The organism is Phenylobacterium sp. (genome assembly GCF_004799395.1).
Taxonomy (GTDB): domain Bacteria; phylum Pseudomonadota; class Alphaproteobacteria; order Caulobacterales; family Caulobacteraceae; genus Phenylobacterium.
The window spans coordinates 1-42,374 of sequence record NZ_SSMZ01000334.1; the positions used below are offsets into that span (position 1 = coordinate 1).

At 68.8% G+C, this 42,374-nt stretch carries 37 protein-coding genes; 18 read left to right on the forward strand and 19 right to left on the reverse strand.

What is annotated here, in order from left to right:
* Positions 1-124 precede the first annotated feature (124 nt).
* Positions 125-1,240 carry a beta-ketoacyl-ACP synthase III gene (locus E8A12_RS21480; RefSeq protein ID WP_293372693.1) on the forward strand — a complete coding sequence of 372 codons (1,116 nt, stop codon included), beginning with the start codon at positions 125-127 and terminating at the stop codon, positions 1,238-1,240.
* Positions 1,241-1,292: 52 nt separating this feature from the next.
* On the opposite strand, the gene E8A12_RS21485 is transcribed toward E8A12_RS21480, so the two are convergent.
* On the reverse strand, positions 1,293-2,525 hold the full coding sequence (locus E8A12_RS21485; RefSeq protein ID WP_293372695.1) for a M48 family metalloprotease: 1,233 nt from the start codon (positions 2,523-2,525) through the stop codon (positions 1,293-1,295).
* 122 nt (positions 2,526-2,647) lie between these two features.
* Here E8A12_RS21485 and E8A12_RS21490 point away from each other — a divergent pair, with 122 nt between their 5' ends.
* Positions 2,648-4,378 (forward strand): D-aminoacylase, encoded by a 1,731-nt coding sequence (locus E8A12_RS21490; RefSeq protein ID WP_293372697.1) that lies wholly within the window; start codon positions 2,648-2,650, stop codon positions 4,376-4,378.
* Between the two features lie 4 nt (positions 4,379-4,382).
* Positions 4,383-6,992, forward strand: coding sequence for a M1 family metallopeptidase (locus E8A12_RS21495; RefSeq protein WP_293372699.1), 2,610 nt, complete (start codon positions 4,383-4,385; stop codon positions 6,990-6,992).
* 7 nt (positions 6,993-6,999) lie between these two features.
* Here E8A12_RS21495 and ppdK read toward each other — a convergent pair whose 3' ends face one another.
* The 5 genes from ppdK to E8A12_RS21520 form a co-directional block, all read right to left on the reverse strand.
* Positions 7,000-9,696: a pyruvate, phosphate dikinase gene (ppdK, locus tag E8A12_RS21500; protein ID WP_293372701.1), complete on the reverse strand. Its 2,697-nt coding sequence runs from the start codon at positions 9,694-9,696 to the stop codon at positions 7,000-7,002.
* Between the two features lie 25 nt (positions 9,697-9,721).
* Entirely contained in the window at positions 9,722-11,716 is a 1,995-nt protein-coding gene (gene glyS / locus E8A12_RS21505; RefSeq protein ID WP_293372703.1) for a glycine--tRNA ligase subunit beta, read from the reverse strand.
* 2 nt (positions 11,717-11,718) lie between these two features.
* The gene (locus tag E8A12_RS21510; protein ID WP_293372705.1) at positions 11,719-12,618 is read right to left on the reverse strand and encodes a glycine--tRNA ligase subunit alpha; all 900 of its coding nucleotides are present in this window, start codon (positions 12,616-12,618) and stop codon (positions 11,719-11,721) included.
* Positions 12,619-12,730: 112 nt separating this feature from the next.
* Positions 12,731-13,048 carry a hypothetical protein gene (locus E8A12_RS21515; protein ID WP_293372707.1) on the reverse strand — a complete coding sequence of 106 codons (318 nt, stop codon included), beginning with the start codon at positions 13,046-13,048 and terminating at the stop codon, positions 12,731-12,733.
* Between the two features lie 56 nt (positions 13,049-13,104).
* Positions 13,105-13,734: a fasciclin domain-containing protein gene (locus tag E8A12_RS21520; RefSeq protein ID WP_293372709.1), complete on the reverse strand. Its 630-nt coding sequence runs from the start codon at positions 13,732-13,734 to the stop codon at positions 13,105-13,107.
* Positions 13,735-14,101: 367 nt separating this feature from the next.
* Between E8A12_RS21520 and E8A12_RS21525 the strand changes: the two genes are divergently transcribed.
* Both E8A12_RS21525 and E8A12_RS21530 read left to right on the forward strand, forming a co-directional pair.
* Positions 14,102-14,440 carry a P-II family nitrogen regulator gene (locus tag E8A12_RS21525; protein WP_293372711.1) on the forward strand — a complete coding sequence of 113 codons (339 nt, stop codon included), beginning with the start codon at positions 14,102-14,104 and terminating at the stop codon, positions 14,438-14,440.
* Between the two features lie 29 nt (positions 14,441-14,469).
* Positions 14,470-15,921 carry an ammonium transporter gene (locus E8A12_RS21530; RefSeq protein WP_293372713.1) on the forward strand — a complete coding sequence of 484 codons (1,452 nt, stop codon included), beginning with the start codon at positions 14,470-14,472 and terminating at the stop codon, positions 15,919-15,921.
* Positions 15,922-16,094: 173 nt separating this feature from the next.
* Here E8A12_RS21530 and E8A12_RS21535 read toward each other — a convergent pair whose 3' ends face one another.
* The 3 genes from E8A12_RS21535 to E8A12_RS21545 all read right to left on the reverse strand — a co-directional run bounded on the left by E8A12_RS21535 (position 16,095) and on the right by E8A12_RS21545 (position 20,444).
* Positions 16,095-16,982 (reverse strand): 4-(cytidine 5'-diphospho)-2-C-methyl-D-erythritol kinase, encoded by an 888-nt coding sequence (locus tag E8A12_RS21535; RefSeq protein WP_293372715.1) that lies wholly within the window; start codon positions 16,980-16,982, stop codon positions 16,095-16,097.
* A gap of 3 nt (positions 16,983-16,985) precedes the next feature.
* Positions 16,986-18,704 carry a tetratricopeptide repeat protein gene (locus tag E8A12_RS21540; protein ID WP_293372717.1) on the reverse strand — a complete coding sequence of 573 codons (1,719 nt, stop codon included), beginning with the start codon at positions 18,702-18,704 and terminating at the stop codon, positions 16,986-16,988.
* Between the two features lie 66 nt (positions 18,705-18,770).
* The gene (locus tag E8A12_RS21545; protein ID WP_293372719.1) at positions 18,771-20,444 is read right to left on the reverse strand and encodes an electron transfer flavoprotein-ubiquinone oxidoreductase; all 1,674 of its coding nucleotides are present in this window, start codon (positions 20,442-20,444) and stop codon (positions 18,771-18,773) included.
* A 113-nt stretch (positions 20,445-20,557) separates the two neighbouring features.
* Here E8A12_RS21545 and E8A12_RS21550 point away from each other — a divergent pair, with 113 nt between their 5' ends.
* From E8A12_RS21550 to E8A12_RS21560, 3 genes are read left to right on the forward strand one after another with little or no spacing between them, the layout of a single operon-like run.
* A complete protein-coding gene (locus E8A12_RS21550; RefSeq protein ID WP_293372721.1) occupies positions 20,558-21,757 on the forward strand; it encodes an SGNH/GDSL hydrolase family protein in 1,200 nt (399 codons plus the stop codon).
* A 31-nt stretch (positions 21,758-21,788) separates the two neighbouring features.
* A complete protein-coding gene (locus E8A12_RS21555) occupies positions 21,789-21,923 on the forward strand; it encodes a hypothetical protein (protein WP_293372723.1) in 135 nt (44 codons plus the stop codon).
* Positions 21,911-22,066, forward strand: coding sequence for a hypothetical protein (locus tag E8A12_RS21560; protein ID WP_293372725.1), 156 nt, complete (start codon positions 21,911-21,913; stop codon positions 22,064-22,066). Before E8A12_RS21555 ends, E8A12_RS21560 begins: the two co-directional genes overlap by 13 nt.
* Here E8A12_RS21560 and E8A12_RS21565 read toward each other — a convergent pair.
* On the reverse strand, positions 22,063-22,527 hold the full coding sequence (locus tag E8A12_RS21565; RefSeq protein ID WP_293372727.1) for a VOC family protein: 465 nt from the start codon (positions 22,525-22,527) through the stop codon (positions 22,063-22,065). The two genes, E8A12_RS21560 and E8A12_RS21565, sit on opposite strands and share 4 nt — an antisense overlap.
* A gap of 110 nt (positions 22,528-22,637) precedes the next feature.
* On the opposite strand from E8A12_RS21565, the gene E8A12_RS21570 reads away from it, so the two are divergent.
* Complete coding sequence (locus E8A12_RS21570) at positions 22,638-23,057, forward strand: hypothetical protein (protein ID WP_293372729.1); 420 nt, start codon at positions 22,638-22,640, stop codon at positions 23,055-23,057.
* A gap of 13 nt (positions 23,058-23,070) precedes the next feature.
* Positions 23,071-23,235 carry a hypothetical protein gene (locus E8A12_RS21575; protein WP_293372731.1) on the forward strand — a complete coding sequence of 55 codons (165 nt, stop codon included), beginning with the start codon at positions 23,071-23,073 and terminating at the stop codon, positions 23,233-23,235.
* On the opposite strand, the gene E8A12_RS21580 is transcribed toward E8A12_RS21575, so the two are convergent.
* Entirely contained in the window at positions 23,232-23,849 is a 618-nt protein-coding gene (locus E8A12_RS21580) for a DUF938 domain-containing protein (RefSeq protein ID WP_293372733.1), read from the reverse strand. The genes E8A12_RS21575 and E8A12_RS21580 overlap by 4 nt on opposite strands.
* Positions 23,850-23,974: 125 nt before the next feature.
* On the opposite strand from E8A12_RS21580, the gene E8A12_RS21585 reads away from it, so the two are divergent.
* The 5 genes from E8A12_RS21585 to E8A12_RS21605 all read left to right on the forward strand — a co-directional run bounded on the left by E8A12_RS21585 (position 23,975) and on the right by E8A12_RS21605 (position 29,726).
* On the forward strand, positions 23,975-25,111 hold the full coding sequence (locus E8A12_RS21585) for a zinc-binding dehydrogenase (protein WP_293372735.1): 1,137 nt from the start codon (positions 23,975-23,977) through the stop codon (positions 25,109-25,111).
* A gap of 60 nt (positions 25,112-25,171) precedes the next feature.
* On the forward strand, positions 25,172-26,359 hold the full coding sequence (locus E8A12_RS21590; RefSeq protein ID WP_293372737.1) for a class I SAM-dependent methyltransferase: 1,188 nt from the start codon (positions 25,172-25,174) through the stop codon (positions 26,357-26,359).
* Between the two features lie 41 nt (positions 26,360-26,400).
* Positions 26,401-27,225 (forward strand): uracil-DNA glycosylase, encoded by an 825-nt coding sequence (locus E8A12_RS21595; protein WP_293372739.1) that lies wholly within the window; start codon positions 26,401-26,403, stop codon positions 27,223-27,225.
* 11 nt (positions 27,226-27,236) lie between these two features.
* Positions 27,237-27,959, forward strand: coding sequence for an SDR family oxidoreductase (locus E8A12_RS21600; RefSeq protein WP_293372741.1), 723 nt, complete (start codon positions 27,237-27,239; stop codon positions 27,957-27,959).
* Positions 27,960-28,100: 141 nt separating this feature from the next.
* Positions 28,101-29,726 (forward strand): lytic transglycosylase domain-containing protein, encoded by a 1,626-nt coding sequence (locus E8A12_RS21605; RefSeq protein WP_293372743.1) that lies wholly within the window; start codon positions 28,101-28,103, stop codon positions 29,724-29,726.
* Here E8A12_RS21605 and E8A12_RS21610 read toward each other — a convergent pair.
* Complete coding sequence (locus tag E8A12_RS21610; protein ID WP_293372745.1) at positions 29,661-30,101, reverse strand: hypothetical protein; 441 nt, start codon at positions 30,099-30,101, stop codon at positions 29,661-29,663. The genes E8A12_RS21605 and E8A12_RS21610 overlap by 66 nt on opposite strands.
* Before the next feature lie 97 nt (positions 30,102-30,198).
* Between E8A12_RS21610 and E8A12_RS21615 the strand changes: the two genes are divergently transcribed.
* Entirely contained in the window at positions 30,199-31,215 is a 1,017-nt protein-coding gene (locus tag E8A12_RS21615) for an SMP-30/gluconolactonase/LRE family protein (RefSeq protein WP_293372747.1), read from the forward strand.
* A gap of 41 nt (positions 31,216-31,256) precedes the next feature.
* A complete protein-coding gene (locus tag E8A12_RS21620) occupies positions 31,257-32,342 on the forward strand; it encodes a PA0069 family radical SAM protein (protein ID WP_293372749.1) in 1,086 nt (361 codons plus the stop codon).
* A gap of 66 nt (positions 32,343-32,408) precedes the next feature.
* Here E8A12_RS21620 and E8A12_RS21625 read toward each other — a convergent pair whose 3' ends face one another.
* Positions 32,409-33,596 carry an RNA methyltransferase gene (locus tag E8A12_RS21625; RefSeq protein ID WP_293372751.1) on the reverse strand — a complete coding sequence of 396 codons (1,188 nt, stop codon included), beginning with the start codon at positions 33,594-33,596 and terminating at the stop codon, positions 32,409-32,411.
* A gap of 251 nt (positions 33,597-33,847) precedes the next feature.
* On the opposite strand from E8A12_RS21625, the gene E8A12_RS21630 reads away from it, so the two are divergent.
* Positions 33,848-34,468: a glycine zipper 2TM domain-containing protein gene (locus E8A12_RS21630; RefSeq protein ID WP_293372753.1), complete on the forward strand. Its 621-nt coding sequence runs from the start codon at positions 33,848-33,850 to the stop codon at positions 34,466-34,468.
* A 72-nt stretch (positions 34,469-34,540) separates the two neighbouring features.
* On the opposite strand, the gene E8A12_RS21635 is transcribed toward E8A12_RS21630, so the two are convergent.
* The 6 genes from E8A12_RS21635 to E8A12_RS21660 all read right to left on the reverse strand — a co-directional run.
* Positions 34,541-35,269, reverse strand: a complete 729-nt coding sequence (locus E8A12_RS21635) for a TlyA family RNA methyltransferase (RefSeq protein ID WP_293372755.1) — start codon at positions 35,267-35,269, stop codon at positions 34,541-34,543.
* Between the two features lie 8 nt (positions 35,270-35,277).
* Positions 35,278-37,038 carry a class I adenylate-forming enzyme family protein gene (locus tag E8A12_RS21640; protein ID WP_293372757.1) on the reverse strand — a complete coding sequence of 587 codons (1,761 nt, stop codon included), beginning with the start codon at positions 37,036-37,038 and terminating at the stop codon, positions 35,278-35,280.
* A 106-nt stretch (positions 37,039-37,144) separates the two neighbouring features.
* A complete protein-coding gene (locus E8A12_RS21645) occupies positions 37,145-37,552 on the reverse strand; it encodes a lipocalin-like domain-containing protein (protein ID WP_293372759.1) in 408 nt (135 codons plus the stop codon).
* Complete coding sequence (locus tag E8A12_RS21650; RefSeq protein ID WP_293372761.1) at positions 37,549-39,078, reverse strand: peptidase S10; 1,530 nt, start codon at positions 39,076-39,078, stop codon at positions 37,549-37,551. The genes E8A12_RS21645 and E8A12_RS21650 overlap by 4 nt, the downstream gene beginning before the upstream one ends.
* An 81-nt stretch (positions 39,079-39,159) precedes the next feature.
* Complete coding sequence (locus tag E8A12_RS21655; protein ID WP_293372763.1) at positions 39,160-41,841, reverse strand: valine--tRNA ligase; 2,682 nt, start codon at positions 41,839-41,841, stop codon at positions 39,160-39,162.
* 161 nt (positions 41,842-42,002) lie between these two features.
* Positions 42,003-42,374 (reverse strand): DUF2497 domain-containing protein (locus E8A12_RS21660; protein ID WP_293372765.1); only part of this gene is annotated, 372 nt, incomplete at its 5' end.

The window sequence follows — 42,374 nt, forward strand, 5'->3', positions numbered from 1 at the left end:
CAGAAATGGCCGACGACCGTGGTCTCCCCTGGCTGACGTGATTCAAGTCAGCCAGGACGGGGTCTAGGCGCACGGCGCGCTGGGCGTGCTATCACTCCGCCCTTCGCCGCTGGAGACGTGAAACTTGCCGCAAGCCGTGATCGCCGCCACCGGCCTCTACACGCCGCCGTACAGCCTCTCGAACGCCGAGCTGGTTGAGACCTTCAACGCCTATGTGGCGCGCTTCAACGCCGCCAACGCCCAGGCGATCGAGGCCGGCGAGGTCGCCGCCCTGACGCCCTCCTCGGTCGAATTCATCGAGAAGGCCTCGGGCATCAAGGCCCGCTACGTGGTCGACAAGACCGGCCTGGTCGACCCCGAGGTGATGCGGCCGAACATCCCCGAGCGCACGAATGAGGAACTGTCGGTGCTGGCCGAAATGGCTGTCGCCGCGGCGAAGCAGGCGATCGAACGCTGGGGCAAGCCCGCCAGCGAGATCGGCGCGGTTATCTGCGCGGCCTCCAATATGCAGCGCGCCTACCCGGCCATGGCCATCGAGGTGCAGCAGGCGCTGGGCATCGAGGGCTTCGCCTTCGACATGAACGTCGCCTGTTCCTCGGCCACGTTCGGCATCAAGACCGCGGCCGATTTCGTGGCCTCGGGCTCGGCCAGGGCGGTCTTGATGGTCAATCCGGAGATCTGTTCAGGCCACCTGAACTTCCGCGACCGCGACAGCCACTTTATCTTCGGCGACGTGGCGACCGCCGTGATCGTCGAGGATGCGGCCCAGGCGACGGGCGGCTGGGAGATCCTCGGCGCCCGGCTGAAGACCCAGTTCTCCAACAACATCCGCAACAACTTCGGTTTCCTGAACCGCGCCGCGCCCGATGGGATCGGCGCCACCGACAAACTGTTCGTGCAGGAGGGCCGCAAGGTGTTCCGAGAGGTGGTGCCGATGGTTTCCGAGATGATCGTTGAGCACGCCCACGACATCGGCCTCGACCCGTCGGGGCTGAAACGTCTCTGGCTGCACCAGGCGAACATCAACATGAACGAGATGATCGGCAAACGCGTCCTCGGCCGCGATCCGGCGCCGGGCGAGAACGTGATCATCCTGGACGAGTTCGCCAACACATCGTCCGCCGGCTCGATCATCGCCTTCCACCGGGCCAGCGACGACTTCGCCCCCGGCGAGACCGGCCTGATCTGCTCCTTCGGCGCCGGCTATTCCGCCGGCACGGTGTTCGTCAGGAAGCGCTGACCCCTGAGCCGCGTGTCCCGGCGGAAGCCGGGATCCATCGGGCCAATCGAATTCAGTGGGGAGCTTCCGACTGGGCCTGGGACCCGGTGTCCGCCGGGGCGGCCGCAGTTGGCGGGTGCGAGGCCTTCCAGTCCATCATCGCCCGCACGCGTGCGCGCACAGACGGGTGGTCGTAGAAGATGAACTCCTCGATCTCCGAGGGGCTGTCGGCGCGGTATTCCAGCGTCTTCACCAGGGCTTTGGCCAGGCCATCGGGCTCGTTGAAGTGGACCACCGAGAAGTGGTCGGCGTCGGCCTCCACCCAGCGGCTGAAGGTGTTGGTGACCGGCGTGGCCAGCAGACCCAGCACCGCCGCGAGGATCGAGATCACCGGCAGACCCGCGGGATCGGCCAGGCCGGTCACGCCCTTGGCGCCCAGCACCCGCGTCGCCCACGGGAACAGGCGGCCGATCAGGAGGAGCCCGACCAGCACGGTCAGGCCCTGGAAGACGGCTCCCGCCAGGACATGCTTGCGAACATAGTGGCCCATTTCGTGGCCCACGACCCCGCGCACCTCGGCCTGGTCGGCGTCCTTCTTGAACATCACGTCGCTCATGGCGACCCGGCCGAAGCCGAAGATGCCGCCAGCGTTGGCGGTATAGCGGTTGGACTGCTTCGAGCCGTCGTAGATCAGGATCTTGTCCGAGGGCATGCCCACCTGCTTGGCCATCGCGACCACCTCGTCGCGCACGGGCCCCGGCGGCGCGGGCTTGTAGGTGTTGAACAGCGGCTCGATCAGGAAGAGCTGCAGAATGAAGAAGACAATGCCGAAGACGGCCATCCCCAGGCCGGCCCATAGCCAGAAGGTGTTCGGGAAGCGGCGGAAGAGCCAATAGAGCAGCGAGAACACGATGGCCGCGGCGATGAGGCCGATCGTCATCTGCAGGAGGTGCTCGCCCAACCAGCCGCCGAAGGCGCGGTTGGTGAAGCCGTAGGCCTTTTCCCGCCACCAGCGGGAATAGGCGTCCCAAGGGACGCCGATCACAGCCTCCGCGATCCCATCGACCACCAACACGACCAGGACCGCGAGCCAGGGGCGCGGCTTCTTCGCTTCGACGCCATCGCGCAGCCGCACGAGAATCCCGCTCTTCAGGACGATCCAGGACGCCAGGATGCTGACCAGCGTCGTCCACAGCAGCACCCAGTGACCGCCTTGGGTGTAAGCCGTGGCCTTGGCGTGGACCTCCGGCGGCAGCGTCGCCAGATAGGCCGCCGTCGCGGCGGCCGGATCGAATCCCTGGGCCATTTCGGCCTCCCCCCGCTTCTCTTGTGCGACGAGGAGGCCAGAGATTGCGACGCTTGTCAGGCCCCGATGCACACGGACGAAGAAACCGCGCTAATCTGCGGTGAAAATTCGGGGAGTCGCCCATGAAGTCTTACGTCGCCGCGTCGCTGGCCGTGCTCGCCGCCACAGCCTGCCTCGGCGCGGCCAAGGCGCCCGGCTATGACATCGTCATCCGCGGCGGCGAGATCCTGGATGGCTCCGGCGGCGCCCCCATCCATGGCGACCTGGCGATCAAGGGCGACCGCATAGCCTATGTCGGCCCGCACGCGCCCGGCCACGGCAGGCGTGAGGTCGACGCCCATGGCAAGGCCGTCGCGCCCGGCTTCATCAATATGCTCTCCCACTCCGAGGACAGCCTGATCGCCGACGGCCGCGGCATGTCGGAGCTTCGCCAGGGCGTGACCCTGGAGGTCATGGGCGAAGGCTCCTCCATCGGCCCGCTGACGCCGAAGATGGCCAAGCTGACCGAACAGCGGGAACACGACGTCAAATATCCGGTGACCTGGACCACGCTCGACGGCGGCCTGCAGGCGCTCGCCCAGCACGGCATCGCGCTGAACGTCGCGTCCTTCGTCGGAGCCGGCACGATCCGAGTCAACGTCCTCGGCGAGGACGACGCGCAGCCGACGCCCGCCCAGCTGGATCAGATGCGCAAGCTGGTCGACCAGGCCATGGAAGACGGCGCCATGGGCGTGGGCTCGGCTCTGATCTACGCGCCTTCAACCTTCGCCAAGACGCCCGAACTGACCGCGCTCGTCACCGAGGCCGGCCGCTGCGGCGGCATCTACATCAGCCACATGCGCTCCGAAGGCGATCACCTGTTCGAGGCCACGGATGAGCTGATCGACATCTCCCGCCAATCCGGGACCCCGGCCGAGATCTTCCACATGAAGACCGCCGGCAAGGGCAATTGGGGCAAGGAGGACGCGTTCATCGGCAGGATCGAAGCCGCGCGCGCGCGCGGCCAGCGGGTCACCGCCGACATGTACACCTATGCTGCCTCCTCGACGGGCTTCGACGCGGCCATGCCGACCTGGGTGCAGGCCGGCGGCCTCGAGGCCTGGATCGCGCGGCTGAAGGACCCGGCCACGCGCGCCAAGGTCATCGCCGAGATGCGCGAGGAGCATCCCAAGGACTGGGAAAACGCTTTCCGCCAGGCCGGCGGCGCGGAGGGCACCCTGCTGGTGGGCTTCAAGAACCCGAAGCTGAAGCCGCTCACCGGCAAGACCCTGGCCGAGGTCGCCAAGGAACGCGGCACGAGCCCGGAAGACACCATCATCGACCTGATCATCGAGGACGGCACCCGCGTCCAGGTTGTCTATTCCTCGATGAACGAGGCCAATGTCGCCCGGCAGATGGCCCTACCCTGGGTCAGCTTCGGCTCCGACGCGTCGGCCCAGGCGCCGGAGGGGGTCTTCCTGTTGTCGTCGACGCATCCGCGCGCCTACGGCAACTTCGTCCGCGTGCTGGGCAAATACGCCCGCGACGAGAAGCTGCTCACCTTGCCCGAGGCGGTCCGGCGGCTGGCAGCCCTGCCCGCTCACAATCTCGGCCTGCACAATCGCGGAATGCTGAAGGTAGGCTATCTCGCCGACGTGGTGGTGTTCGATCCGGCCACGGTCGCCGATCACGCCACCTTCGTGAAGCCGCAGCAGTACGCGACGGGCGTCACTGACGTCTGGGTCAACGGAATCCAGGTGCTGAAGGACAGCGAGGCCACCGGCGCGCCGGCAGGACGCGTGGTGCGCGGGCGAGGCTGGAAGGGCTGGAAGGACGGCGGCTGCCGCGCCTCGGCCAGGGCCTGGACCTGGTAGCACCATGGGTCGTCTGATCGCCCTGGCCGCCGCTCTAGCCGCCGCGCCGTTCACGGCCCTCGCCGCCGCAACCCCGACTCAGTTGCCCGCGGGCGTCGAGCCGGTGAGCTACGACCTGACGATCGCTCCCGATCCGGAGAAGCTGACCTTCACCGGCCATGAGACCATCGCCGTCGAAGTCAGGCGCGGGACCGATCGGGTGGTGCTGAACGCCCTCAATCTCACCTTCGACAGGGCCCAGATCGACGGCGCGCCCGCCACGGCCGCGGTGGACGCCAGGACCCAGACCGCCGCCTTCGCCACGGGCCACAATCTCGCGCCCGGCCATCACATCCTGACCCTCGACTATTCAGGCAAGATCGCCGACAGCGCGACGGGCTTCTTCCACGTGGACTATGCCGGCGGGCGCATGCTCACCACCCAGTTCGAGCCGGCCGACGCGCGCCGCTTCCTGCCGGTGTTCGACGAGCCGTCGAAGAAGGCGGTCTTCACCCTGCGGGCGGTCGTCCAACAGGGCCAGATGGCGGTCTCCAACATGCCGGAGGCCTCCAGCGAACCGCTGGGCGGCGGCCAGAAGAAGGTTTCCTTCGAGCCCACGCCCCGGATGAGCAGCTATCTGCTGTTCTTCGGCGTCGGCGACATGGAGCGGCTGAGCCGCGAGGTGGACGGGGTCAAGGTCAGCGTCGTCGTGCGCAAGGGCCAGACCGCCCAAGCAACCTACGCGCTCGACACCGCCGTCCAGCTGCTGCCGTTCTACAATGACTACTTTGGCCAGAAATACCCCCTGCCCAAGCTCGACCTGGTGGCGGCGCCTGGCGACGTTTCCGGCTCGATGGAGAACTGGGGCGCCATCCTCTTCAGCCAGACCAACGTCATCTTCGACCCGAAGCTCTCCAGCGCCGGCGACCGCGAAGTGGTCTACCGGGTCATCGCCCACGAGATGGCGCACCTGTGGTCCGGCGACCTGGTCACCATGGCCTGGTGGGACGATCTCTGGCTCAACGAGGGCTTCGCCTCCTGGATGGCGACCAAGGCCACCGACCACTTCCATCCGGAGTGGCGGTCGTTGCTGACGGCGCTCGGCGACAAGGACGAGGCCATGCTGCTGGATTCGCGGACTGGCGCTCATCCGATCGTGCAGCGCGTGGCGACCGTGGCCCAGGCCGAACAGGCCTTCGACGCCATCACCTACAAGAAGGGCGAGGCGGTGATACGCATGCTGGAGGCCTATTCAGGGCCCGACGCCTGGCGGGCCGGCGTGCGCGCCTACCTGGCCGAGCACGCCTACGGCAACGCCACCAGCGACGACCTTTGGCGGGCCATCGACGCGGCGGCCGGCAAGCCGGTGTCCCTGGTGGCCCGCGACTTCACCGCCCAGCCGGGCGTGCCGTTGGTCCACGTATCGTCGAGTTCGGCGGGCATCATCCTCACGGAGACCCGACTGACCGACGATGTCGTGGTCCAGGGTGTGAATATCGCCGCCAGCCGCATGGACCTGGCGGCCATGGACGCACGCGTGCTGTCCTGGCGCGCGCCGATCAAGTTGCAACCGGCCGCCGGCGGCCCGATCCGCGAGCGGTTCATCTCCCGCACCTCACCACAGGGTGGATACGTCGGCGACATCGTGAACGCCGGCCAGCTCGGCTACTACCGGGTGGTCTACGACGGCCCGTCGTTCGCGCCGCTCGCCGACGCTTTCGCCCGTATCGGCGCGGCGGACCAGCTGGGCCTGCTGCAGGATGGCCTCGCGCTGGGCATGGCTGGCCAGGCGCCGATCGCCAACTACCTGCGGCTGACCGCAGAACTCCCCAGCACCGCCGATGCGGTGGTCTGGCGCGGCCAGGCGCGCACGCTCGCAGGCCTCGACGGCTATTACGCGCCCGGGCCGCGCCGCGCCGCCTACCGCGCCTGGGCCTCGGCTGTGCTCGCCCCGGCGCTCAAGCGCGTGGGGTTTGACGCCCACGACGGCGAGTCCGCCGCCGACGCCCTGTTGCGCGAGACCCTGCTGCTGGCCTTGAGCCAGCTCGACGACCCCAAGGTCGCCGCGGAGGCCCGCCGCCGTTTCGACGCCACGCAGAACAACCTGACCAAGCTATCTGCCGGCGAGCGGCGCTGGGTGCTGGTGGGCGCCGCCCGCGCCGCCGATCCGCAGACGTTCCAGGCGATCCGCGCCCTGGCCCGGGCCGCCCGCGACCCGCTGGAGCGCAACGACCTCTACGTCGATCTCGCCGCGGTGGAGGACGAGGCCCTGGCCGAACAGGTCTTGGCGCTGTCGGTCACCGACGAGGCGCCGACCAACCTGGCGCCCACCCTGGTGCGCGAGGTCGCCGCCGCCCATCCGCAGCTGGCCTGGCGCTTCACACTGGCCAACCTGCCAGCGATCACCAGGACCCTGGACACGCTCGGCCGCTCCACCTTCGTGCCACGCGTCGCGGAGGGCTCGAACGATCCCAGGTTGGCCGAAGAATTGCGGCTCTTCGCCGCCAAGAACATCCCGCCGGACGCCCAGGGCGAGGTGCAGGTGGCGCTGTCGCGCATCCGCAACAACGCCGACATCCAGAACAGGCGCCTGCCCCAGGTCGACGCCTGGATCGGCCAGCACGCCGGGCGTTAGGACCTACCTAGCGGTCCTTTTCGCGCTCGCCGATGGCCGCCTGCGCCGCAGCCAGCCGGGCGATCGGCACGCGGTAGGCCGAGCAGGAGACGTAGTCCAGGCCGACGCTCTCGCAGAAGGCGATCGAGGCCGGGTCGCCGCCGTGTTCGCCGCAGATGCCGAGCTTGACGTCCGGCCGCACCGCGCGGCCGCGCTCGGCGGCGACGCGGATCAGGTCGCCGACGCCCTCCTGGTCGAGGCTGACGAAGGGGTCCTTCTCGAATATGCCCTTGTCGATATAGGCGTTCAGGAATCGGCCGCTGTCGTCACGGCTGATGCCGAAGGTGGTCTGGGTCAGGTCGTTGGTGCCGAAGGAGAAGAACTCCGCGTTCTCGGCCAGATCGCCCGCGCGCATGCAGGCCCGCGGCAGTTCCACCATGGTGCCGACCAGGTATTCGATCTCGCGGCCCTTTTCGGCGATCACCTGCCTGGCGACGCGATCCGTCAGTATGCGGAGGAATTTCATCTCCTCGCCCTTGGCGACCAGGGGATGCATGATCTCCGGGATCGGCGCGGGCCGGCCGGCGGTAGCCACTTCGCAGGCCGCCTCGATGATGGCGCGGACCTGCATCTCGTAGATCTCGGGGAAGCTCACGCCTAGGCGGCACCCGCGCAGGCCTAGCATCGGATTGACCTCGTGCAGGTCTTCCACCCGGCGCTTCAGTTTCTCGGGATCGAGCCCCGAGGCCGCAGCCACCGAGGCTATGTCTTCCTCCGTATGCGGAAGGAATTCGTGCAGCGGTGGGTCGAGCAGGCGGATGGTGACCGGCAGGCCCTCCATGATCCCGAACAGTTCAACGAAGTCGTCGCGCTGCATGGGCAGGATCTTGGCCAGCGCCGTGCGACGACCCGCCTCGTCATCCGCCAGGATCATCTCGCGCACTGCCTGGATGCGGGTGGGGTCGAAGAACATGTGCTCGGTGCGGCAAAGGCCGATGCCCTCGGCGCCGAACTGACGCGCCGTCGTCGCATCGACCGCCGTCTCGGCATTGGCGCGAACCTTCAGGCGCCTGACACCATCGGCCCATTCCATCAAGGTCGCGAAGTCGCCGGAAAGCTCCGGCTCGATCATCTTGACGTCGCCAGTCAGCACCTCGCCGGTCGAGCCGTCGATGGTGATGATATCGCCGGCCTTGAACGTGCGGCCCCTCGCGCGCATCTCGCCGGTCTTGGCGTCGATGTGGATCTCGCCGGCGCCGGAGACGCAGGGCCGGCCCATGCCGCGGGCGACCACGGCGGCGTGGCTGGTCATGCCGCCGCGGGCCGTGACGATGCCGCGCGCGGCGTCCATGCCGCGGATGTCCTCGGGCGAGGTCTCCTCGCGCACCAGGATCACCGCGCCGACCGAGCCGCCCTGCAGTTCGGCGTCCGCGGCGGTGAAGACGATCTTGCCGGTGGCCGCGCCGGGCGAGGCCGGCAGGCCGGTGGCGATGACCTCGCGGTTTGACGCCGGGTCGATGGTCGGGTGCAGCAGCTGGTCGAGGGACGACGGCTCGACGCGCATCACCGCCTCTTCCCGCGTGATCAGCCCCTCGGACGCCAGGTCGACGGCGACCTTCAGCGCGGCCTTGGCGGTGCGCTTGCCGTTGCGCGTCTGCAGCATGTAGAGCCGGCCCTTTTCGACCGTGAACTCGATGTCCTGCATGTCGCGGTAGTGGGTCTCGAGCTTTTCGACGACCGCTTTGAACTGGACGAAGACGTCGGGCAGCGCCTCCTCCATCGAGGGGTTCTTCTCGCCCATCTCCTCGCGGGCGATCTTGGTCAGCGCCTGGGGCGTGCGGATGCCGGCCACCACGTCCTCGCCCTGGGCGTTGATCAGGAACTCGCCGTAGAGCCGGTTCTCGCCGGTGGACGGGTTGCGGGTGAAGGCGACGCCGGTGGCCGAGGTCTCGCCCATGTTGCCGAACACCATCGACTGGACGTTGACCGCCGTGCCCCAGCTTTCCGGGATGTCGTGCATGCGGCGGTAGAACTTCGCCCGGTCGTTCATCCAGCTGGCGAAGACCGCGCTGACCGCGCCCCATAGCTGGGCCTGCGGATCCTGCGGGAAGGCCTGGCCGAGCTCGCCCTCGACCGCCTTCTTATAGTCGCGGACCACGGCTTCCCAATCGTCGGCGGAAAGCGCGGTGTCGACGGTGACGTCGAGCCGCTCCTTATGTTCGTCGAGGATCTCCTCGAACATGTGGTGGTCCAGATCAAGGACCACGTTGGAGTACATCTGGATGAAGCGGCGGTAGCTGTCGAAGGCGAAGCGGCGGTCGCCGGCCAGCTTGGCCAGGCCCTCGACCGTCTGGTCGTTGAGGCCCAGGTTCAGCACCGTGTCCATCATGCCGGGCATCGAGGCCCGCGCGCCGGAGCGCACCGAGACCAGCAGCGGATTGGCCGGGTCGCCGAAGGTCTTGCCGGTCTGTTGTTCGACGATCTTCAGGGCCGTGGCCACCTCGCCCTCGAGTTCGGCCGGATAGCGCTTTTCGTTGCCGTAGTAGTGGACGCAGGCCTCGGTGGTGATGGTGAACCCCGGCGGCACCGGCAGGCCGAGCGACGACATCTCAGCCAGGTTGGCGCCCTTGCCACCCAAGAGGTTCTTCATCGAGGCGTCGCCATCCGCGCGCCCGCCGCCAAAGGCGTAGACCCAGCGCGTCTTGGTCATCGTCTCGGCCGGCATCGTTGTCCCTCGTCGTCTGGTCTGGCTAGCCGGTGATCTGGCCGAAGTCCGCCACGCGGCCCATCGCGTCGCGCACCTTGATCAGAAGCCGGAGCCGGTTTTCCCGTTCCGCAGCTACATCGGAGTTCACTAAGACCTTGTCAAAGAAGGCGTCCACCGGCTCGCGCAGGAGGGCAAGCTCGCGCATGGCCGCGGCGTAGTCTTCCTTGTCGAGCGCCTTGCCGACCTCGACCTCCATATGGCCGACGGCGTTGGTCAGCGCGCCCTCCTCGCCCGGCGCCGAGGCGTTGGGCTCGCCGGTCGGCAGTGGTCCCTTCTTCTCCTCGGCCTTGAGGATGTTCACCGCGCGCTTGTAGCCGGCCAGCAGGTTCTTGCCGTCCTCGGTCCCGAGGAAGCCGGACAGCGCGTTCACCTTGGAGACGATGCGGACGATGTCGTCGTCGCCCAGCGCGAACACCGCATCCACGAGGTCGTGGCGCTCACCCTGCTCGCGTAGAAGCACCTTCAGCCGGTCGGCGAAGAAGGCGATCAGGTCAACGCCGGCGAGCGGGCTGAGCGGCAGGCGCGTGCGCGTCGCCAGCAGGATGCGGATCACGCCCAGGGCCGCGCGGCGCAAGGCATAGGGGTCGCGGCTGCCGGTGGGCTTCTCGTCGATGGCGAAGAAACTGACCAGCGTGTCGAGCTTGTCGGCCAGCGCCACCGTGGCGGCCACCGCTTGCACCGGCACGTCGTCGTTGGGGCCCTGGGGGCGATAGTGGCTGCGGATCGCGTCGGCGACTTCCGGATCGAGGCCTTCCTTCCCCGCGTAGTAGCCGCCCATGATCCCCTGGAGTTCAGGGAACTCACCGACCATTCCTGAGCCCAGGTCCGACTTGCAGAGCCGCGCCGCGTGCTCGGCCAGCGCCTTGTCGGCCCCCGTATGGGCCGCCAGTTCGCCGGCCAAGGCGGTGATCCGCTCCACCCGCTCGTACATTGTCCCGAGCTTGGCGTGGAAGGTGACGCCCTTCAGCTTCTCCAGCCGGTCTTCCAGGCGGACTTTCAGGTCCTCGTCCCAGAAGAACCGGGCGTCGGAGAGCCGCGCCGACAGCACCTTGGCGTTTCCCGCCGCGATGGCTTTGCCGCCGTCTGCCGCTTCGACATTGGCCACGGTGACGAAGTGGGGCGCGAGGAACCCCGACCGCGGATCGCGCACGGCGAAATACTTCTGGTGCGTGCGCATGGAGGTGCGGATCACCTCCGGCGGCAGGTCCAGGAAATCCGGGTCCATGTCCCCCAGGATCGGCGTCGGCCATTCGGCGAGCCCTGCGACCTCGTCCAGCAGGCCTTCGTCCTCCACGAGATCGAGGTTGCGCGCGAAGCAGAGGGTGCGCGCCGCATCCATGATCCGCTCCTTCCGCTCCTCGGGATCGAGGACCACGAAGTGGCTGCGGAGTTCGTCGTCATATTCGTCGAAGTTGCGCGCCCAGAACGGCTTGGCGCTGCCCATGAAGCGGTGGCCCTCGCTGGTGTCGCCGGACTGGACCTCGTCGATCCAGAACGGGACCACCTGGCCGTCGAAGACGCAGAGGATGCGCTTCAGCGGCCGCACCCAGCGCAGGGTCCCGCGGCCCCAGGTCATCGACTTGGGCCACGGAAAGGTCCGCACGATGCCGTCGACCATCTCGGCGACGATCTCGGCGGTAGGGCGTCCGGGTTTGTGCAGGTGGGCGAAATAGACGCCGTCGCGCTCGGTGAGCTGGTCGCGCGTCAGGCCCGTGGAGCGCAGGAAGCCCTCGATCGCTTGGTCGGGCGAACCCACGCGGGGGCCTTTGCGCTCCTCGTGCCGGTCGCTCTGCGCGGCCGGCAAGCCCTCGGCGATCAGGGTCAGCCGCCGCGGGCCGGCGAAGGTCTTCAGCGCCTCCGGCAGCAGCCCCTCGGCCGCCAGACGCTCACGCGCCATCCGCTCCAGGTCGCGCGCCGCATTGGCCTGCATTCGCGCAGGGATTTCTTCGGAGAACAGTTCGAGCAACAGCTGCGGCATGGTCAGCCGTTCCCGCCTTCGTTGGCGACCCAGGCTTCGGCGCACATCCTGGTCAGGTCGCGGATGCGGCCGATGTAGCTCTGGCGCTCGGCGACGGCGATGGCGCCGCGCGAATCCATCTTGTTGAACAGGTGGCTGGCCTTCAGCACGTGGTCGTAGGCCGGCAGCACGATCGCCTGGCCCTGCGGCCCCGTGAGCGCCAGCAGGCGCGGGACCTCTGCCTCCATATCCTCGAACTCGCGCTTCAGCATGTCGACGTCGTAGCCGTGGAAATTGGCCTCCGACTGCTGGCGTTCGTTCTCCAGGAAGACGTCGCCATAGGTCATCGGCGCTGGACCGTCAGGGTCGTTGAACGCCAGCTGCGTGAAATGGTCGACGCCCTGCAGGTACATGGCCAGGCGCTCCAGGCCGTAGGTCAGCTCGCCGGCCACCGGCCAGACGTCCAGGCCGCCCACCTGCTGGAAGTAGGTGTACTGGGTCACCTCCATCCCGTCGCACCAGACCTCCCAGCCGAGGCCCCAGGCGCCGACTGTGGGGTTTTCCCAGTCGTCCTCGACGAAGCGGATGTCGTGCAGGCGCGTGTCGAGGCCGATGGCGTTCAGGCTGCCCAGGTAGAGATCCTGCAGGTTGTCGGGGTTCGGCTTCAGGATCACCTGGTACTGGTAATAGTGCTGCAGCCGGTTGGGGTTCTCCCCATAGCGGCCGTCGGCCGGACGGCGCGAGGGCTGCACATAGGCCGCCCGCCAGGGTTTGGGTCCCAGCGCCCGAAGCACCGTCGCCGGGTGCAGAGTTCCCGCGCCCACTTCAATGTCGTGCGGCTGCAGGATCACGCAGCCTTGCGCCCCCCAATATTCGTGCAGCTTCAGGATCAGGTCCTGAAACGAAAGCGGCTTGTCGGGCATGGGGCTGGGCTGGTTGAGGCTTGTTCGCAGGCGCAAAAAAAGTCGGCGGACCATAGGGCCCGCCGACCTCGGCTTCAACCCGCCCTAAGAGGCGGAAATCGAATGCGTTTGCTTAGTTGCCCTTGGGCGCCGTGCGCTTGCCGGCCTGCGACATGGGCTGGCCGTATTTGGCGCGGTTTTCCTTGGTGTCGGGCACCGGGCCGTTGGTGGTGAGCGTGTTGGTCACCGAAGCGCCGGTGGCCGGGTCGCTCGTGGTCACCGAGGTGGAGATCGCCGCGCCGGTGGGGGCCGCCGTGGCGTCGGTCGTGGCCGTCGCAGCCGGCGCGGGGGGCGCGGCCGTCGTCGTGGTGGTCGTGGTCTGCTGCGCGTACGCCGCGCCGCCGATGAGGGCGGTCGCGGCGACGGCGGTGATCAGGGTGGCGATCTTCATGGCTGGGTCTCCGGTTGCCTTCGTCAGCAACTAGAAAGCCCCACGCCGGTGAAGGTTCATTTCTTCTTCTTGGTCGGCGGAGCGGCCGGAGCCGGTTCCGGCGCGGCCGCAGCGGCCTCCGGCGGAGGCTCTGGCAGGGTCTCGGGCACCGAGCCCGCGACCATCAGGGCGTCCACCACGTGGATGACGCCGTTCGAAGCCATCACATCCGACTGGATGATGGTGGCGTTGTCGGCCTTCAGCGTGCCGTCGGCGGCGGTGCCGTCCACGACGATCTTGTCCCCCGCGCCGCTGGGCAGACCGCCGTGCGCGCCCTTGATCTTCGAGGAGTCGATCTTGGCGTTGATGATGTAGTGCAGCAGGAACTTCTGCAGGCCCGGCTTGTCGGACATCATGCTGTCGAGCTTCGACTGCGGGAACGCCGCGTCGGTGGGCGCGAACACCGTCAGGCCCGGGCTCGACTTCAGCAGGCTGGACAGGTTCGTGGCGTCCAGCGCCTTGGTGAACACCGTGAAATTGGGCGAAGCGCGCAGCGTGTTGCTGAGGTCGCCGTTCGGGACGAGCTTCGCCACCGCGGCGGTCGAGGCGGCGGGCGGCGCGGCGGCGGGCGGCGGAGTCTGAGCGACGGCGGCGCCGGCAAGCAAGGAGACGGCCGCAGCCGCAGTCAGCAAACGATGGATCGGCATCAGGTCCTCGGTCTGAATTCAAACAGGTCTTGGGAACGCGCACGTACCATGAGGGTTCGCCGTGTCCTACGCGTGTCGGAGGCTAGGTTTCCAGGTCACGCGTTCGTGAAAGCGGCGTTCACACGCCAAAACTAGCGGGCTGGACGGTCCAATCGCTCAAATTCCAGGCAACCCGCCCCAGGGTCGCCCACAGATCGGGCGCCGGCCGCCTTCTTGCTCAGCTTCCCTACCCCATCGGGCCGCGCCTGGGCCCCGCGCCGATAGCGTCTGACGACCGCTGCGAGACGGGGATGGGGACAATTCGCAGCGGCGCCAAAGTCAACATAGACGGCCGGTCCAGCCTCAAGGACCGCGCGGGAGCGAGCGGATGAAACTGATCATGGCGATCGTCAAACCCTTCAAGCTGGATGACGTGCGCGAAGCGCTCGTCGGCGCCGGTGTCGAAGGCCTGACGGTTTCGGAAGTCAAAGGCTACGGCCGGCAGAAGGGGCAGACCGAAATTTACCGGGGCGCTGAGTACCAGGTGAACTTCCTGCCCAAGGTGAAGCTGGAGGCGGTGGTCGATGACGCCGCCGTCGGCAAGGCGGTCGAGGCGGTCAAGGCCGCCGCGGCCACAGGCAAAATCGGCGACGGCAAAATCTTCGTCCTCAATGTCGAGGACGCCGTGCGCATCCGGACCGGCGAAACCGGCGCCGCGGCGCTCTAGCGGTCAAAATTCAAGGGGACATGACAGCCATGAAGCTTATCGGATTGAAAAGGCTGGCAGGGCTCGCGCTCGCCGCCGCCGTGATCGGGGGTCCGTTCGCCGGATCCGCGCTCGCGCAAACCCCCGCCGCGCCGGCCGCTCCGGCGCCCGCCGCCGCGGCTCCGGCGACACCTGCCGCACCTGACGCCACCGCTGCGGCGGCCGCTCCGGCCGCGGCTGCGCCCGCCGCGGCTCCGGCCCCGGTGAAGATCGACACCGGCGACACCGCCTGGATGCTCACCTCGTCCTGCCTGGTGCTGATGATGACCATCCCGGGCCTGGCGCTCTTCTACGCCGGCATGGTGCGCAAGAAGAACATCCTGGCGACCCTCGCCCAGAGCTTCGGCGCGACCGCGCTGATCACCGTGCTCTGGATGATCATCGGCTACTCGATCGCCTTCACCGACGGTGGCAAGAACAACGCCCTGATCGGCGGCGTGAAGTACCTGCTGCTCGGACCGATGGGGCTTAACGCGACCAGCACGCTGGCCCCGACGATCCCCGAGTCCGTCTACATGTTCTTCCAGATGACCTTCGCGATCATCACCCCGGCCCTGATCGCCGGCGCCCTGGCTGACCGCATGAAGTTCTCCGCCTTCCTGGCCTTCATGGGCGCCTGGCTGTTGTTGGTCTACTGCCCGATCGCCCACTGGGTGTGGGGCGGCGGCTGGCTGGGGACCATGGGCGCGCTGGACTACGCCGGCGGCACCGTCGTGCACCTGAACGCCGGCACCGCGGGCCTCGTCGCGGCCTTGATGCTCGGCAAGCGTAAGGGCCTCGGCGTCGAGAACATGGCGCCGCACAACCTGGCCTACAGCGTGATCGGCGCCTCGCTGCTGTGGGTTGGCTGGTTCGGCTTCAACGCCGGCTCGGCAGTGACCTCCAACGTCAACGCCGGCATGGCCGCCGCAGCGACCCAGATCGCCACGGCCGCCGCGGCGCTCGCCTGGATGTTCGCCGAGTGGATCATCTCCAAGAAGCCGTCGGTCCTGGGCATGGTCTCAGGCGCCGTGGCGGGCCTGGTGGCGATCACGCCGGCGTCCGGCTTCGTGAACCCGGTGGGCGCACTGATCATCGGCCTCGCGGCCGGGGTGGTCTGCTACATCTCTGCGGTCCACGTGAAGAAGATGATCGGCTACGACGACGCCCTCGACTGCTGGGGCGTGCACGGCGTCGGCGGGGCTCTGGGCGCCCTGTTGACCGGCGTCTTCGCCAGCAAGCTGATCAATCCCGGATCGGCGCCGAAGGGCGGCCTGCTGGAGGGCAACCCCCACCAGATGGTGCTGCAGTTCTACGACGTGGGCGCGACCTTCCTCTACTGCGGGGTCGTGACCTTCGTGATCCTGCTGGTGATCAAGTACACGATCGGCCTGCGGGTTTCCGAAGAGGTCGAGGTCGAGGGTCTCGACATCAACCTCCACGGCGAGATCGTGCACGGCTAAGCACAACCCGACGAGAGCGGGAATACGGAACGGGGGTCCTTCGGGGCCCCCGTTTTCGTTTGGCGATTCCTCCCCTTCGGGTGTCCCGAAAGGCCGGAGGGGCTTCCGCTCAAACCCAGGGGGACGCCTCGGTCAGCCTTGCTGACAGGTCCTCCGATGGGGAGCGACTTGGCTTAGGCCGGATCGGGCCACGGCCCACCCAGGCGGCATCGCTGGACCCACCAGTCCGGCGCCATGGCCTCCAGCCGCTCGGCGAGGCCCTCGGCCTCGATGTCGCCGGCGCATAGGGCGAAGCAGGTCCCGCCGGAGCCGGACACGCGCGCCAGCAGGGTTTCCGGCTCGTCCGCCAGGGTTTCCAGCACCGCGCCCACCGCCGGCGCCACGGCGATGGCCGCAGCTTCCAGGTCGTTGCGCAGGCCCGTCAGCCAGGCGGCCAGCTCCGTGGCGTCCTCGAAGGCGCCCGGCGCGGCCGGCGGCGTCACGTCGCTGAAGCGGCCTTGGGCGTCGTAGCGCCGATAGACCTCGGCGGTGGACACCGGCACGCGGGGATTGACCAGCACCGCGTCCAGCACCGGCAGGCCCGGCGCGGCGCTCAGCCGCTCTCCCCGCCCCTGAGCGGTCGCCGGCGCGCCCCACAGGCACGCCGCGCCGTCCGAGCCGAGCAAGGCCGCCAACGCCTCGAGCCGGTCATCGCCGACCGCCAGGCCGAAGGTTTCACGCAGCAGCCGCAGGGCCGCGCCCGCGTCGCTGGAGCCGCCGCCCAGGCCCGAGGCCACCGGCAGGCGCTTGTCCAGGCTGATCCCGATCGGTGGCAATGGCCCCATGGCCTCGGCGATCAGGGCGCGGGCCGCCCGCATGACCAGGTTGTCCTCGCCGGCGTCCAGGCTCTGCGCAAACGGCCCGCCGACGCTCAGGCTCAGGGCCTCGGCCTGGAAGGTCGAGACCCGGTCGCCGACGTCTGCGAAGGCCATCAGGCTGCAGATCGGGTGAAAGCCGCCCTGCGGCGCTCCGACGTGCAGGTACAGGTTCACCTTGGCGGGCGCGAACGCCGCTCCAGTCATGGCCTATTTGTCGGCGAGTTTGGGCGTCGGGCCGTCCGGGCCCAGCCCCGAGGCCAGCTTGGTCTCCGCGCTGGCCTTGATCTTGTCATCCGGCTTCAGCGTCAGCACGCGGCGCCACTGGAACTGCGCCTCGTCACGCCGCCCCACTTTCCAGTAGGCGTCGCCCAGGTGGTCGTTGATTTCCGGATCGCCGGCCTCGAGCTCGACCGCTTCTTCCAGCTTCTCCACCGCCTGCTTGTAGTCGCCCATGCGGAAATAGGCCCAGCCCAGGCTGTCGACCATGGCCCCGGAGCGCGGATCGGAGGCCACGGCCTTCTGCACCATGGCCAGCGCCTCTTTCAGGTGCTCACCCCGGTCGATCCAGGAATAGCCCAGATAGTTCAACAGCTCCGGCTCGTCCGGGTGCGCCGCCAAGGCCGCCTGCAGGTCGGCCTGCGCCTCCGGCCAGCGGTTCAGCCGCTCTTCGGTGACGCCGCGCGAATAGAGCAGCCGCCAGTCCGGCGTCTTGGATTGCGCGATCAGCCCGTCCAGCACCTTCGCCGCCTCGCCGTACTGCTCGTCGGAGCGCAGCAGATCGGCCAGGGTGACGCGCGCGTCGGTGTCGCCGCCGGCCGCTGCGGCGCGGGCCAGCTTCAGCGCTGTCTCCTTGTCGTCGGCGCCCTGGTAGGTCCAGGCGAGCTTGGCCTGGGCCGTGGAATATTCCATCGAGCCCGGCTTCGGATGGGCGTAAGCCGCGCGGGCGGATTCGGTGTCGCCGCCGCCGGTCATCAGGTCGCCGACCATCACCCAGGCCTCGTCGCGGGCGGGGTCGAGCCGCAGCACCAGCCGCAGATAAATCAGCGCCAACTGGGTCTGCTTGGCGGCGATCATGGTGGCGGCGGGAGCCAGCAGGGCCTGGGCGGCGCCTTCACGGATCGTCGGCATCGGGGGCACGGACTTGCCCGCCGAGGCGCGCGCCTGGGCGGCCTTCACCGCGATCGAATCCGGCTCGCGGGCCAGCGCGTCGCCGTAAAGCGCCAGCGCGTCGACCCGGCGGCCGCGGCGTTCCAGGAAGCCGCCATAGGCCAGCACGGCCATCTCAGTCGGCTGCTCCACCGAGACCACCGCCTTGAAGTCGGTCTCCGCCTCGTCATAGCGCTTGGCCCGCTCGAACAGCGCGCCTTGGGCGAGCTGCCCGAAATAGTCCACCAGCCGGTCGCCGCGGACCGATGGCCGGGCGATCGAAGCTTCAGTGTCGCCGGCCTGGGCCGCCGCCCAGGGGGCCAGGAGGGCCGCAGCCGGCTTGTGCGGGAAGCCGATGGCCGGATCGTTGAACAGGGCCAGGGCTTCCTTGCCCTTGCCGTCGGCGAGCGCCTCGACGGCCACCACCAGCTTGCCGAGCCGCTTGGAGGCTTCTCCAGCCTGGTCGCCGGTGGGCGCCAGGGCGGACGCCTTCTGGATTTCGCCGGCCAGCAGGGCGGCGGTGAAAGCCCGCTCGGCGATCATGGTGTCCCCGCTCCCCGCCCGCGCCTGGTCGAAGAACTTCGCCGCCTCGGCCGAACGGCCGTTGTTGAGGGCCTGCTCGCCGGCCAGGAACTTGCCGTAGGAGGACGTGTTGGCCAACTGCTCGGCCGCGGCGGGCGACCCCGCGGCGCCGGCCGACGGGGAACCTGCCGGCGCTGTGGCGCAGGCGGCCATCAGGACCAGGGGAGCAGCGGCGGTGAGCAGTCGGGGCAGGCGCATGGGCGGACCTTCGGCTCTAAGGATGGCCACGGCAAGGCGCCGTGCTCTCGCAAAGCCTACGCACAGTTACATGTTCGGATAGTTAGGACCGTCGCCGCCCTGGGGCGTCGTCCAGTTGATGTTCTGCGACGGGTCCTTGATGTCGCAGGTCTTGCAGTGGACGCAGTTCTGGAAATTGATCTGGAACTTCGGGTTATTGCCCGCCTCGTCGTACAGCACCTCATAGACGCCGGCGGGACAGTAGAGCCGCGCCGGCTCCCCGAATTTCGGCAGATTGATCGAAATCGGCACCGCCGGGTCGCTGAGTTTCAGGTGCGCCGGCTGGTTCTCGTCGTGGTTGGTGTTCGACAGGAAGACGCTGGAGAGCTTGTCGAACGAGAAGACACCGTCCGGCTTCGGATAGACGATCGGCTTAAAGTCCTTGGCCAGACCCGTGGAGTCGGCGTCGCTCTTGCCGTGCTTGAGCGTGCCGAACGGCGACCAGCCGCCGAAGATGGTGGCGATCATCGCGTCCATGCCGCCCAGGACCAGGCCCGGGATGGTGCCGAACTTCGACCACAGCGGCTTGAAGTTACGGACGTTCCACAGCTCCTTGGCGATGGAGGACGTGGCGTAGGCCTCTTCATAGGCCGTCAGGTCGTCGCCCGAGCGGCCGCCCTGGATCGCGGCGAACGCGGCTTCCGCGGCCAGGATGCCGCTCTTCACGGCGTTATGGCTGCCCTTGATGCGGGGCACATTGACCATCCCGGCCGAGCAGCCGAGCAGCACGCCCCCCGGGAAGTAGAGCCGCGGCAGGGATTGCGAACCGCCTTCTGTAATGGCCCGCGCGCCATAGGCGATGCGCTTGCCGCCTTCGAGATAGCGCTTGATGGACGGGTGGGTCTTGAAGCGCTGGAACTCGTCGAAGGGCGAGAGCCAGGGGTTCTTGTAGTTCAGGTGCAGCACGAAGCCGATGGACACATAGTTGTCCCCGAAGTGGTACATGAACGAGCCGCCGCCGGTGGCGTTGTCCAGCGGCCACCCGAAGGTGTGCTGGGTCAGGCCAGACTCGAAGGCCGCATCCGGAACCTGCCACAACTCCTTGATCCCGATGCCGAATTTCTGCGGATCCCGGTTCTCGGCCAGGCTGTACTTGGCCTGCAGCTGCTTGGCGAGCGAGCCGCGGACGCCCTCGCCGATGAAGGTGTATTTGGCGTGCAGCTCGATGCCCGGCTGATAATCGGGGCCGGGCTTGCCGTCCTTGCCGATGCCGAAGACGCCGGCTACGACGCCCTTCACGGAGTCGTCGGCGTTGTAGACCACCTCCGAAGCGGCCATGCCGGGATAGATCTCCACGCCCAGGCTCTCGGCGTGCTGCGCCAGCGAGCGGCAGACGTTGGCCAGCGAGGCGATGTAGTTGCCGTGGTTCAGCATCCACTTGGGGAACGGCAGCCAGGAGATGTCGAGTTCGCCCTGCGGACCCAGCATGACGAACTTGTCGCGGGTGACCTGGGTCTCCAGCGGGATGCCCAGCTCTTTCCAGTTGGGCAGCAGCTCATTGATGCCGCTTGGATCGACCACCGCGCCGGACAGGATGTGCGCCCCGACTTCGGAGCCCTTTTCCAGCACCGCGACTGTGATCTCGGCGCCGGCCGCGGCGGCCAGCTGCTTCAGGCGGATCGCGGCCGACAGGCCCGACGGCCCTGCGCCCACGATGACGACGTCATATTCCATCGCCTCGCGTTCGATCGCTTCGCTCATGCCCCGGCGCTCCGTTGATCCCTGGCCCGACTTATCGGAATGTCACACGGCGGCGGTCAAGCAAGAACCCTGCGCCGAAATCGGCGCGACAGGTCGCGTTGGGGAAGAAAATCATGCGTCTGGCCATCCTCGCGTGCGCATTTGCCCTCGCCGCCCCCGCCGTGCAGGCGGCCCCCGCCCACTGGATCGGAAGCTGGGGGGCCTCGCCGGCCTTGCCCATGGCTGCGCCCCCGAACAATCCGGCGCGCGGCACGCCCACGTTCAGCAACCAGACGATCACCCAGGTGGTTCGGCTTTCGGCGGGCGGCCCCAAGCTGCGCATCCGGCTCTCCAATGAATACGGCGCCAAGCCGCTGCAGATCGGCGCCGCGCGGGTCGCCCTGGTGGGCGCGGACGGCGCCGTCGTCGCCGGCAGCGAGCGGACGGTGACCTTCTCCGGCGCGGCTGCGGCGCTGATCCCGCAGGGCGCGCCGATGCTGAGCGACGCGGTCGCACTGCCGACCAAGCCGCTCGCCCGCTTGCGCGTCAGTCTCTTCCTGCCAGCCGACACTAACGGCTGCACCTGCCACATGACCGGGATGGATCTGATCTCGATAGCCCCCGGAGACGCCACGAAGGCGCCGCCGGCCCCTGCCAAGGGCGCCGGCGACTACCGCGCCTTCCTGACCGAGGTGGATGTGGAGACCGCCGCGCCCTCCGGGCCCGTCATCGCGACCTTCGGCGACTCCATCACCGACGGCTACCGTTCGACGGACGACACGAACCACCGCTGGCCCGACCGGCTCGCCGAGCGCCTGGCGGCCGGCAAACAGCCCTTCGCCGTGGTCAACACCGCGATCAGCGGCAATCGGGTGCTCGCCGAGGCCCTGCCGATCTTCGGTCAGAACGCGCTCAGCCGTTTCGATCGCGACGTGCTTTCGGCGCCCGGCGTCACCCACGTGACGGTGCTGGAGGGCGTCAACGACCTCGGCATGACCAAGCCCACGCCCGCCGCTGCCGACATCATCGCCGGCTATCGCCAGCTGATCGCCCGCGCCCATGAGCACGGGCTGAAGATCATCGGCGGCACGATCCTGCCCTATGGCGGCGCGGCCTATTTCAGCGCGGCCGGCGAGGCCGAGCGCCAGAAGATCAACGCCTGGATCCGCACCGGCCACGAATTCGACGGCGTCATCGACTTCGACGCCGCCATCCGCGACCCCGTCAAGCCCGAGCGCATGCGCGCCGAGCTGCAGTCCGGCGACTGGCTGCACCCCAACGACGCCGGCTATCGGGTGATGGGCGACGCCGTCGACCTCAAGCTGTTCCGCTAGGCGGCCTGATGCCCGGCTGGGACGCTTCTTCATGACCCAGGTGGGCGCCTCGGCGGGACTGGCGGGCCTGGTGTTCGTCGGCGTCTCGCTGAACCTGACCAAGATCCTCAGCTGCGGCTACCTGCCGAACCGGGCGCAGGAGGCGCTGCTGGCATGGGCCAGGTGATGGCGATCTCCATCTGGATCGCGGGCGCGGTGCTGCTCTGGCGCGGCGCGGTCGGGGTCTACTGGCTCGTCCCCGGCCTGCTGCTCAGCTACGTCGTGGCGCTGGCCAACGCCTGGGCCCTGACAATCGAGATCAACCGCTAGCCTTCGCCGGCGTAGGCGGCTTCCAGCTTCGCGACGTCGAGCTTGACCATCTCCATCATGGCCGCGGTAGCCCGTTCGCGGCCGGCGGGGTCCGGGCCGTAGATGGTTTCGAAGAGCTGTTTCGGCACGACCTGCCATGTGAGACCGAAGCGGTCCTTCAGCCAGCCGCATTGCATGGGCGCGCCGCCGTCCAGCAGCTTTTCCCAATAGTGGTCGAGCTCCGCCTGGTCCTGGCAATCGATGAAGAAGGAAAAGGCCTCGCTGAGCGTGAAGTAGTCGCCGCCGTTCAGGGCCGTGACTCGCTGGCCGTCCAGCTCGAAGTCGATGGCCAGCACCCCCGGCGTGCCGTCGGTCTTGGCCTGATCGCCTAGGATCTTCGAATTGGGGAAGACCGAGACGTAGAACTTCGCGGCCTCGACCGCCTGGTCGCGGAACCACAGGAAGGGGTGGATCTTCGGCATGGCGTGCTCCTTGTCGTCTCCACCCGAAGGACGATCGACCGCGCCCCGATCCGACAGGGTCGGGCGCTTTTTTCCAACCTAAATCCCGCGAAGCGCGATAGGCCAGCCTGATGGAGCGCCTACGCCGCCTGATCGACCTGCCCGGGGTCAACGACCTCGAGTACCGCGCGATCCTGAAGCGCGACTTCGCCGAGCCCGAGGCCCGCGCCGAACACCCCGAGATCGACGAATGCTCGGTGGCCAACTTCGGCCTTACGGCCGATCAGGCCGAGGACCACCCGCGCCCCGCCGGCTGGGACAGGCCCGAGCGCCTGCCGATCCCGGCCCAGGTCACCGCCTTCGAGGCGGAGGGCTGGGACGTCACCGACGACAAGCGCCGGCCCTTGCGTGTGCTGGGCCATTTCAATCAGCAACTCTGGCTCGCCATCCGCGGCGTGGCCGGCGCGCTCCCGTTCGCGCCGGAGGACAATCGTCCCGATCCGTGGGGCGCGTCCCTGGCGGCCGAGGCCAAACGATTCCGCAAACGCTAGGACGTCCCAAAGCATGAAACCCCCGCCGAAGCGGTTCGCCGACCTGAAGCCCGCCCCGGCGCCCGCCGGGGTCTATGCCCCGCCAACGCCCAGGGTCTCGCGCCAGAAGAAGGCCAAGGTGCTGACGCCCGCCGAGAAGGCCGCGTTCCTCGCCTCGCGCCCGGACCTTAAGTCCTAGGGCTTTTCGAACGCCACGATCAGGTTGTTGGCCGGCATGGCGAGGCGTTCCGAGAACGCCAGGCCGTTGGCGGTCGCCAGCCCCTTGATGTCGGCCAGGTCGCGCAGGCCCCAGGCCGGATCGCGCGCCTTCAGGCTTTCGTCGAAAGCCTGGTTGCTGGGCGCGGTCTCCACGTCGGCCTCGATGTAGGGCCCATACAGGAACAGCCGGCCGCCGGGCGCCAGCACGCGACCCGCGCCGGCCATCAGCCCTTCGCTCGCCGCCCAGGGCGAGATGTGGACCATGTTGATGCAGACCACGGCCTCGAACGGTCCAGCTGGCCAGGAAGCCAGGTCCGCGGCGTCCAGGCGGATCGGCGCGGCCAGGTTCGGCGGGCCGGCCGCGGCGCGCCACGCCTCGATGCTGGCGAGGGCCTCGGGATCGCGGTCGCTCGGCCGCCAGCTCACGCCCGCCAGGGCCGAGGCCAGGAACATCGCGTGCTCGCCTGCCCCGCTCGCCACTTCCAGCACCCGCGCGCCGGCCGGCAGGCGAGGCCGCAGGACCTCCAGGATCGGCTGGCGATTGCGCGCCGTGGCGGGAGAGGTCCGCGCGCCGTCGGGGACATTGTCGTTCATGGCCCCGAGCCTAGACCGGAACGCCGCCCAGCGCTGCTCATGGCGCGGCCACGGCTTCTGTATTGCCCCGGCCCGCGCAAAGCGGTTCTGTGCGGCCGCTTCTACGACGGGACGAGGACACCACCATGGCCAACGGAAATCCGGGCTCCGGCCTGCAGCTGCGCTCCCTGATCAAGGCGAGCGGCGAGCTCGAAGTCTCCCTGGCGAGCGTCGACATTCCCGATCCGGCGCCAGACGAGGTGCTGGTCCGCATCGAGGCCTCGCCGATCAATCCTTCGGACCTTGGCCTGCTGCTGGGCGCCGCCGACCTGGCGAGCGCCAAGGCCAGCGCCGGACCCACCCTGACCGCCACCGTGCCCCAGGGGCTGATGCGCGCCATGGCCGGCCGCCTCGATCAATCCCTGCCCGTCGGCAACGAGGGCGCTGGAACCGTCGTCGCCGCGGGCTCCGACCCTGCCGCCCAGGCCCTGCTCGGCAAAACCGTCGCCGGGATCGGCGGCGCCATGTACGCCCAATACCGCACCTTCAAGGCCGCCGAGGTCCTGCCTCTGCCGGCGGGCGCGAGCGCTGCTGACGGCGCCTCGTGCTTCGTCAATCCGCTGACGGCGCTGGGCATGGTCGAGACCATGAAACGCGAAGGCCACACCGCGCTGGTCCACACCGCCGCGGCCTCGAACCTGGGCCAGATGCTCAACAAGATCTGCCTCGCCGACGGCGTGCCGCTGGTGAACATCGTACGCAGCCGCGCCCAGGCCCACATCCTGACCGACATCGGCGCGACGCACGTCGTGGATTCCAGCTCGCCCGGTTTCCTGGCCGAGTTGACTGACGCGCTCGCTGACACCGGTGCGACACTGGCCTTCGACGCTATCGGCGGCGGCAAGCTGGCCGGCCAGATCCTCGGCGGCATGGAAGCGGCCATCAACCGCAAGGCCACGGTCTACAGCCGCTACGGCTCGGCGCAGCATAAGCAGGTCTACATCTACGGCGGTCTGGACACCGGCCCGACCGAGCTCGTGCGCAGCTTCGGCATGGCCTGGGGCGTCGGCGGCTGGCTCCTGACCTATTTCCTGATGCGCACGCCGCCGGCCGAGGTCCAGAAGCTCCGCCAGCGGGTCGCCGACGAGTTGAAAACCACCTTCGCCAGCCACTACACCGCCGAGATCGGCCTGGCCGAGGCGCTCGATCCCAAGGTTGCCGCCGCCTACAACCGGAAGACCACCGGAGAGAAGTACCTGATCAACCCGACCAAGGGCCTCTAGCTGACCGCATCGCCGCCCTCTCCGCCGTCCATGGGGCCGCCGTCCATGGGGCCGCCGTCCATGGGGCCGCCGTCCGCGGGACCGAACGAGGCCAAGATCCGGCGCGGCCTTGGCTGGCTACAGGATCACCTGCTCAACCATGCTGAGATCACCTTCCGCGAAGTGCTGGCCCGGGAACCGGACAACGCCACGGTGCGGCGGCTGCACGGCATAGCTCTCTACAAGCTCGGCCGTCGCGAGGCGGGCGTCGCCGCCATCGCATCGGGAGCCGAGCAGGAAGCGTCCAACCCGCGCGCCTGGGCGGACCTGGCCGTCGCCCTGCGCGACGCGGGCCGCGCTGCGGAGGCCGAAACCGCTTACGCCCGCGCGGTCGCTTCGCAGCCGCCCGGCGCGTCCGCCCCGCCGCTCTCGGCCCAGGTGTTCTGCACGGAGCTGGCGGTCCACGACTTCAAGCTGATCGACTACGACTACCGCGCCGAGATCCGCTATGGCGCGGGCCGGCCGGCCCATCCGGAACTGGCCGCCCTGATCGGCGCCGGTCGCGACCGCTACGCCGCCTTCTTGGCCGAGCTCGGGGCGCTGCAGGGCGACTTCGCCGACGTGCCGATGGGCGGGACCTACGAGTCCGCCACGCCCTTCTGGCTGAACGCCTGGTTCGCGCCCCTCGACGCCATCGCCCTGACCGGCATGCTGAAGACCCACGGTCCCACGCGCCTGGTGGAGGTCGGCTCCGGCGTCTCGACGAAGTACGCGCGCCGCGCCATCGGCAAGTACGGCCTGCGAACCCGCCTCACCTCCATCGACCCGGAACCGCGCAATCAGGTTGACCGGCTCTGCGACGAGGTCATTCGCCTGCCGCTGGAGCGGGTGGATACGGCGGTCTTTCAGGGCCTGGAGGCCGGCGACATCTTCTTCCTGGATTCCTCGCACCGCAGCTTCCAGGGGTCGGACGTCACGGTCTTCTTCCTGGAGATCCTGCCCCGGCTGAAGCCTGGCGTCATCGTCCACATCCACGACATCTATCTGCCGGACGACTACATCGCCGGGCACGTGCCACGGCTCTGGAACGAGCAGTACCTGCTCGCTACCGCGCTGCTGTTCGGCGCGGATCGCTTCGAGATCCTGTTTCCCAGTTGGTTCGTCGGGCGCGACCCGGAGCTCAGGGCCGAGGGCGAGGCCCTGTTGCGCAGGGACGCCATGGCCGAACTGGACCTCTACGGCGCGAGCTTCTGGCTGCGGGTCCGTTAGCAGCCTTGGACAAATCCGCGCCGGGCGGCCAAGATTTGGGCGTGAGCGCCGCCGCCAATCCGATCGCCGAGTCCCTGCTGGCCTTCTGGGCCGACGCGGGCGTGGACGCCATGCTTCTGGACGAACCCCTCGACCGGATCGCTGCCGGGCGGATTGCCCCGCCGGCGCCCGCGGCGCGCAAGGTCGCGGCCGCCGCGGCGCCGGCCCCGTCGCCGGGCCGCCCTGCTCAGCCCGACGTCTCGGCCGTCGTCGCCCAGGCCCGGACGCTGGCGGCGCAGGCCGAGACCCTGGAGGCGCTCAGCGCCGCCATCGCCGGCTTCGACGGCTGTCCGCTGAGGTTTGACGGCGCCGCCTCGCAGGCTGTGGTCTGGCGCGGGGATGCCGCCGCCCCGCTGATGGTGATCGGCGAAGGGCCGGGCCAGGACGAAGATCGCCAGGGTCAGCCTTTCGTCGGTCGAGCGGGCCAGCTTCTGGACAAGATGTTGGCCGCCGCTGGCCTGAGCGGCCGGGTGATGATCACCAACACGGTCTTCTGGCGCCCGCCCGGCAACCGCACGCCGACACCTGCCGAACAGGCTGTCTGCGCCCCCTTCGTCGAGCGCGCCATCGCCCTCGTGCAGCCCAGGATGCTGCTGCTGGTCGGCGGCGCCTCGGCCAAGGCCATGCTCAACAAGGATGAGGGAATACTCTCCATGCGCGGACGCTGGCACGAGTGGCGCTCGGCCGACGGTGCGATGGAGCTTCCGGCGCTGCCGACCCTGCATCCGGCCTTCCTGCTTCGCCAGCCGGCGGCCAAGAAACGCGCCTGGGCGGACTTGCTGACGCTCACCGAACGACTTGACCGACCTGAACGCCCGGCACCTTGAGGACGCCCGCCATGCCTGTACCGACTCTTCGCGACCAGCGCGTCGTCATCATCGGCGGCAGTTCGGGAATCGGCTTCGCGGTGGCGGAGGCCGCGTTGGCGGAGGGCGCGCGGGTGGTGATCGGCTCCAGCAGCGCCGCCAAGGTCGAGGCCGCTGTGGCCACGCTTGGTCAGGCCGCGTCGGGCGCCGCGATCAATGTCCGCGACGAGGCCAGCGTCCAGGCATTCTTCGCTGAAGTCGGCGCCTTCGATCATCTCGCCTACACCGCCGGCGACTGGGACCGGACCCCGACCGGCGCGATCGCAGAGCTCGATTTCGCCGCCGCGGCGGCGAGCTTGGAGGTCCGCTTCTGGGGCGCGCTCAGAGCCATCAAACACGCGCTTGCGCGTCTGTCGCCGAAGGGCTCGATCACCCTGACCGACGGGACCATGACCCACAGGCCGATGAAGGGCCGGCCGCTGTCGTCGGCATTCGGCGCGGCGATTGAGCATTTGGCTAAGGGTCTGGCGGTCGATCTGGCGCCAGTCCGCGTCAACGCTGTCTGTCCGGGCCTGATCCTGACCGAAGTCTGGAGCGGCACGCCGCCGGAGCGCCTGGCCAAGATGACCGAGCGGTTCCCGGCGCCAAGGGGCGGCGAGCCGGCGGAGGTCGCGCAGGCCTATGTCTATCTAATGAAGGCCGGCTACACGACCGGCCAGGTTCTGGTGGTGGACGGCGGCCTCATGCTGACCTGAGGCGCCTGCGGCCAATCCACCCGCCGAAGTCGGTTTGGGGTTGATCGGTTCAGACGTCGCGCATAACCCTTACGTCCGGGGACTTCGAGAAGAGGACTGCGCACCGCCCACGAGACGATGGGCAAGCGCGGAAGAGACGGCATGACGCTGAAAAAGCGCCTGTGGGCCGGGGCTATCGCCTTTGCCTGCTCCGCCTCCATCGCCGCCGCCGCCGCGGCCGAAGCGCCTGCGGCGCTGTCGAGCGACGACGCCCGCGCCTATGCGGCGGCTTTCGACGCCACCGAGCGCGGCGATTTCATCGACGCCCAGATGCAGAGCGCGGCGGTCAAGGACCACTCCCTCGACGGCTATCTCAGCTTCCACCAACTGATGCACCCGACGGCGCACGTGGCGGCCTTTGACGAACTCTCCGCCTGGCTGGGCAAGTTCCGCGACCTGCCCGTGGCCGACCGCATCTTCGCGCTGGCCGCCAAGCGCAAGACTGACCCCAGCGCCGACGCGGGCCCGAGGCCGATGGCCATGGGCGACGGGCCGCTGATTTCCAATCCACAGCTCTCCGAGAAGGCTCGCCGTGGCCGCGAGGCGTTCTACGCCGGCGACCTGAAACGGGCCCTGAGCCTGGCCACCGCTTCCGGCGACCGCTGGATCGCCGGTCTCGCGGCCTACCGTCTGAAAGACTACGACCACGCCCGCGCCAGCTTCGCCGACCTGGCCCGCGACGGCGAGTGCGACGCGTGGCTGCAATCGGCGGCCGCGTTCTGGGCCGCCCGCTCCGCCCTGGCCCAGAATGACAGTGTGGGCTCGGCCCAGCACCTGCGGATCGCCGCGCGCAACGGCGAAACCTTCTACGGCATGCTGGCTGCCCGGCAGCTGAAGCTGGCCGACCAGGCAAGCCTCGCGGCGACCGACGACCCATTGGCCCGGCTGCTGCTGGCCGCCTACACTGTGCCCGCCGCCGATCAACCGTCGGCAGACCTCGTCAGCTTCGTGGCCACCGACCCGCGCGCCCACCGCGCCGCGGCGTTGGCCCAGATCGGCCGCGGTTCCGACGCCATCCAGGAGCTGCGCGCGGGCATGGCGCTCGCCCGCACCAGCGCGGATCAGGCGCGCTGGAAGGCCCTGACGCTGGCCATGGGGACCTCGCTCGCCGACCGGGCCAGCCCGCCGCGCAGCGCCGATCTCGACTACCCGACTCCAGAGCTCACCCCACTCTACGGGTTCACCCTCGACAAAGCGCTGGTCTACGCCGTGGTCCGCCAGGAAAGCCGCTTCAACCCGCAGGCGGTGTCGCCCGTCGGCGCGACCGGGCTGATGCAGGTTATGCCGGCGTCGGCCGCCATCGCCGCCGGCGACGACAAGCTGAAACGCGATGCGACCCCGCTGTTCGATCCGGGCTTCAACCTTCGGGTCGGCCAGGACTACTTCACCTGGCTCCTGGAAAAGGGCGTCGGGCACGACCTGATCCGCGCGGTCGCAGCCTACAACGCCGGCCCCGGGCCGGTGCTCAAGACCGCTCAGGTCCTCGGTCCTGACGCCGATGGCCTGCTGATCATGGAATGCCTGCCCGCGCAGGAAACCCGCACCTATGTCCAGAGGGTGCTGGCCGGCTACTGGACCTATCGCAGAATGTGGGGACAGCCCACGCAAAGCCTCGACGCCCTTGCCGCCGGCGGCCGGGCCGCCGATGAGCGCCTCGACTACCTAGGCCAGCCGAGCCGCGCCACGACCCAGCTGGCCTCGCAGGCGCTTCAGATCGGGATGCGTTAGGGCCACAGCCGGCGCGCGCCCGATCAGCACGCCGAAGGGTTTTTCGCCGAAGAAACCGCCCTCGCCGATCAGCAGGGCGTCACCGCCGCCGCTTCGCAGATGCTTGGCCAGCAGCTCCAGCCAGCCGGGCTTCAGCCGTATCTTCGCCGGTATGACCAACAACCGGTCCGAACGCGCCGCCGCGAGCGCCGTGGCCAGGTCGTCGGCCAGTTCGGCGCCGGTCTCCTCGCGCAGCACGGCCAGCAGCTCCGGCGGACCGCCGCCGGCGATCAGCACTTCGCGCACCAGTCCCTCGACCGCCAGCGACGTCAGCGCCGACAACAGCGCCGGCAACCGGTCTCCCGCGTCGGCGGTCTCGACGATCACGCTCAGCATGGCGGCAGAAGCCCTGCGTTGGCGGCGAAGGTCAACCGTCGACATAGGCCGCCGGATGTCCGACGCTGCGGCAAAACAAAAGACTGGGGGAAAAACGATGGACCGCCGCACCCTGCTCGCCGCAGCGCCATTCCTGGCGTTGTCCGGCCTTGCCCTCGCCCAGGAGCCTGCCGCGCCCACGCCGCGGCCGACTCCGCCGCCACCCAGCTTCCCGCCGCCGACCCTGGCCATGACCACGGTGGCGACTGGCCTGCATTTCCCCGAGGCGCCGGTGGTGATGAACGACGGCTCGGTGTTGTTCGTTCAGATCGAGGCCAAGCAGGTCAGCCGGCTGAAGCCGGACGGCACGGTGGACCTGGTCGCCCAGCTCGACGGCGGGCCCAACGGCCTGGCGATCGGGCCGGACAAGGCGCTCTACATCGCCAATGACGGTGGGCGCTTCAGCTTCAACCGGCGCGGCGCGTTCAACTACCCGGGCGCCATCCCGGCGGATTTCGCGGGCGGCTACATCCAGCGCCTCGACCTGAAGACCGGCAAGGCGGTCACCCTCTACGATAGCTGCGACGGCAAGCGGCTGGTGGCGCCGGACGATCTGGTCTTCGACCATCACGGCGGCATGTGGATCAGCGACTACGGCAAGGTGAAGGGCGACGCGGGCATCTACTATGCGCGCGCCGACGGCAGGGGCATCAAGCAGGCCAAGGGGGGCATGAGCGCGCCGAACGGCATCGGCCTGTCGCCGGACGGCAAGCAGCTTCACGTCAGCGAGGGCCGCCAACTCTGGACCTTCGACATCAAAGGTCCGGGCGAACTCGGACCCTCGACCTCCTACCCCAACGCCGCCCACGCCAATCTGCGCGAACGCTCGGTTGCCGACAGCCTGAAGGTGCTGGCCGATGGCAAGGTCTGCGTCTGCACCCTGATCGCCGGCGGGATCAGTATCTTTGACGCTGCCGGCGGGACGGAGTTCATCCAGTTCGACGACCCGATGACCACAAATCTGGCGTTCGGTGGGGCGGATATGCGCGATGCCTGGATCACCTCCTCCGGCCTCAGCCGCATCGTCAAGGTGCGCTGGCCATATCCCGGGCTGAGGCCGGCCTATTCCACTTAGAAGTTCTTGTTTTGTTCTCATGCGGGCGTTAGCGTCAATGGGTGACCACCTTCACCCAGCAGATCACCGTCGTCCGTGGGCGAGGCGCCCGCACCAATGGCAGCGGCCGCTATGAGGCCGAGGCGCGCGATGCCTTCGACGACGGCTGGACCCCGGACGACATCGAGCCGGCGCGACTGACCACCACCGTCTCGCCCGAGAAAGCGAAGGTGATCATCACGCGCAACGACAGTCCCGATGTGGGGTTCTCCGCCTCGATCAATCCCTACCGGGGCTGCGAGCATGGCTGCATCTACTGCTACGCGCGCCCTGCCCACGCCTACATGGGCCTCTCGCCTGGCCTCGACTTCGAGTCCAAGCTGTTCTTCAAGCCGGACGCCGCGCGCCTGCTTGAGCGGGAGCTGTCGAAAGAAACCTACGTCCCCGACGTAATCCATATCGGCGGCAACACCGACCCCTACCAGCCACAGGAACGGCGCCTCCGGATCACCCGCCAGGTCATCGAGGTGCTCGCCCGCTTCAACCACCCGTTCTCGGTGATCTCCAAATCCGGCCTGATCCTGCGCGACCTCGACCTGCTGGCGCCCATGGCGGAGAAGAACCTGGTGCGGGTGGCGATCTCGATCACCACGCTGGACCGCAAGCTCGCGCGGTCCATGGAGCCCCGCGCCGCGACCCCGGAAAAACGCCTCGACGCCGTCCGCCGCCTGAGCGACGCCGGCGTGCCGACCGTGGTGATGTTCGCGCCCGCCATCCCCGGCCTCAACGACCATGAGATCGAGGCGGTGCTGGAGCGCGCAGCGGGCGCCGGCGCGCGCGGCGCGGGCTATGTGGCGCTCCGCCTGCCGATGGAGATCGCCGACCTCTTCCAGGAGTGGCTGGCCACCGACCACCCCGACCGCGCCAGCCGGGTCATGTCCCTGGTCCGCCAGATGCGGGGCGGCAAGACCTACGACAGCCAGTGGGGTAAGCGGATGAAGGGCGAAGGCCCCCTCGCCGCCCTGATGTCCCGCCGCTTCGCCGTCGCCAAGCAACGCCTGGGCATCGCCGGCAAGCTCCCGCCGCTCGACCTCAGCCTGTTCCGCGTCCCGCCTAAGCCCGGGGATCAGATCGATCTGTTTGGATAGCAAGAGGAGAGGAAAAGCGAGTGGATCCAAGACCTCCCCCATTCATGGAGAAGCGCTTGGGGAAGCTCACCTCGTGAACACCCCCACCAGCTCGATGTGGGGCGACCAGAGGAACTGATCAACTGGCAGGACGCGGTCGAGGGTGAAGCCGGCGTCGATCAGGGTGCGGGCGTCTCGGGCGAAGGTGGCCGGGTTGCAGGAAACCCCGATGACGCGCGCGACCTTGGAGCGCGCCAGTTCGGCGGTCTGTTCGGCGGCGCCGGCGCGCGGCGGGTCGAAGACGGCCAGGTCCGTCTTCTTCAGCTCCTCGGCCAGGACCGGGCGGCGTACCAGGTCGCGGGCCTCGGCGGTGACGCCGTGCAGGCCGGGCGCGCTCGCCATGGCGGCGCTGAGCGCGCGGATGGCCTCGGGCGCGAAGTCGGCGGCGTAGACCGGGGCGATCCCGGCCAGGCGAAAGGTGAAGGTGCCGACGCCGCAATAGAGGTCGGCGATCCGCGCCGCGCCCGCCGCCTCAGCCGCCACGAACGCCGCCATGACGGCTTCAGCCTGAGGCGTGGCTTGCAAGAAGGCGCCGGGCGGCAGGGCGACCGTGGCGGGCCCCAGGCGCACCTGCGGCAGGCGCGCCTGGTAGGCGACCTCGCCGTCGATCGTCACCCGGGCAAAGGCCGCCTCCGCCGCGCGGTCGGCCAGCAGCACGCGGGCGTCGGCGGAAAGGCCGCCCGACTTGCGCTCCACGCCGGAGATGTCGATGTCGAGGCCGCTGTCGGTCAAGGTCACGTGCAGCGTCGGCGCAGACTTCGGATGCTCGAACAGTGGCGCAGCAAGGCGCTTGAGCGCCGGGATCGCCGCGGCGATGGCGGGGTCGGAAATCGGGCAGACGTCGATGTCCACCAGGTCCCAGGACTTGCGCGCCTTGTAGCCCAGCTTGGCGGCCTCGCGGTTGCCCCGGCGGGCGTGAAGGGCGACCCGGCGGCGCGCGCCCAGTTGGGCGGCGAAGGGCGGCAGAATCTCTGTCTCGATCTGCTGGCGCGCCAGGGTTCCCACCAGGCGCTCAACCTTCCAGGCCAAGTACGGGTCGGCCGCCCAGTGCTGTAGGGCGCAACCGCCGCAGGTCCCGAAGTGCGGGCATGGCGCCGCCACCCGCTCGGCGCTGGCCTCCAGCACCTCCACCAAGTCTCGCCGCTCGCCGCCGCCCGCCGCCAGCACCCGCTCGCCCGGCAAGGTGAACGGCACGAAGGCGGGGCCGCGCGCCATGCCATCACCCTCGCCGCCCAATGACTCGATGGTGAGCTCGACGGGCGGCCCTGTGGGGCGCGCCGGGCGGTCCGGTGCGCGGCGGTGGCGCGGGGGCGGTCTCATGGTCGGACAGGCGTCCTCGCGCGAAGGCGGTCAGGAAGATGAACGAAGATGAACGGCCCGCTCAAAATTTGTTCAGCTTGGTTGGGCGAAAGGAGTCCTCGAAGCCGCCGAACAGGCCGCTGCAAAGATTCGAGAGAGGGATACCCATGACCAAGTCTTCGACCTTCGCCAAGGGCTGCGTGGCCGCATCGGTCGGCCTCCTGGCCCTGGGCGCGGCGGCCGCGGCCTCCGCGCAGCCGGCGCCGGCCTACAACAACTACGACCCCTGCCAGCGCGACGCGAACGGTCGCGGCGTCGCCGGCGCCCTGCTCGGCGGAGCCGGCGGCGCGGTGATCGGCTCTCAGATGGCGGCCGGCGGCCACCGCACCGACGGCTCGTTGCTGGGCGGCGTGGTCGGTGCGATCGCCGGCGCCGCCATCGGCCACTCGACCGCCGCCTGCACCAACGGTCCGCCGCCGCCGCCGCCGGGCCAGGCCGGCGAAGATGGCCCGCCGCCGCCCGGCTATCAGCCCGGCCCGCCGCCGCCGCCGGGCTATGGCGGCGCCTACTACGCGCCGCCCCCGCCGCCGCCGGGTTATTACCCCCAACGTGAAGCGCTGTTCGTCTACGGCCGCCACGGCGTGCGTTATCGGGTGGTCGAGGAGCGGGTCGGTCCGGACGGCTGCACCGTCGCCGAGAGCCCGGTCTACTTCCCCGACGGTCGCGTCGACCGCCGCTTCGTCCGCGTCTGCCCGGACTATCGGGGCAGGTACTTCATCGTCGGCTAAGGCCTTCTGTCGCCCGTCCTTGGCCGATGCCAGGGCCGCCCGCATTGCCGCGGGCGGCCCTTTTCCTTGGGATCAGCCTTTGCGCGCCCAGAGCAGATATTCGCGGGCGCCATCGCCGCCCTCGACCGGGCTGTCGGCGGTCTCGCGGACCGTCCATCCGACGCCCTCCAGGAACCCCCGCACATCGGCCAGGGCTTCGGCGCGCGCCGCCTCGTCCTTCACGAGGCCGCCCTTGCCCACCCGTTCCGGCCCAACCTCGAACTGCGGCTTCACGAGGGCAACCAGGTCCGCGCCCCGCGCGGCGAGCCCCAGCGCGACCGGCAAGACCTTGGCGAGGCCGATGAAGCTGACGTCGCAGACGACCATTTGCGGCGACTCGGAGATCTCGGCCACGGTCAGCACCCGCGCATCGACGCCCTCCAGCCGCACGACACGCGGATCGTCCGCCAGGCTGTCGTGAAGTTGGCCGCGTCCAACGTCCACCGCGTAGACCCGCCGCGCGCCCGCCGCCAGGCAGACCTCGGTGAAGCCGCCGGTGGAGGCGCCGACGTCGAGGACGATCCGGCCCTCGACCGCGATCGGCCAGAGCCCCAGGGCGTATTCCAGCTTGAGCGCGCCGCGCCCGACCCAAGGATGCGCCGCCGTAGCCGCGATCAACGCGCCCTCGTCCAGCAACTCCGCAGGCTTCAGGACCGGCCGGCCGTCAGCGGTGACCCCGCCGGCCTCGATGGCGGCCCGGGCCTTGGCGCGGCTCTCGAACAGGCCGCGCGCAACCAGCAGGAGATCGGCGCGGGTCTTCACCGGCCGCCCTAGGCTGACGCCTTCTCGTCCTCGAACAACTTTTTCAGTTCGTTCTTGAGGATCTTGCCGTTGGCGTTGCGGGGCAGCACCTCAGGCCAGAACTTCACCGCCACCGGCACCTTGAAGGCCGCCAGCCGCTCGGCGACGTGGGCGCGTAACTCGTCTTCGGTGGCTTGCGCCCCGGGCTTGAGGGTCACCACCGCGCCAGGCTCCTCGCCCAAGGTGCGGTGCGGGATGCCGACCACGGCGGCGTCCATCACCGCCGGGTGGTCGTAAAGCGCGTTCTCCACTTCGATGCAGTAGATGTTCTCGCCGCCGCGGATCAGCATGTCCTTGGCCCGGTCGATGATGTAGCAGAACCCCTCGCCGTCCAGCTTGGCCAGGTCGCCGGTGCGCACCCAGCCGTCGACGAAGGTCTGGGCCGTCGCCTCCGGCTTGTTCCAATAGCCCTTCACCACCTGCGGCCCGTTGGACCACAGTTCGCCCACCGTGTTGGCCGGCAGGACGGTGACGCCGTCGGCGGGATCGCGGATCTGCAGTTCGGAGACCGGTACAGCCACCCCGCAGCTCTCAGGCCGGTTCCAATAGTCCTCGGCGCTGTTGCCGGTCACCGTGGCGCAGGTCTCGGTCATGCCCCAGCCCTGGCCAGGTGAGGATTTCGGGAAGGCTTCGCGGAGCGCGGCCACCAGTTCCTTAGCCGACGGCGCGCCGCCATAGGCGACGGATTCCAGCGACGACAGATCGTAGTTCTTGCGCGCAGGGTGCTCGATCAGCTGCCAGGCGATGGTCGGCACGCCGCCGGCCAGGCTCACCCGCTCGCGCTCGATGAGTTCGAAGGCGCGGATCGGCTCCCACTTGCGCATCATCACCAGCTTGGCCCCGCCGAACAGGCTCGGGTTCAGCACGGCGAAGCAGCCGGTCACATGGAAGAACGGCACAGAGATCAGCGAGGACCGCTGCGGCGCGTCCGGATCGGGGGCCGGCGGCTGTTCGCCGCGCCGCAGGAACGCCCGCGCGCCCCCGCAGATCGCCGCCATGATGTTGGAGTTGACCCCGCGCTGGGTGCCGAGCGCGCCCTTCGGCTTCCCCGTCGTCCCCGAGGTGTAGAAGATCGTGGCGTCGTCGTCGGGGGCGATCTCCACTGTCGGCATCGCAGTGTCCGGCAGATCCTTCCAGGCGCCAGGACTCCCGATCACATCTTCCAGCTTGGTCACCAGCGGGTGGGCGATCTCGTCGCGTTCGCGGGTGACGTAGACGCGCACCAGGTCGGGGCAATTGGGCAGGTGCTGGGTCATGCGCTCATAGCGCTCACGGTCCGTCAGCACGACCTTGGTTCCCGAGTCGGTCAGGCCGTATTCCAGCTCCGGTCCGGTCCACCAGGCGTTCAGCGGCGTCACTACCGCGCCGACCGAGGCGGCTGCGTAAAAGGCCACCACCCATTCGGGGATGTTGCGCATGATCACCGCGACCCGATCGCCCTTGACCACGCCCTGGGCGGTCAGCTCAGCCGCCAACGCCGCCACCGCGCGGTGGAAGGCGTCGAAGCTGACCCGCTCATCCTCATAGACCAGGAAGATCCTCTCGCCGTGGGCGCGGGCGCCCTCGACCACCGAGCGCAGGCTTGGCGGCAGGTTCTTCCAGACCTTGGTCCGGATCCCGCGGATGGTCTCTTCGCCGACCTCGGTGGGCATGCCCGGACCTGACAGGATCGCGTGGGCCTGCTGGATCGACATGGCGGGCCAGCCCGGCGGCAAAGGGGCTTCGGACATCGGATGATTCCCTAAGTCTCGCGGGGCTTCTCAAGCGGGCCTCGCGTCCTGGGTGAACAACCATAACCCAGCCCGGGAGGCAAATTCCGACCCGCGTTCGTCAGCCCTAGGACGGTTCCCGCCGCCAGACCAGGCGGCCGCGACCGGCGCGGCCAGGGAACAGGGGATGGTCCTGATTGGCCGTCACCAGGGACAGCAGGTCGCCTTCGATCTCGAAGAAGCGGGTCTGGGCCGTGCCAATCCAGGCCGGCGACCAGGCCAGATCAACCTCGGTGACGAAGTGGTCGGCCTCGACGCGATAGGCGCCGGAATAGGCCATCATGCCACGGAACAGCCCCGCCTCGTCCTCCGCCGCCGAGCGATCGCCGCAGGTGATCATCGCCGACATCCGGCCGTCGCCGGTCAGGATCAACCGCCCGAGCGGCGCGGCGCCATACATCGGGATAGGCTCCGCGGCGTCCGAGAACTCGTACTGGGCCGAAACCAGCCGCCAGCTTCCGACCAGGCTGCTCAATGGACCCCGAAAACCTGCATCACGTCGGCGCGGAATGACGCCTGGCTGGCTGGCCTTGAATAGAACATGTGGCCGCCCGGATAGATCGCCAGCTTCACCCGGCTGGCATCACCCGAGATCGGCATCTGGTCGATCACCAGCCGCGAGACGAAATAGGGGCACGACAGATCGTCGTAGCCGTGGGCGATCAGCACCTTCATCCTGGGGTCGGCGGCGACGGCGTTGCGCAGATCGGACGTCGCGTCGACCAGTTCGACGCCCTTCTCCCAGTTATCGCCGACCTCATAGCTGAGCGCGTTGAACCGGCCCTCGGCCTTCCAGCCGACGATGCGGGTGTCGAAGTCGACCATGGCGCTGGTGGTGGGCGCGATGATCGCGTCCAGGATCGGGTCTCCTCGCCGCCCCTGCGGCGACCAGGGGAAGGGATCCTCCTGGGTCACGTTGGAATCGTAGACGCTCGCGATGCGGCCCTTGTCGCGATAGAGCTCGCGCAGGAAGGCGCCGACGTCGATGCGGCCGCCGGAGCGCTGCACGAACTCCCGATCGAGGCCGGTGTAGGTCGTGACCTTGTCCACCACCCGCGCCACAGCGGCGGGGTCGCGGCGGCCCTTCATCAGATCCTCGGTGAATTCGCCGCGGGTATAGTCCTCGACCTCCTTCATCAGGGCCGGCGAGAGCGGCTTGCCCTGCCGCTCGTAGTTGGCCGCGGTCATCGACGGTAGGGTCGTGACCCAGTTCATCGGCGAGAAGTCCGGGTCGTTGTTCATCCCCGGCTCAAGGTAGGGCGAAACCATCACGATGCCGCTGACGCCCACGCCGAGCTGGGTCTGCAGGTAATAGGTGATCTTCGGCGCCCGGAAGCCGCCGTAGCTCTCGCCCGCCACGTACTTCGGCGAGGCCATCCGACCGTTCTTCAAAAGCCAGTCGTAGACGATGCGCGACAGGTACTCGATGTCCGGCTTGATCGAATAGAACCGCTTCTTGGTCTCGTCCTTGTCCACCAGGGATCGCGAGAAACCCGTGCCCACCGGATCGATGAACACCATGTCGGTGAAGTCCATCCAGGTGCCGGGATTGTCCGCCAGCACCGCCGGGTCCGAGGGCCCGTCGCCCTGGGCGCCGAACTGCACGCGCTTGGGCCCGATGGCGCCCAGGTTCAGGTAGACCGAGGCCGCGCCCGGGCCGCCGTTGAAGGCGAAGGTCACCGGGCGATTGGGGTCGCGCGGGCCGTCGAGCACATAGGCGGTGAACACCACCTCGGCGACCTTCTTGCCCTTCTCGTCGCGCACCGGCAGGGCGCCGACCGTTGCGGTGTAGTTCAGCGTCTTGCCAGCGACGTGGGTCACCTGCTTGACGCTGGCCTCGGCGGGGAACGGCGGCAGGTCGATGTCGGACTTCTTGTCCTTGTCGCCGTCCTTCTTGGCCGCATCGGCCTTGGGCGGATCGTCCGCGGCCCAGGCGCTGACCGCCGAAAGGCCGAACGACAACGTCACTGCGGCTGCGGCCGCGATCATCAGTCTACGCATGCAGGATTCCCCGTCGATCGCGGCAGGATGGCCGAGTTGCGGGCCGCCGCAAGTTAAACCGGCGATAGGTCGGCGAGCGCCCTAGACCACCGCGGTGAGGCGGCTGAGGGCGGCCTCGAGCTTGGCCTTGGCAGCCTCGGCGTCGGCCAGACGTTCGCGGTTCTCCTCGACCACTTCCTCCGGCGCTCGGGCGACGAAGTCGGCGTTGGCCAGCTTCTTGGCGGTGCGGTCGATGTCGGACGCCAGGTTGCCGACCTCCTTGCCCAGCCGAGCGCGTTCGGCGGCGACGTCGATGAACTCGGCGACCGGCAGGGCGAGCGTCGCGCCCTCCACGACGTAGGGGATCGCCCCGGCCGGCGGCGAATCGACGATCTGCACCGCGGACACGCGCAGCATCTGCTGGATCAGCGGGGCGGCGTCCTGCAGCACGCCGCGCTGCGCGGGCGTCGCATCGACCACCAGCAACGGCGGGCGGGCGGAGTTGGGCACATTCAGCTCGGCGCGCACCGAGCGGCCCTCGGCAATGGTCTCGACGATCAGGCCAATGGTTGCGTCGGCCGCCGGGTCGATCAGGCTGTCGGGCAGATCGGGCCAGGGCGCGGTCATCAGGAAGCCCTTGTGACCCCGCGCGGCGCCCAGCCCTTGCGTCTGCGCCCACAGTTCCTCGGTCAGGAACGGCATGACCGGGTGCAGCAGCTTCAGGATCACGTCGAGAACCCAGGCGGCTGTCGCACGGGTTTCGTCACGCGCAGCCTCGTCGGCGGAGGGCTCGTCGGGCTTGCCCAGCACCGGCTTGGCCAATTCCACGTACCAGTCGCAATACTGCCGCCAGACGAAGCGGTAGAGGCCGTCGGCGGCGGCGTCGAAGCCGCAGGTGTCCAGAGCCGCGGTCACCGCCTTCGCTGTTCGCGTCGTCTCACCGACGATCCAGCGGTTGAGCGGCAGCTTCACCTTCGCCGGATCGAAGCCCTCGGCGCGCGCCGCGCCGTTCATCTGGGTGAAGCGCGTGGCGTTCCACAGCTTGGTGCCGAAGTTGCGGTAGCCCTCGATCCGCTCGCGGGAGAGCTTGATGTCCCTCGCCTGCCCCGACATGGCGGTGAGCGTGAAGCGCAGCGCGTCGGCGCCGTAATCGTCCACCAGCTCAAGGGGGTCCATGACGTTTCCCTTGGACTTGCTCATCTTCTTGCCCTCCGCGTCGCGGACCAGGGCGTTGATGAAGATGCGCTTGAAGGGGACCTCGTCCATGAAATGCAGGCCCTGCATCATCATCCGGGCGACCCAGAAGAAGATGATGTCGAACCCGGTGATCAGGGTGTGCGTCGGGTAGAACCGGGCGAGGTCGTCGGTCTTCTCGGGCCAGCCGAGCGTCGAGAACGGCCACAGCGCCGAGGAGAACCAGGTGTCGAGGACATCCTCGTCCTGGCGCAGCGGTTCCTCCCGGCCGTAGTGCTCCAGCGCCTGCGTCTTTGCCTCGGCCTCGGTCTCGGCGACGAAGATCTTTCCGCCCGGCCCGAACCAGGCCGGGATGCGGTGGCCCCACCAGAGCTGGCGCGAGATGCACCACGGCTGGATGTTCCGCATCCACTCGAAGTAGGTCTTCTCCCAGGCCTTGGGCACGAAGACGGTGTCGCCCTGCTCGATCGCCCGGATGGCCGGCTTGGCGAGCACCTCGGCGTTCACGTACCACTGGTCCGTCAGATAGGGCTCGACGACCACGCCCGAGCGGTCGCCGTGCGGCACCATGTGGCGGGTCTTCTCGATGCCGCGCAGCAGGCCCAGCGCTTCGAACGCCTCGACCACCTTCTTGCGCGCGGCGAAGCGGTCCAGGCCGCGGTACTCGGCGGGCGCGTTGTCGCTGATCTTCGCGAAGTCGTCGAAAATGTTGATCATCGGCAGGCTGTTGCGCTTGCCGACCATGAAGTCGTTGAAGTCGTGCGCGGGGGTGATCTTCACCGCGCCGGAACCCTTCTCGGGGTCCGCATACTCATCGGCGATGATCGGCACCGGGCGACCCACGATCGGCAGGCGCACGGCGCGCCCGATCAGATGCTGGTAGCGCTCGTCCTTGGGGTGCACGGCGACGGCGGCGTCGCCCAACATGGTCTCCGGGCGAGTGGTGGCGACCACGATCTCGCCGGTTCCGTCTTCCAGCGGATAGGCGAAGTGCCAATAGTGGCCGTCGACCTCGCGCTGCTCGACCTCCAGGTCGGAGATGGCCGTCTGGAAGTGCGGGTCCCAGTTCACCAGCCGCTTGTCGCGGTAGATGAGCTTTTCCTTGTAAAGGGTCACAAAAACCTTGCGGACTGCCGCCGACAGACCCTCGTCCAGGGTGAACCGTTCGCGGCTCCAGTCGCAGCTGGCGCCCAGACGCTTCAGCTGGTTGGTGATGGTCCCGCCGGACTTGGCCTTCCATTCCCAGACCTTGGCGACGAACGCGTCGCGGCCCAGGTCGCGGCGGCTCTGATTGCCGACCTCGGAGAGCTGGCGTTCGACCACCATCTGGGTGGCGATGCCGGCGTGGTCGGTGCCGGGCAGCCAAAGCGCCGCCTTGCCCCGCATGCGCTCGAAGCGGATCAGCACGTCCTGCAGGGTGTTGTTCAGCGCGTGCCCGATATGCAGCGAACCGGTGACGTTGGGCGGCGGAATGACAATGGAGAAGGGTTCGGCGGCCGGGTCGCGGATCGGCGCAAAGTCGCCCGAGGCCTCCCAGGCGGCATAGAGGCGCGGTTCGGCGGATTTGGGATCGAAGGTCTTTTCAAGCATGGCTGGGCGGTGCTTACACGTTCCTCCCCCACAGGGGGAGGTGGCCCGGCGGGCCGGAGGGGGTTTCCGCTCAAATGGTTCGGAAACCGCCGGGGGAGACCTCGGAGGAAGCCCCCTCAGTCAGCGTCGCTGACAGCTCCCCCGGTGGGGAGCAACTCGGCCTAGCGTACTCGCCCGCGGGCGATGCGTTCGACTTCGGTCTCGACGGCCTGCTGGACGATGGCGGGCAGGTTTTCGTCGAGCCACTGTTGCAGAAGCGGACGCAGCAGTTCGCGAACAACGTCCTCCAGCGTGCGATCGCCGCGCGGCATGGCGATAGCGGCCGACAGCGCGCCGAACGACGAGGCCGCAGCGGTGGCCGCGCGCTCGCTCACCAGGCTCTCGATCGGCGGCGGAGCGGCCGCGGGCTCGGCTGCCGGCGCGGTGAATACGTCGAGGTCGCCGAGGGTCTCCACCTTGTCGGTCAACTCCAAGGCCTCCTCCTCCTCGACTGGAGGCTCCGGTTCGGGCTCCGCGGCGGCGACAGGTTCCGG

Bases quoted from the DNA above. Each gene is read 5' to 3' on its own strand.
- E8A12_RS21485 (WP_293372695.1), bottom strand. From the start codon at position 2,525: ATGGCCCAGGGATTCGATCCGGCCGCCGCGACGGCGGCCTATCTGGCG.
- E8A12_RS21490 (WP_293372697.1), top strand. From the start codon at position 2,648: ATGAAGTCTTACGTCGCCGCGTCGCTGGCCGTGCTCGCCGCCACAGCC.
- E8A12_RS21495 (WP_293372699.1), top strand. From the start codon at position 4,383: ATGGGTCGTCTGATCGCCCTGGCCGCCGCTCTAGCCGCCGCGCCGTTC.
- ppdK (WP_293372701.1), bottom strand. From the start codon at position 9,696: ATGCCGGCCGAGACGATGACCAAGACGCGCTGGGTCTACGCCTTTGGC.
- glyS (WP_293372703.1), bottom strand. From the start codon at position 11,716: ATGCCGCAGCTGTTGCTCGAACTGTTCTCCGAAGAAATCCCTGCGCGA.
- E8A12_RS21510 (WP_293372705.1), bottom strand. From the start codon at position 12,618: ATGCCCGACAAGCCGCTTTCGTTTCAGGACCTGATCCTGAAGCTGCAC.
- E8A12_RS21515 (WP_293372707.1), bottom strand. From the start codon at position 13,048: ATGAAGATCGCCACCCTGATCACCGCCGTCGCCGCGACCGCCCTCATC.
- E8A12_RS21520 (WP_293372709.1), bottom strand. From the start codon at position 13,734: ATGCCGATCCATCGTTTGCTGACTGCGGCTGCGGCCGTCTCCTTGCTT.
- E8A12_RS21525 (WP_293372711.1), top strand. From the start codon at position 14,102: ATGAAACTGATCATGGCGATCGTCAAACCCTTCAAGCTGGATGACGTG.
- E8A12_RS21530 (WP_293372713.1), top strand. From the start codon at position 14,470: ATGAAGCTTATCGGATTGAAAAGGCTGGCAGGGCTCGCGCTCGCCGCC.
- E8A12_RS21535 (WP_293372715.1), bottom strand. From the start codon at position 16,982: ATGACTGGAGCGGCGTTCGCGCCCGCCAAGGTGAACCTGTACCTGCAC.
- E8A12_RS21540 (WP_293372717.1), bottom strand. From the start codon at position 18,704: ATGCGCCTGCCCCGACTGCTCACCGCCGCTGCTCCCCTGGTCCTGATG.
- E8A12_RS21545 (WP_293372719.1), bottom strand. From the start codon at position 20,444: ATGAGCGAAGCGATCGAACGCGAGGCGATGGAATATGACGTCGTCATC.
- E8A12_RS21550 (WP_293372721.1), top strand. From the start codon at position 20,558: ATGCGTCTGGCCATCCTCGCGTGCGCATTTGCCCTCGCCGCCCCCGCC.
- E8A12_RS21555 (WP_293372723.1), top strand. From the start codon at position 21,789: ATGACCCAGGTGGGCGCCTCGGCGGGACTGGCGGGCCTGGTGTTCGTC.
- E8A12_RS21560 (WP_293372725.1), top strand. From the start codon at position 21,911: ATGGGCCAGGTGATGGCGATCTCCATCTGGATCGCGGGCGCGGTGCTG.
- E8A12_RS21565 (WP_293372727.1), bottom strand. From the start codon at position 22,527: ATGCCGAAGATCCACCCCTTCCTGTGGTTCCGCGACCAGGCGGTCGAG.
- E8A12_RS21570 (WP_293372729.1), top strand. From the start codon at position 22,638: ATGGAGCGCCTACGCCGCCTGATCGACCTGCCCGGGGTCAACGACCTC.
- E8A12_RS21575 (WP_293372731.1), top strand. From the start codon at position 23,071: ATGAAACCCCCGCCGAAGCGGTTCGCCGACCTGAAGCCCGCCCCGGCG.
- E8A12_RS21580 (WP_293372733.1), bottom strand. From the start codon at position 23,849: ATGAACGACAATGTCCCCGACGGCGCGCGGACCTCTCCCGCCACGGCG.
- E8A12_RS21585 (WP_293372735.1), top strand. From the start codon at position 23,975: ATGGCCAACGGAAATCCGGGCTCCGGCCTGCAGCTGCGCTCCCTGATC.
- E8A12_RS21590 (WP_293372737.1), top strand. From the start codon at position 25,172: ATGGGGCCGCCGTCCGCGGGACCGAACGAGGCCAAGATCCGGCGCGGC.
- E8A12_RS21600 (WP_293372741.1), top strand. From the start codon at position 27,237: ATGCCTGTACCGACTCTTCGCGACCAGCGCGTCGTCATCATCGGCGGC.
- E8A12_RS21605 (WP_293372743.1), top strand. From the start codon at position 28,101: ATGACGCTGAAAAAGCGCCTGTGGGCCGGGGCTATCGCCTTTGCCTGC.
- E8A12_RS21610 (WP_293372745.1), bottom strand. From the start codon at position 30,101: ATGCTGAGCGTGATCGTCGAGACCGCCGACGCGGGAGACCGGTTGCCG.
- E8A12_RS21615 (WP_293372747.1), top strand. From the start codon at position 30,199: ATGGACCGCCGCACCCTGCTCGCCGCAGCGCCATTCCTGGCGTTGTCC.
- E8A12_RS21625 (WP_293372751.1), bottom strand. From the start codon at position 33,596: ATGGCGCGCGGCCCCGCCTTCGTGCCGTTCACCTTGCCGGGCGAGCGG.
- E8A12_RS21630 (WP_293372753.1), top strand. From the start codon at position 33,848: ATGACCAAGTCTTCGACCTTCGCCAAGGGCTGCGTGGCCGCATCGGTC.
- E8A12_RS21640 (WP_293372757.1), bottom strand. From the start codon at position 37,038: ATGTCCGAAGCCCCTTTGCCGCCGGGCTGGCCCGCCATGTCGATCCAG.
- E8A12_RS21650 (WP_293372761.1), bottom strand. From the start codon at position 39,078: ATGCGTAGACTGATGATCGCGGCCGCAGCCGCAGTGACGTTGTCGTTC.
- E8A12_RS21655 (WP_293372763.1), bottom strand. From the start codon at position 41,841: ATGCTTGAAAAGACCTTCGATCCCAAATCCGCCGAACCGCGCCTCTAT.